Origin of the sequence: Kitasatospora sp. NPDC057936 (assembly GCF_042887525.1) — a bacterium.
In the GTDB taxonomy this organism is placed as follows: domain Bacteria; phylum Actinomycetota; class Actinomycetes; order Streptomycetales; family Streptomycetaceae; genus Kitasatospora.
Map to the genome: position 1 here is coordinate 1 of NZ_JBHVPD010000089.1, position 45,682 is coordinate 45,682.

The window sequence follows — 45,682 nt, forward strand, 5'->3', positions numbered from 1 at the left end:
GCCGGACTTCCTCAACCGCCTCAGCAGAGACGATCACGTCGCTCATCAGGTGTTCTTCCTTGATCGGGAGTTACACCGAAGACCGTACAGACCCCCGGCCACTCCGATGGCAGCCTCAGGACATCGGTGCAGGTGATTGACCACCGGGCACAGATCACAGGCGCTCGGGCCCGGCGCAGGTCCGCACGGTCCGGGGTGTCAGGACGACGGCTGGCCGTCGCTTCCAGCGCGAGGGTTCTCGCGTGGGGCTGCCTGGCGCGCGGCGGTGCGCCGCAGTACGACCTGCGGCAGGACGAGCCACGTGGTGGTGAACCACAGCAGGACGGCGCCGCTGATGATCCACGCGGCGGCCGGGTTGCCGGTCGCCGTCCGCAGGAGGAGCAGGAGGGCGGCGGCGATGGTCAGGGCGAGGGTGATGAGCCCGGTGGTGATGAGGTGGCCGGCGACGTGGATGAGCTCGGGTTTCATACCGTGCCCGGCGAGGAGGCGGTGGAAGGCCACGGGGGCTATGAGGGCGCCGGTGGCGAGGGCGCCGAGGATCACGGTGGCGGTGTAGAGGTTCTTGTCGAAGCCGGGCAGGGCGGCGAAGCGGGGGGTGAAGGCGACACCGATGAGGAAGCCGAACAGGATCTGCGCGCCGGTCTGGCACACGCGCACCTCCTGGAGCATGTCGGCCCACATGCGGTCGGCCCGCTCCTGCGGGGTCTCGTGCCGGCCTGCGGAGCCGTCGTTCGCCATCAGAGCCTCCACCGTTGGCCGGTCAGGGGCGGTCGTCGTGGTGGCCACACAGCCACGCCAGCGCCTGGTAGGCGCCCAGGGCGCCCCTACTGTCGGCGCCTGCGGCCAGGGCCTCGCGCAGGCTGACCGCAGCGGCCTGGCATTCGGCCAGCAGCTGGGCCCGGCAGGGCCCGGCGGCGCCGAGTGCGGCACTGGCGGTGACCGGTGCCGCGACCTGAGTCCCGACGGCCCACCGGTAGGCGCCCAGGACACCGTGGTCGAAAGCGGTCCACGGCTGCGGGCTCCGGTTCGCGGCCTCGACCGCGTCGAACACCTCGTCCAGCCGGCGCACCCCCACGGCCGGGACCGCCGTCTCGTCACTGGTCATGCCCGCAACCTACGTCCGCGGAGCGGAGCCCGCCGCTGGACGGGCCAGCCCAGCGGCGGACCGGCCGGGCTGTGCCCGGTGGCACGTCGGCGACCGGGTGAACCGGTACCGGAAGCCAAGCATGGGTGTCGCTGGTCGCCGTGTCGGCGAGCGGGGAGGGACGGAACGGGCATCTTGTACGGGAGTGGGGCGGGTTCACAAAGCTTCTCGCAGCGCGGGCAGCAGGGTGGTCTCGGCCCAGTCGAGGAACGCGGGCTGGCTGTCGCCACCGATCTGGACAAGGGCGACCTCGCCGAACCCGGCGTCGGCGAACGGCCGGACCGCTTCGACGAAATCCTCGACCCGGTCACCGCAGGGGATGGCCTCGGCCACGTCCTCAAGGCGGACGAAGCGACTCGCTGCGGCAAAGCCCGCCGTGCCGGGCAGCTCGGCGTTGACCTTCCAGCCTCCGCCGAACCAGCGGAACTGCTCGTGGGCCCGTCGCACGGCCGCGTCCCGGTCGGTGCCCCAGCACACCGGCAGCTGGCCCACCGCCGGCTTCCTGGCACCGCCGTGCTGCGCGAAGCCCCCGACCAGCTCCGGGTCCGGCTCCACGGCGATCACCAGGTCCGCCAGCCAGCCCGCCAGTTCGCAGGAGTCCGGCCCCGAGACGGCGATGCCGATCGGTGGTGGCTGGTCGGGAAGATCCCACAGCCGGGCACCCTCGACGTCGAAGTACCGGCCCTTGCGGCTGACATACCCGCCGTCGAACAGCTCACGGATGATCTGCACGGCCTCGTCGAGCATCGCCTGGCGCACCGCCACCGCAGGCCAGCCGCGGCCGACGACGTGCTCGTTGAGGTTCTCGCCGCTACCCAGACCGAGCCGGAAGCGGCCCTGGGAGAGCAACTGCACCGTGGCCGCCTTCTGCGCCACCACCACCGGGTGGTAGCGGAAGGTCGGGCAGGTCACATAGGTCATGAGCGGGATGCGGGAGGTGGCCTGCGCCGCGGCGCCGAGCACCGCCCACGCATACGGGGCGTGGCCCTGCTCGTCCAGCCAGGGGAAGGAGTGGTCGGAGATCACCGAGAAGTCGAACCCGGCCTGCTCCGCCCGCACCACGTCCGCGACCAGGTCCCTCGGGCCGCGCTGCTCGGTCATCATCGTGTATCCGATTTTCACCATGGCCCGCGTCTGCCCCGGGCGTCGCCCTGCACACGGGTAGCCCGGTCAGCGACGAGCAGCACCTCCGTCGTTTCCGCCCGCTCGGGCGGGACATACGCAGGGCGACAAGGGAGCGTCGCCTCATGATTCAGGACTTCTGCCAACGCAATGCTGCCCGGCACCAGCCGCCGGCCACGGTCACGGGGCGCCGGAGATGACCGGCCGTGAGGAGGCCCTCAAGTTCGGGGTCGAGGAGGAGTTCCTGTTGGTCGACCCGGTGACGCGGCGGACCGTGCCCCGCGCTCACCTCGTGGTGCCGTACGCCGCCCGCGCCTTGGGGCCCCGGGCGCAGCGCGAGTTCCTGGCGACCCAGGTCGAGGCGTGCACGCGCCCCGTGACGACCGCCGCGGGCCTGCGGTCGGAGCTGCTGGGTGCGCGCCGGGTCATGGCCGAGGCGGCCGGGAGCGCCGGGTGTCTGCTGGTGGCCAGCGGCACCGCGGTCGTGGCCAGCGACCACCCGCTGGCGCTCACTCCCACGGATCGCTACCGGCGGGTCGCAGCTCACGTGGACGGCGCGGCCGACCAGGTGGGCGGTGAGATCTGCGGCCTGCACGTCCATCTGGGTGACCTCAGCCGCGCCGACGCCCTGGCGGTCAGCGCCCACCTGCGCCCGTGGCTGCCCGTTCTCCAGGCGCTGTGCGTCAACTCGCCGTTCTGCGAGGGGCACGACCGCGGTGCCGCGAGCAGCCGGGCCGGCCGCTACCTGGCGTGGCCCACCTGCGGACCCGCCCCGGTCCTGGACGCGGAAGGGTACGAGCGGACCGTGCGGCGGCTGACCGCCGATCAGGTGATCCTCGACCGCAAGATGCTCTACTGGTATGCCCGGCCGTCCGAGCACCTCCCCACCCTGGAGGTGCGGATCGCCGACACCAACGCGGACCCCGACACCCCGCTCCTCCTGGCCATGCTGCTGCGCGCCCTGGCCGGCACCTTCCTCGCCGACCACCGCGCCGGCAGCCCGCCGCCCCGCATGGCGACGGTGGTCCTGCGCGAGGCCCATCGCCAAGCCGCGGTCGGCGGCCTCGCCGCGACCGGGACCCACCCGTTCACCGGGCACCGCCTGCCCATGCGCCGCCTGGTGGCCGACCTGTTCGACCTCACTGCTCCTGCCCTGGCCGCGGCGGGCGACCTGGAGGCCGCCCGGGTGCTTGTGCACGCTCGGCTGACCGGCGGCACCGGCGCCGACCGGCAACGGGCCGTGTTCTCCCGCCGCCAGTCGCTGACCGACGTGGTCGACGACCTCGCCCGGCTCACCGCCGGACCTTCGACTGCCGTTCCGGGCCCCGACTCCCCCGCCTTGGAGCGCATCGCCGCGCCCATGTGACCCGCGCGCCGCCCTCGGGCAGAGGAGCAGAAGAAGCAGGGGCGGATACTCAGCCGTCCGCTGCAGGCAAGGCAGTCCGGCGCACCTGGCCCGCCTCCAGCTCGACGAGGACGGCGAGCACCGGTTGCAGCCAACGCACCACGGAGCGGCCCGGATGCGGCTCCCGCAACCGCCCTGCGACCTGGGCGCCGACGGCATGCTCCTGGTCCGTCAGCTCCCCGGCCACCAGCCTCCGGCCGTCACCGAGCATCACCAGGAGCCTCAGCGCGCCGCCCGGTTCACCGAGGACCCCGATCACCCAGCCCCTCACCATGACCTGGTCGGACGCCGCTCCAGCGCGGACAGTGCAAGCATCAGCAGACTCCCTCCTTGCGCGAGGTGTGATCAGCCGAGCATGGCAGCACTCCCTGGTCCGCGCGATCCACTCGCCCGCGGCTCCTGTCGGATCTGCCTGACGAGTACTTACCCGTGTCAGTCCGCGCGACAACCTGGCGCAGGGCGCAGAAGCGCTCACGTGGGCTGCTTTCCAGCAGTCCTGAGGACATCCGACGACCAGCGTGCCCCGAAGGCAACGGAGTTGTGCAGAGTCCCGCGGGTGTGACTGGCGGACAGATGCCGGGGTAGGCGGTGCTGGCAGCGTCGCCCGGCCCGGGTCGGCGCACCTCAGGAAGGTGATCGGATTACTGAAGTCCGCCGTCCGCCGACTGCCCGTCACGTTCCCCGACAGCCTGATGCCCGACACCCCGGTCGAAGCCGAGTTGCGCTTCGACGCCGAACTCCCCTACGCGGCCTGCCTGGTGTTCGCGCCCGCCTCGCTCGGCTGCGCGATCGGTTCTAATGGGCGCCGTCGGGCAGTAGGAGAGACTACGGCCCGTAGCCGCCAGCAGGTGAGCACTTCTCTGTTCGGAGCCATCGTGAGCTCTGAGGTCAGACCGTGCCCCTGCTGGTCGGCCGGGGGGCCTGACTGCTGATGGGATGGCGTGCCCGCCAGGCAGGTTGGGCGTGAGCACTTGATCCATTAGAACGCGAGCCGTGCCTTCCGCTGGCTGCGTACCACCCGAAGCCAAGAGAACTGGGGAAGACCAGTGCTGTTCGTCGGCGACGACTGGGCCGAAGACCACCACGACGTGGAGCTGCAGAACGAGACGGGCCGAAAGCTGGCGAGCGCACGGCTGTCGGAGGGCGCCGAGGGCATCGCGAAGCTGCACGCCCTCATCGCCCGCCACGGCGGCGAGGACCTGGAGCCCGGGCGGGTGACGGTCTGCATCGAGACCGACCGGGGCCCGTGGGTGCAGGCCCTGATCGCCGCCGGCTACCGCGTCTATGCGGTCAACCCCCGCCAGGCGGCCCGGTTCAAGGAGCGGTACGGCACCTCGGGGGCCAAGAGCGACAAGGGCGACGCGCACGCGCTGGCGGACATGGTCCGCATCGACGGAGCTCAGCTGCGGCCCGTCGCCGGCGACAGCGACCAGGCCGAGGCCATCAAGGTCGTCGCCCGCGCCCACCAGACCCTGATCTGGGAACGCACCCGCGCCTTCCAGCGGCTTCGCAACACGCTCCGCGAGTACTTCCCCGGCGCACTGAACGCCTACGCGAGTCTGGAGCTCACCAGTGGCGACGCCCTGGAACTGCTGCTCAAGGCGCCCACCCCGGACCAGGCGGCGAAGCTGACGAAGACCCAGATCACCGCCGCGCTGGCCCGTCAGCGCCGACGCAACCGGGACCAGCGGGCCGCCGCGATCCAGGCCACACTGCGCGAGCCCCAGCTCGGTGTCGCGGCTCCGGTCGCCGCCGCCTACGCCGCGGCGGCCACCGCCCACGCGAACCTGATGCTCGCCCTGAACGAGCAGATACAGATGCTGGAAGAGCAGGTGAGCGCGCATTTTCGCGCGCACCCGGACGCTGAGATCTACCTGTCGATGCCCGGCATCGGCGAGATCACCGGCGCCCGGGTGCTCGCCGAGTTCGGAGACGACCCGACCCGCTACGACACCGCCAAGGCCCGCAAGAACTACGCCGGCACCAGCCCGATCACCCGAGCCTCCGGCAGGACCCACGCCGTCCACTCCCGCCACGCACGAAACCACCGCCTCGCCGACGCCCTGCACAAGCAGGCGTTCTCCGCCATCAGCACCTCGCCCGGCGCCCGCCGCTACCACGACAAACAGCGCGCCCGCGACGCCGGCTACAACCCCGCCCTGCGCCAGCTCGGCAACCGTCTCGTCGGCATCCTCCACGGATGCCTCAAGACCCGCACCCTCTACGACGAGGCCACCGCGTGGTCACACCATGCAACCCTCACCACCGCCGCTTGACATCCCTACGCCATGGGATGTCTGAGCTGTGCTGGTACTTCGGCCGCGACCTGCTGAACGAGGGCCGCCACGCCCCGGCCGGCAGCGGAGACGTCAGAGTCCGGCCCGGCCCCGCCGGCGAAGTCCTGATCAGCCTCCACGGACCGGACGGCCACGCTGTGCTCAGCGCCCCGCAGGGCGCCGTGGCCGGCTTCCTCGCGGACGCCTTCACCCTGGTACCCGCAGGATCGGAAGGCGATCACCTCGACATCGACACGGTCCTCGCGCGCCTGCGCGCCGACGGCTGATCTCCTCACGCCGCGTCGTCGCGGGCGACGACCCGCACGCTGCGCAAGTCGGGGTCGGCGGAGTCGGGGATGAGCATTCCGGCGTCGTGCCCGGTGCGCAGGTAGTCGATGACGTCCTCGTTGAGACGCTCGCCGGGCAGGGCGGCCGGGATGCCGGGCGGGTAAGGGGTGAGCATCTCGGCCGCGACGCGGCCCGGGGCCTCGTCGATGGGGACCTGCTCGGTGGGGCCGAAGAACGCGTCGCGCGGCAGCATCGCCTGCTCCAGGCGAAGCTGCGGCGGGTCGGGCACCAGTACCGGCGGGTCGGCCGGGAAGCCGGGCGCGGCCTGGACCAGTTCGGCCAGCCCCCGCAGCAGGGTGTCTGCGGTCGTGGAGTCGTCGGCGTGGGTGAGCTGGGCGCTGATGCGCCGGTGGTCGCACACGTGGAGCGTGATCTGGTGGTGGGAGCGCAGCCAGTCCCCGGCGCGGTATCCGCTGGTGCCCAGTTCGGAGATGTCGACGATGACCTGGAGCGGGTCGAGATCGGCGGCGAGGCCGGGTGCGCAGAAGTCCGCGCGGCCGTGGACGTGCAGGCCCTCCAGCGCCTCGATACGCTCGCGGACACCGGCGGCGAGGTCGAGAGCGTGGTCGTAGAGCGTGCGGCCGTGCTGGACCATCTGGCGCCGCCAGCCGTCCAGGGCCGCGTAGATCAGGGCGGAGGGGCTGGTGGTGCCCAGCAGGTCCTCGCGCTGCTTGAGGACGGCCGGGTCCACCAGGTCGCCTTGGAGGTGGAAGACCGAGCTCTGTTCGAGGGCGGAGCCCATCTTGTGGACGGAGGTGACGCAGACGTCCGCGCCCGCGTCCATCGCCCAGGTCGGCAGGTTCGGATGGAAAGGCAGGTGGGCGCCCCACGCCTCGTCCACGATCAGCGGCTTCCCGGCTGCGTGGCAGACCTCGGCGATGGCCAGCAGGTCGGCGCACGTCCCGTACGGGGTGGGTGAGGTGACCAGCGCCCCGCGTGCGTCCGGATGGCGGTCGAGCATGACGGCGAAGGACTCCGCGGATGGCGGGTGTGCCAGGTGGAGCCGCACGTCCCACTGCGGTTCGACCCAGACCGGGCGGATGCCGGCGAGGACGAGGCCGGCGATCACGGACTTGTGTGCATCACGGCCCACCAGGATTTCCTCGTGCGGCCCGGCGACCGAAAGCATCGCGGCTTTCACCGAGAGGGAGCTGCCGCAGGTGGAGAAGAACGTGTGCTCTGCCCCGACGGCCTCCGCCATCAGGGTCTGGGCGTGCTGAAGGATGTGGCGGGAGTCCGTGCGGTCATCCAAGCCTCCGGTGGCAAGCACGTCCGCCCGGAACACGTCGGTGCCGAGCGTGGCCAGCACGCGCGGGTCGGTCCCGCGGCCCTGTTTGTGACCTGGCGGCGTGAAGCACGTAAGCGGGTTGGCATGGAACGCCGCGAGGGCTTCGAGCACCGGTGCCTGGGACTGGTCCATGACCGGCGTGTGCCCCGTGCCGAAGGCCAGAAACGCGAGCTCCGACCTCTGCAAGCGATCTTTGACTGACCCAGGCCCAAAGACATAGCACAGCAAATGGCGTGAGATTGCGCCGCCGAGTCCCCCTGGTCCGCATGTCGGTTCTCCCAATAGAGCCAATACCGCCTCCACTTCTCGGCAGTCCATGAGGGCATCGACCGGCTCCCCAGCAACGAGTGCGGGGTTCTCCTCCTAGTACTGCAACGGTGCTTACCGTGACGGTTGTCGGGTTCGCTCGTTGGGTTGTTCATGGGTGGGGACATATCCGAGGTAGATGCTCGTCGCTGGTCGGACGGGTTGGTGGAGCTGCACGAGCGGTTTGCTCATCGGTTTGCGCGGAGCGAGTCGCGGGAGTCTGCGCTGGCCTACATGCGGGGCCTGCTGGCGCCGTTGGAGCGCAAGAACGGGTGGACGGTGGCCGAGGAAGCCGGCCACGGCGGCCCGGACCGGATCCAGCGGCTGCTGAACCGGATCGACTGGGACGCCGACGGGGTGCTCGACGACGTGCGCGAGTACGTCGTTGAGCACCTGGCGGATCCGGGCGGTGTGCTGATCGTGGACGACACCGGGTTCCTGAAGAAGGGCACGCGGTCGGCCGGCGTTCAGCGGCAGTACTCCGGCACCGCCGGGCGGACCGAGAACTGCCAGGTCGGCGGTGCGACACGAAGTCGCACGTAGTGAGTGGGCTCGTTGAGAGGAGGATCGGCGTGATGCCGAGGACGTAGCCCCGGGCCAGTGTCCATGGCCTGTCTCCGCTGGGACGTGCGTCGCTGGTAACGGCGGGGTGCGAAGCTCCGGGAAGAAGCCCAAGGGCCTCCGCTCCACTCGGAGGCCACAGGCAAGGAGAAGACCGGACGGGTGAATGTGAATGAACCCTCGACGATGCCTCGTGATGGCAAGCCCCGCAGGTGGAATGCAGTGGCGGGGTGTAGGACTGGCCACTGAGAAGCGGCAGGTGCCGGTCGCAGACACCGAGTCGGCCGGGAGGACACCACCGTCCCGGGGTAATGAGGGCGCCCACCTCGGTCGCACCTCACACGTGTGGAACGTGACAACCCCGTTGGGGTCCAGGCGGCTTGTCGCCTGGTCAGCCGACCGCAAGGAAGGCCCAACTCCCCAGCGGGAACAGGACGGCCCAAGAAGCCAACGCCAGTGCGCCGAAAGGCAGCAGGAAACCGGGGCAGACCATCGGCTCCTCCGCCGAGCCCCGCATAACTGACCGGATATGGGCGTATGCCCGATCCCGAAAGGGAGCTGACGTGGGCCGGGTGAGCCCGTGGAGAACGTGACTGATCAAGGATTCCGGAACCGAAGGGCAAGTTGGACACCATGAGGACCGAGGCGACTGCTGTTGCGACGCCGCAGGTCCGCGCGGTGAACGGACCGGAGGGCTCTCTCCCCGATTGGGACGCCATCGACTGGCGCGCCGAGGAGGAGAACGTACGGCGTCTTCGACAGCGGATCTTCACGGCGTCGCAGGCAGGGGACCTCAAGAAGGTCCGCAATCTGCAGAAACTGATGCTCCGTTCGCGTGCCAACACGCTGGTGAGCGTGCGGCGGGTGACGGAGATCAACGCGGGGCGCAAGACGGCGGGCGTCGACGGGCAGGTCGTCCTGACCTCCCGGGGCAAGGCGGAGCTGGCCCACTGGGTCCAGCACCGCACCGGCTCATGGCAGACCCGACCCGTCAAGCGCGTGTACATCCCCAAAGCAGGCGGCAAGAGGCGCCCGCTCGGCATTCCCGTGGTCGTGGACCGGGTGCAGCAAGCCCGTGTCTCACAAGCACTGGAGCCCGAGTGGGAAGCGCGGTTCGAGCCGAAGTCGTACGGCTTTCGGCCGGGCCGCAGCTGCCAGGATGCGATCGCGGCGATCTACTGGACGGCCAAGGGTAAGAGTGCCCTGCGTCGGTGGGCGCTGGACGCGGACCTGGTGGCGGCGTTCGACCGGATCGACCACGCCCACCTTCTCGCCCAGCTCGGCTCCTTCCCCGCCCGGGGAACGGTCGAGCGGTGGCTGAAGGCCGGCGTGGTCGAGGACGGCCGGCTCACCCCGACCGGGGAGGGAACTCCTCAAGGCGGCGTGATCAGCCCTGTCCTCTTGAACATCGCCCTCCACGGAATGGAGACGGCCGCGGGAGTGCAGTACCGGCAGACGGGCCGCCGCGCTGGCGACACGATGCCGGGCTCCCCACTGCTGGTTCGATACGCCGACGATCTTGTCGCCCTGTGCCACTCGCGGGAACAGGCCGAACAGGTCAAGGAACGGCTCGCCCAGTGGCTGGCGCCCCGGGGTCTGGCCTTCAACGAGGAGAAGACGCGTGTCGTCCACCTCGAACAGGGCTTTGACTTTCTCGGGTTCACCGTCCGCCGCTATCACGGCAAGCTGCTGATCAAACCCAGCCGCGAGGCCGTCAGACGGATCCGGGACAGGCTCGGCACCGAAGTGCGCGCCCTGAACGGGGCCAACGCGGCGGCGGTGCTGCACCGGCTCAACCCGATCATCCGGGGTTGGGCGGCCTACTACCGGAACGTGGTCTCCAGCGAGGTCTTCGCCTCCCTGGACGACTACATGTGGAAGCTCGCCTACAAGTGGGCCACTCGCGCCCACCCGAACAAGTCGAGGCACTGGGTCACCGCCCGCTACTTCGGCCGGTTCAACAAGTCCCGGCAGGACCAGTGGGTGTTCGGCGACCGCCACAGCGGCGCCTACCTGCTGAAATTCGCCTGGACGAGCATTCTCCGACACCAGATGGTTCAGAACGGGGCGTCCCCGGACGACCCCGCCCTGACCGAGTACTGGGCCGATCGACGGCGCAGAAGCGCACCTTCGCTGGTCAACCGCGCCACCTTGCGCATGCTCAACGCGCAGGACGGCCGCTGCCAGATCTGCCGCAGGCCGCTGCTGCCCACCGAACGCCCGCCAGCGGACCCCACCCAGTGGGAGACATGGCTGCGGGCGACCCGCCAGGCGATCACCGCACGGATGATCACCCACCACGGGATCGGCACGCCGGATGGAACACAACTCCGCCTTGTCCACGCCACCTGTCAGCAGCTCAACACCGCTGGCAGCAAGCCCGCAACATCAACTCTGCACGCCCGCACGCCTCCAGGGCTTGCTTGAGCCGTGGTGCCCGGAAAACGGGCATGCCCGGTTCTGAGGGGGCTCCGGCGCAGTAATGCGCCGGAGCTACCCAACTCTTTCTCGCCTACTCCGGCGAGCTGGGCCGGACCTTGATAGACCGGGCGCTCTATCTGCCGAAGTCCTGGACGGACGACCGTGATCGGTGCAGGGCGGCGGGGATCGGCGACGAGGTGGAGTTCGCCACCAAGGTCGAGCTCGCGAGGGCGATGGTCCGCCGTGCGATCGACGACGGGATCCCGTTCCGGTGGGTGACCGCGGACGCCGGCTACGGCTACAGCAAGGGCTGGCGCTACGAGCTGGAGCAGGCCGACGTCTTCCACGTCGTGGCCACCACCAGCCACGACACCGTCGTCACCCGGTGGGCCTTGGACCATCGCCTGCACGAGCTGGTTGCCGACCTGCCCCGCCAGAAGTGGAAGCGCCGCTCGTGCGGCGAGGGTGCCCACGGCCTGCGGGTCTACGACTGGGCCCGCGTCGAGGTCCGGCCATGGCATCGCCACGACCGCAGGCATTGGGTCCTGGCCCGCCGGAGCATCGCCGACCCGGCGAAGGTCGCCTAACTACATCGCCTACGCGCCCGCCGGGGCCACACTCAACGAGCTGATCGCCGTCGCGGGTGCCCGATGGGCGATTGAGGAGTGCTTCCAGACCGCGAAGGGCCAGTGCGGCCTGGACGACTACCAGGTCCGACGCCACCCGGGGTGGTACCGGCACATCACCCTCGCCATGGCCGCCCACGCCTACCTCACCGTGATCCGGGCCCAGCACCTCGAAAGGGGGCCGGACCTGCTCGAACGCCAGACCTGATCCCGCTCACCGTCCCCGAGATCCGCCGACTGATCACGCATCTCACCCGGCCTGTCCGCCGCAGCATCGACCACGCCCTGCACTGGTCCCGATGGCGACGCAAACGCCAACAACAGGCCCGGACCAGCCACTACAAGAGACGAGGCCACAACCCAAGAGTTGAAGCCTCGTCACGGTAAGCACCGTTGCAGTATTAGGCGGTGATGGCTTCGCGTTCGCCCTTGGCGGTGATGGTGATCTTGCGGGGGCGGGCCTTCTCGCTGATCGGCACGCGCACGCTCAGGACGCCCTGGTCGTAGTCGGCCTCGATCCGGTCGGTGTCCAGTGCGTCGCCCAGGAACACCTGGCGGGAGAAGCGGCCCAGGACCCGTTCGTCCGCCAGTACTTCCGCGCCTTGGGGCAGCTGGGTGGCGCGCTCGGCGCGAACGGTCAGGACGTTGCGCTCCACGTCCAGGTCGACGCTCTGCGGATCGATGCCCGGCAGGTCCAGGCGCAGTACGAAGACCTCGCCGTCGCGGTAGGCGACCAGGGGCATGCCGGCGGGCTGGGAGACGGTGCCGACCAGCTGCTGGGTGAGCCGGTCGAGGTCGCGCAGGCCGCGAAGGGGGTCGGTGCGCATCAACAAGGGGATCAGCTCCTCACAGTCGTGAACGGTCACGGGTGCCCGCAGGCCGGGCCTTCCCGGCTTCGTTTCTGCCGGGCACCTCGACGGAAAAGTTATAGCGCCACGAGATGTTTCCTGACAAGCCAGGGCTCAACTTTGGCGGGCCGGGTGCGTGCGGCCCGGTAAGGACTCAGGTCAGGGGTGGTCGGAGATCCTTGGCGGGGTCGTCGTTGGGGACGACGGATCGCGCGGTGCCCGTTCATGGCGGGAGCGGCTGGAGGCGGGGGTCGTCCCGGCCGCCAGGGCCGCCTGCGGGGTGGGCGGGAGCGTCGGCGGCAGGGGATCCCACCGTCGGGGTCCAGGGGTGGTCGGCGAGGTCCTGGCGCAGGGCGGTGAGTCTGGCCAGGCAGGTGTCGATGGCGGCAATGGCGGCGCCCGTCTCGGCTTGGAGGCGTTCGCGGACCGTGTCGAGTTGGTCTTGGAGTTGCCGCCAGCGTTCGTCGGCGGCGGCATCAGCTGCGGCGGCGGTTGCTGTCATGGCGGAGCCGGTCGGTGTGGGCTGTGAGGGCGCCCAGGCGGGTGGCGAGGTCGGGGTGGCCGGGATCGAGGTGGGGTCGCACGTCGGCGAGGGGTGTCATGAGGTCGGCGGCGTCCGGGGTGGCGAGGGCGGTGCGCAGGTTGGCCTGCGCGCGGCGGGCCTGCGGGGGGAGGTCGGTGAGGGCGGTGATCTGGGCGGCGAGGACGCGCAGGTCGGCGGCGTTGTCGCGGGCCCAGGTGGTGACGGTGCGCTCGGCGGCGCGGTGGTCGCGGACGGCTTTGACGCGCTCGGCTCCGGTCTCGGTCGCCCCGGTCACCTCGGGCGGCGTGATGGGGGGCTTGAGGCGCAGGTAGCGGGTTTCGGCGGCCTGACGGCTGGCGACGCCCATGGGGCGGGCGAGGTCGGCCCAGGTGGCGCCGGTGGCGCGGGCGCTCTCCACGAGGCCCGCCTCCCAACCGGCGAGCTCGGTGCGCAGTTCGCGCAGCATGACCAAGGCGGCCAGTGCCTGCTCGGGGCTGACCTGCGGATCGGGGCCCGGTGCGGCGCCGTCCTGCGGGGCCTGGGTCTGGGCGGTGCGGACGGCGTCGCCGATGGCGGCCAGTGCCTCGGCGGCCGCGAGGAGGGATGCGGGCCCGACGGGCGGGGCGGCGTCGGGCGGGGGCGGCTTGGGCCTGTCACGCGTCATTGTCACTCTCCTGACGACCTGGGCTGTTGTCATCGGATGGATGACATGTTAGAACGGTTTCAGGTGAAGCGCATTGGCCCTGTTGCCCGAACCACCGGAGGTGTTCCCGATGTTGATGCGCACCGATCCCTTCCGTGAGCTGGACCGGCTCACCCAGCAGTTCCTCACCGCCACCGGCACCTGGTCGCGTCCGACCCCGATGCCGCTGGACGCCTACCGCGCCGGCGACGAGTACATGATCTGCTTCGACCTGCCCGGGGTGGACCCGCAGGCGATCGACATCGACGTCGAGCGGAACATGCTGACCGTCAAGGCCGAGCGCCGTCCCCGCCACGAGGGCGAGGACGTGAAGTGGGAGCTGTCCGAGCGCCCCCTGGGGATCTTCTCCCGCCAGGTCATGCTCTCCGACACCCTCGACCCCGAGGGCATCAGCGCCGACTACGACGCCGGCGTACTGACCCTGAAGATCCCGGTCGCCGAGAAGGCCAAGCCCCGCAAGGTCGCCATCAGCCACGGCGGCGACCGCAAGCAGATCCGCGCCTGACCCGCTCCCGGACCGCCGTCCCGCACTGCCATCCCCCCTCGGACCGTGCGGGACGGCCCCGGCGGACCGCACCGGGCACTTCGGGCCGCAGGCCGGTCGCGACAGCCCCAGACGCGAAGGGAGACCCGCGGTGACTCTTCGATGGGAGACGTTCCTGGCCGAGGTCCAGGAACGCGGTGAATACGACACACCCCGGGAAGCCGAACAAGCGGCCCGCGTCGTGCTGGCCCTGCTCGGCGCCCACCTGGTCGGCGAGGTGCGCGCCGGGCTCGCGGCCCGCCTGCCCGAAACCCTCGCCCTGATCCTGCTCAACCCCCTGCAGGCCGCCGAACCACTCAACCCTGAGCGCTTCGTGCGCGCCACCGCCGCCTGGATCGAAGGCGCCACCGAAGCCACCGCCCTGTGGGACATCGGCGCCGTTCTGTCCACCGCCGCCGACGCCGCCGGCACCGACCTCACCGAACGCATCCTGCTCCAACTGCCCCCCGGCTACGACCTCCTGTTCGGTCGGCCAGCTCCCGGCCACCGGCCCTGACCACCCACGCCACCCCGCCACCGCGCGGCCCCACAGACCCGAAAGGCTCCCGCCATGACCTGGCACCACCTCCTGCAGCAGGTCCGCGACCTCGGCCGCTACGACACCGACCAGGAAGCCGAACGCGTCCTGCGCGCCGTCCTGGCCGCACTCGGCAGCCAGCTCATCGGCGAGGAACGCTGCGACCTGGCCGCCGCCCTGCCCGAACCCGGCCGCACCACCTTCGCCGCACAGATCCCCCTCACCCAGCCCCTGGACGCCCACACCTTCGTCGACACCATCGCCACCACCCTGGACACCACCACCGACGCCGCCCGCCGGCACACCGGCGCCGTCCTCACCGCCCTCACCGACCTCACCGGCGAACCCCTGACCAGCAGCGTCCTGACCCAACTCCCCCACGGCTACGCACTCCTCTACGGCCGCGCCGACCTCACCGCCGCCGCCTAGTGCCGCGTCGGGCAACCTTCGCCGGGTTGGTCGCTCCCGCGGTTGGATGATGCTGCTGGCCTCGGCCCGCAGGAACCGCGTCCCGGTGATCACCCAGCTGGTGCAGGCCGACGAGGACACCGTCCGCGACGTGGGGCGGACGTCCACTGTCCCCAGCTGCTCGACCGCGGTGGTGAACCCGCCAGAGCCAGTACCGTGCGGACCTGGCAAGCAAGCGGCAGCCGTACTGGCGCAGCTTCGGAATCCCGATGACCCTCGTGCTCCACCGAGCCTCGACAGGTGGCGGTACGCGATCTACTTCACCGACCCCTCGGGCATCGCCGACGGCGCTCTCAACGATCTCGCGCCCGCGTCCGAGCCCGGTACCGCGCAGACGGCATGCCGCCTGAAGGCCGATGAACTCACGCACGGACTCCCGGAAGTCCAGTGGCGCGAATCGGATCAACCGGACTGATGGGCCGGCACAGTCACCAGCGCCGGCCCACGTCCACCCGCCTGACGAACGCGTCACCCAACCGGCGAACCTTCCCGCACTAGAAAGCTATTCGAGCACGGACACAGCCGTCCTCAACTCGCCGAACACCTCTCGCGCGTACGCGACCAGAGTCCGCTGATCCGCCGACGACGTCCACCGGTCGAACGCGCCGTAGAACGCGCGTGTGCCCAGTTCGGCCGCGAGATCGGCGACGAGTTCCGAGACGCCGCGGGTGCGAAGCGCCTGCGCCGTCGCCTCGGAGAGCGCCGCCCGCTTGGAGGCGGAACGCTCCTGCAGCTCCGCGCTGTTCGCGATGACCGCCCGAAGCCGCCGCCCGATGTCGCGCCGGTCCTCCGTGAACGAGGACGCGAGTCCGTCCAGCGCCAGGCCGACCATCTCCAGAGGCGTGGCCGATTCGGGCGCCTCCGCGATCGCCTCGGCCGTGATCCGATTGTGGATCTCCTGCCCGGCGAACAGCACCTCGCGCTTGTCGGTGAAGTGCCGGAAGAACGTGGTCTTGGTCAGCCCTCCGGCCCGCTCGGCGATCTCGTTGATCGTCGTCGCCTCGTATCCCTGCTCCGCGAACAGTTCGACCGCAGCGCGGACCAGCCGCTCCCGTGCATTCGGTTCCCATCTAGCCATGGAGGCAATCCTAGGTGATGTGACTTGGTAACGTCACCGTGCTAACGTGATGTTACCAAGTCACATCACCTCCCGAGGAGATCCTCGTGCGTGTCTTCGTCACCGGCGCCAGCGGCCACATCGGCTCCGCCGTCGTTCCCGAGCTCATCCACGCAGGTCACGACGTCATCGGCCTCGCCCGATCCGACGAGGCGGCCGCGACCGTCAGGGCGATGGGCGCCGAGGCCCGCCGCGGAAACCTGACCGACCTCGACGGCCTGCGCGAGGCCACCCGCCACGCCGACGCGGTCGTTCACCTCGGCTTCCAGCACGAGGGCATCGCCTCCGGCCGCTTCGCCGAGGTCGCCGCGCAGGACGAGGAGGTTGTCCACGCGATCTGCGGCGAACTCGTCGGCACCGGCAAGGCATTCCTCGGCATCGGCATGGGCAGCGTCGAGGACCTCACGAACCACCGGAATCCCCGTGCCAAGGTCGCGCTCGCCATCCACGGATACACCGAGCGCGGCGTGCGCACCGTCCTGGTCGCGGTCCCGAACGTCACGCACAGCAAGCGCGACCGGAACGGGTTCATCCCGCAGTACCTCCGGATCGCCCGCCAGACCGGCGTCGCCGGCTACGTCGGTGACGGCGCCAACACCTGGGCCGCGGGCCACACCCTCGACGTCGCCCGTGTCTGGGCGCTCGCAGTGGACAAGGCCCCGGCCGGCTCACAGGTCACCGGCGCGACCGAGGCCGGCGTCCCGGTCCGTACCATCGCCGAGTCCGTCGCCCGCCACCTGGGTGTCAAGGCCGTCAGCATGTCGGCGGAGCAGGCAGCCGAGCACTTCAAGGCCTTCCCCTTCATCGGCATCGACGTCAAGATGCCGAACGAGGCGACCCGCGAACTGCTCAGCTGGGAGCCGGAGCACCCCACCTTGTTCGCCGACCTCGACGCAGGCTTCTACTTCGATCGCTGAGCCGCCAGGAGGCTACGGGTCCTCCCGTAACTGATCTTTGAGTGGTAAGGGCAGGGCTCGGCGAGGGCTCCACCGCGGTGAATCACGTCGCGGACGGTGTCCTCGTCGGCCTGCACCAGCTGGGCGATCACCGGGACGCGGATTCCACCTCCAGGCCATGGCCGGCCCCCCAGCAGGACGTCGAACAGGCCATCGACATCCTGGACACCTGCATCCGCGAAGCACACGGGAGCCGCCCGGAGCCGGCAACCCCGTGAGTCCGCAGCCGGCACCAGGGCGCTGGGCTTTCACACGTTCACCCAGATCGAACAACCACCCACCGAGGTGCGGCTCTCGTGAACAGAACCGGCTTCCTGTTCACCGTCTCAGGTGTCGGAGTAGCCGAGGTCGCCGATGGTCCAGCTGCTGATGTCCTCGATGGAGATGCGGTACATGCCACCGGTGTGGGGCAGCGCGAAGTCACCCTGCAGGATTTTCGCGCGGTGCAGGTGGAGGTGGGTGGGACGCGCGGGCGGGCCGTCGGCAGGCGGGGCGAAGAGGGCGGCGAACGGCTTGAGGTGCTCCGAGGCCTGGAGGACCTCCGCCACCCGCTCCCACCACAGGGACACCGGGGCGAGCCTGCCGGTGATCACCGCTCCGGGGACCACCACGGTCAAGGACATCTGGTTACTGTGCTCGGACTCGACCATCGCGGCGATGTCGACGAGCAGCCCGTCAGGGTTCGACATGACTCCCAGATTAAGACACGGCGGTCGGTGTGCGGGAGTCCCCCCACGGTAGTGACCGTGACGCCTGCGGGCAGTGTCGCAGCTCTACGCCGCCGGGCTCCGGCCGGTGCCCGCTGCCGCGGAGGCCGGCCGACCGCGGCGCGGTGCCCGCCCGTCGGGCAGGTCCGCGATCAAGGGTGGCAGGTGTCGTCCGCCGCAGGCCGCGGGCGGGGTGCGGTGAGTGCCCGGCACTCACCGCGGGCCGCTCTCGTCGGGGCGCGGGCAACGGGGTCAGGTGTCGGCGGCGGGTTCCTGGCCGGGCTGGGAGCGGCGGAGTTGGTCGTTGATGCGCAGGGCTTCTTCGAGTTGGTCTTCGAGGATGATGATGCGGCAGGCGGCGTCGATGGAGGTGCCCTGGTCGACGAGGTCGCGGGCGCGCATCGCGATGCGCAGCTGGTAGCGGGAGTAGCGGCGGTGGCCGCCCTCCGAGCGCAGCGGGGTGATGACGCCTTGCTCGCCGAGCGAGCGCAGGAAGCCGGCGGTGGTGCCGGTCATCTCGGCGGCGCGGCCCATGGTGTAGGCGGGGTAGTCGTCGTCGTCGAGCGTGTCGGGGGTGTGGGGCCTGTCGGTCGTCGTAGTCACTGCACCTCTCTGGGTTCCTGGGGAACGCGTCGAGGGGCCCCGGCGCCAAGGCGGCTCCGGGGCCCCGAAGGGGAAACAACACCATCTACCGGCCTGGGCCGGGTTCCTTGTTCCGCAACTCCCCATCGGTGGGGGTGTGCGGGGATCGCGTATGCGTGACCGGAAACCACCGTCCTCGTACTCAAAAGGGGGTCTGCGGTGTCCGCCCGGGTGACGTCTTCACGGGCCGGGCGATCCTGATGGCGCTCTGTCCCTCCGTTCATCCTCTGTACGGACTGAATTACTGGTTCTGCGACCTGCTAGGTACTGCTCACACGGGTACTGCTCGGCAATGCTGAACTTCAACTACATGGTGCCAAGGCCCTGACGGGCCCCTGGTCCAACAGCCAGCCCCGTCGCCCGTCCTGCACTTTCCCTGGCTTGGAACCCCACTGCCGGACTCCCAGTACGCGCGCCCGCAGCCTGGCGCCATTTACCGGGATACCGCATCCTGCGACTGCTGGTACCGCTCGACTCAACTTCACCTACTGGTAATGCACCTACCGCGGTACCGCTCACCGGTCGCCCCTGATCACTGCGGGCCACCCGGCCCGGCCGCCGATCCTGTCGCCTTACTGCACCAAACCCGGCTTCAGGACCCCACAGCCGTGCCCACCTGCGAACTTCTGTACCTCCGCCCGCCAGTTCGTGTCTGGCGGGTATCCCTTGACTGCGCCTACGAGAGAAACACTAACCACAGCCACGAGCAATGTCTACTCCAGCCAGCATAGATTTTTCGGTGTTCGAGAGGAAGGTAGTCTGCGCCCCGTGAAACGGGAGGTCCTCAGGGTCCAGCCCGGGGCAACGAGAGGCACCACGGACGGAGGTGGGCGGCGGAAGAGCCACAGGCCACGTGCGGGGCGGGCGCACCCGACCCGCACGGGCGGGCGTGGCTGGTGGCCGCCCTCACCGAAGCCGTCCGCGACCGGGACCAACGCAGCCTGCGCAGGCTGCTGACCCGCTTCGCCGAACAGGTCACCCTCACCGACCCGCCGGCCCTTCGCGACGCCATTGATTCCCGGCCCCGTCGCGTCCGCCCGCCGGATCGCCGATAGTGGGCACAGCCCGCGGTGCCTCCGGATCAGAAGGCGCGGGCGGGCCAGGTCCGCAGTCGGTCATACCGGCATCGTCGCCCGCTCCGGGCCGTCCGGCCCAGGGCGGGCGATCTTCGGCTATGGGCGGTGCGGGTTTCGCATTTTCGTCAGCAGCGCGAGCAGGGTGTCCTGCTCCTGCGCGTCGAGACCGGCGAACAGCCCGGAGGCGTGCAGCCGCGTCCTGAGCGCCTCCCACAGTTCGTGCCCTTGTTCGGTGAGGACCAGGGTGCGCTTGCGGCCGTCGGCGGGGTGAGGCTGACGGGCGACGAGTCCCATGCTCTGGAGCTTGTCGGCGGCCAGACTCACCGTGGACGGGTCGCAGTGCAGGCGGGCCGCCACCTCGCGCATCGTCGGCGGCTCGGTTCCCGGGGCGAGCGCCCACAGCGTGCCAGTGACGGAGGTCGGGACCCCGAACTCGCCGAGCACCTGGGCCACAACCCCGTCCGCGGCGTTCGCCACCTCGACGAGAACGCGGACGATCTCGGCCTTCCGCTCGACGTCCGCGCGCTGAGCCACCGGTACCTCCTCGTCACTACCCACAGTCATGCGGCCATGATACGCTCCCAATATCAATGAGAAACTCAATGATATTGGAGAAGTAGATGGCTGACGACCTGTTCAACGGGACGGTGCTCGTCACGGGCGGAACCGGCTACCTGGCCGGCTGGGTGATCGCGGGCCTGCTCCAGCGCGGCTACCGGGTGCGCACCACCGTGCGCAGCCTCGACAAGGCGCAGCAGGTGCGCCACGCGGTGAGTGAGCAGACCGGCGGGCAGGCCGCCGGGACCATCGAGTTCGCGGCTGCCGACCTCCTCGGCGACGACGGGTGGGACGAGGCGGTCGCGGGTGTCGACTACGTGCTGCACACGGCCTCGCCGATGCCGTTCGGTCCGGGCGTGGACCTGATCACGACCGCCCGTGAGGGCACCCGCCGCGTGTTGGGCGCCGCCGCGCGTGCCGGGGTCAGGCGTGCCGTGTTCACCTCGTCCGGCGTCACGGCCGACACCGGCGCCCCGGACACGCCCGCGACCGAGACGGCATGGACCGCGCCGTCCGGCACCCCGCTTCGCGCGTACCCCGATTCCAAGATCCTCGCCGAGCGCGACGCGTGGGAGCTCGCCGACGCGACCGGGCTCGAACTGACCGCCGTCCTCCCGACGTTCATGCAGGGCCCGATGCTGGGCACAGCGAACAGGCCGGGAACGGTCGAGGTCATCCGCCGCCTGCTCGCCCGGGAGATCCCCGCCGTGCCGAACATTGGCTGGAACGTCGTCGACGTGCGCGACATCGCCGAACTCCACATCCTCGCCATGACCAGCCCGGCCGCCGCAGGCCAGCGCTACCTCGGCTCGGGCACCTTCCTTTGGTACCGGGAGATCTCCCGCATTCTGCGCGAGAAGCTCCCGGACGAAGCCGCGAAGGTGCCCACGCGCGCCATGCCCGACCTCGTCGTCAAGCTGCTCGCGCTGCGCAACCCGCAGCTGGCGATGGTGCGTTCCGAGCTCGGCCGCACCAGGCTCGTCGACAGCGGCAAGGCCCGCACGCAGCTCGGCTGGCATCCCCGCCCCGCCGAACAGACGATCATCGACACCGCCATCGCGCTCATCGCCGAATCACGACAGGGGTAGCAGCATGAAGCTCCCGCCGATGCAACGCACTTCCGTTCCCGTCTACTCACTGGCCGAGCGGGACAGGCGCTGGAGCCTGGCTCGCAGTTTCATGGCAGGAGAGGGTCTCGACGGTCTGGTCGTGTTCGGCGAAGGCGACGCAGGACCCGCACCCTTCGCCTTCGACAGCTGGTTCACCAATGACCGGCCGGGCGTCCTTCTCGTCTTCCCCCGCGACCGGACACCCACGGCGCTCGTGCCGATCCCGACGTTTCTCTTCGACCACCGAGAAGCAGTGCACAGAGGCGGCGAACTGTGGCTCGACGCGCACGACCTGCGGCTCGGCCGGCAGTCCCACCAGCTCGTCCGGGCATTGAAGGACCTGGGGCTCGGCAACGGCTCCATCGGGGTCATGGGCCTCGACCCGTATCTTCCCGCGCATCCCGAAGGGCGCATCCCGTACCCGTTCTGGGACACCGTGCTGAAGCAGCTGCCCGGCGCCGACTTCCGTAACGTCGGGCACGCGTTCGCCCGCCTCATGATGCCGCTGAGCGACGAGGAGATCGCCGTGGTGCGTCATGCCGCCCGCATCGGCGACGCGATGGCGGAGGCCATGGTGGCCACGGCCGCACCGGGCGTCTCCGAAGCTGACGTGTACGCCGCCGCCATGGCCACCGCGTACCGGCACGGCGCACTCGCGCCCGACATGCACTTCTGCTCTGGCCCTGCACCGTCGGCATCCGGACAGCCCGCGTGGGGCTACCGGCCGCAGCCACCGCGCATCCTGCGGGAAGGCGACCTGATCGCCACGGAGATCTTCAGCAACTTCGGCGGCCGTCAGACGCAGCACCAGGCCGCAATCGCCATCGGCGAGGTACACCGGACGATCGAGCGCGCCGCCCGGATCGCGAGCGAGTGCTACGCCGCCGGTCTGGCGGTGCTCCGCGCGGGCGCGACGTTCGGGGAGGTCTCCGAGGCCATGCTGGCGCCCGCCGAGGCAGTCGGCGCCTGGTTCCGGGGCCCTCAGATCCACGGACTGAACCCCTACGGCGCCTTCAGCCGCATCCCCGGGGGACTCATCCAGGCCGAAGGCGGCGACCGGTACCCGATAGCGCCCCCACGGCCTGCGATGTTGGCCGACCTGACCCTCGAACCCGGAATGTCCTTCGCCTTCGAGTCGAGCTGCGGAATCGGCGACCACATGGTCACCCTCGGCGGAACGGTCCTCGTCGGCGAGGACGGGCCGGTCGAGCTCAACCCACTGACCGCAAAACTACTGCGGGTCGCATAGCGTCGGCTCGATCCGGAGCCGCAGCATCGAGACGCAACCCGCCGGAGGCGGCGACGCGCTCGGGCGACCCCGCAGCCCGCACAGCGGCCTTCGCGAGACGCGATGCCGCCCCATGCACAGCGTCAACTTCAACGAAGGGATGACCATGAGTGCCTCGGTAATCCAATTCTTTTACGAAGCGATGAAGTCGCAGGACCCGGCCGCGCTGGCCGCGTCACTCGCCGACGACGTCGTCATCACCGAGCCCTCGGCACTGCCGTACGGCGGGACGACCACGAGCCGCGACGAGTTCTTCCAGAAGGTTCCGGGCTGGCTGAACCAGTTCTCAACGTGGCAGTTCGTCGAGGGAGAGATCTTCGGGGACGGCGAGCGGCTCGCCGGCCTCTGGAGCGCGGTCTTCACCGCACACGCCAGCGGTGAGACCATCCGCTATCAGCAATTCGAGCGGTACGAGGTGAGGGGCCACGCGATCAGCAAGGTGGACGTCTACCAGTCCGACACGCAGGGGCTGATCGACTTCTTCAAGAAGAACGGCCCGGCCTGGTAACGAAGGATGTCGAGACCACAGTCATAGCGTCAGAGGGGTGGGGGCCTGCGGTCGCGCCGTGGCTGGGGCCCTCAACGACCGACCCTCGCCCGGGTCGATGACGCCGCGCTGACCGCGGTGTGGCGCACCGCGTCAGCGCGGCAGGGTCACGACGGCGCACGCGCCGCCGCCGTCGGCCTCGGTGAGCACGATCGTCGCTCCGTGCGCCGTGGCGATCTCCCTGGCGATGGCCAGCCCAAGTCCGGTGGACCCGCTGTTGCGCCCTCGGCTGGCGTCGAGGCGGACGAATCGGTCGAAGACGCGCTCGCGATCCTCGGCCGGGATTCCCGGTCCGTCGTCGCTGATCTCGACCCGGACGCTGTCCGGTTCGACCCTCGCGGTAACGGACACCCGCGTTCGGGCGTAGCGGGCGGCGTTGTCGATGAGGTTGCGGAACAGTCGTGACAGGTCCTGCGGATTGCCGGTCGCCGTGGTTTGCGCCGGGACGGCGATCTCGAACTTCCGGTTGGGTACCACGGTCGTCGCCCGGATTTCGGTGAGCAACGCGCCCAGGTCGACGATTTGCTGACGTGCGGCCAGTTGTCCGGCGTCGGCCTTGGCCAGGGCGAGCAGCTGGGAGATCAGGGCTTCGAGCCGTTCGGTCTGGCGTGCGGCGCGTGAGGCGATGTCCGGCCACGGTGCGCGGTCGGGGTGCGCAAGGCCGACCTCAAGGCCGGTGCGGATGGCCGTCAGGGGGCTGCGGAGCTCGTGGCTGGCGTCGGCGGCGAAGCGGCGCTGGCGGGCGGCGGAGTCGTCGAGGCGGGTGAGCATGTCGTTCATGGTGCGGGCCAGGTTGCCGATCTCGTCGTCGGTGCCGGGCTCCGGGACGCGCTGGGAGAGGTCGGCGGCGGTGATGGCGGTGGCGGTGCGCCGGATCTGCTCCACCGGCCGGAGCGCGCGGCCGACCACCCACCAGACGGTGCCGCACGCCAGCAGGAGCGTGGTCGGCACGCCGATGACGAGGAGTCGGGCGAAGGTCTCGTTGACCTGGTCGCGTTGGTTGGTGGTGGTCACGGTGATGACGGACACCGGTCGGCCGCCGACCGCGCTGTACTCGCCGATGACGGAGACCTCGCTGGGCAGGACGCCGTCGGCGGCCTTCTGCCGGACCGGGGTGGCGGAGTCGGCCGGGAGCGCGAAGAGCGCGGGCCTGCCGACGAGATTCTGCGTCGCGGCGATGACGGTCCCGTCCGGCGCGAGAACCTGGGCCTGGGCCTGGGTGTCGAGGAGCGACGGGGGCAGCGGCTGTGGGAGCACCGAGCCGGTCGCCGACTGCTCGATCTGGACGGCGTAGGTGCGCAGTTGCCCGGCGACGGTGCGCTTGGCCTGGTCGACCTGGAGCAGGTACATCACCAGGAGACCGATCATGACGGCCGCGGTGAGTGCGAGCCCCGCGAGGACCGTGACCCGGGTCCGCAGGCTGCGGGGGCTCGCCCGGTGCAGCAGGCCTCGCCAGATGTGCGCAAGCCCGATCATCGCTCCTCGCTCCTGATCACGTATCCCTTGCCGCGCACGGTCGAGATGACGGCCGGCCCCTGCGGTCTCTCGATCTTGCGGCGCAGTCGGTGCACGACGACCTCGACGACCGCCGGGTCGCCGTCGAAGTGGGCGTCCCAGCAGTGCTCCAGCAGTTCGGTCTTGGAGATGACGGCGCCCTTGTGCCGGAGCAGGTACTCCAGCACGGCGGCCTCCCGGCCGGTCACGTCCAAGGGCGCGCCGTCGCGGGTGACGGTGCGTCCGGCGGGGTCCAGTGCCAGGCCGGCGGCGGTGAGCACCGTCGGCCTGGCGCTGAGGGTGCGTCGGGTCAGGGAGCGCAAGTGCGCGAGGAGGACGGGGTAGGAGAACGGTTTGGACAGGTAGTCGTCCGCCCCGGAGTCCAGCCCCTCGGCGTGGTCGAGGTCGTCGTCCATGGCGGTGAGCATCAGGATCGGTGTCCAGCGCTCGCGCTGGCGCAGGCGCTTGGCCACCTGGTACCCGTCCAGGCCGGGCAGCATCACGTCCAGCACGATGACGTCGTAGGCGCTCGTAGTCGCCATCCACAGCCCGTCCGTGCCGTTGCCCGTCGCGTCGACCACGTAGCCCTCGGCCTCCAGGCCCCAGACCAGGGCCTGGGCAACGTCCGGCTCGTCCTCTACCACCAGCACCCGCATGGTCTAAGCATCCCCGACCCGAGCCGAAACGGGCTCCGGCTGCTCGACGCGAACGGGGGCCAATGGCGCCGCCGGGATGCGCACCAGTCGCGCGGCCCGAGCCGGCAGCCACCAGTTCCAGTCCCCGAACAGCGAGACCAGCGCGGGCAGCAGCAGCATCCGGACCACGATCGCGTCCAGCACCACCCCGAACGCCAGGCCCATGGCGATCTCGCGCACGGTGACGTCGTTGGCAGTGGCCAGCGAGGCGAGCGCGAAGAACAGGATCAGCGCGGCGGAGGTCACCAGGCGGCCGGTGCGCGACACGCCCTCGATGACGGCCTCCCTCGTGGACCTGGTGCGCTCGTACCCTTCCCGGACCCTGGCCAGGATGAACACCTCGTAGTCCATCGACACGCCGAACAGGAACCCGAAGATCAGCACCGGGGCGAGGGTGTCGATCGCGCCGTAGCTGGACGCGCCCCACAGCGCCTGCATTCCGACGCCGTGCTGGAAGACGATGACCAGCAGGCCGTAGGAGGCTGCCACCGACAGCATGTTGAGCAGCACGGCCTTCGCGGGCAGCAGGATCGACCGCATCCCGCGGGCCAGCAGCAGGAAGGTGACCACCGCGACCACCGCGAACAGCAGCGGGAACGAGCCGTAGGTGGCGTTGGTCTCGTCGATCTTCTGCGCGCCCTCGCCGCCGGCCTGCACACCGTGCGGGACGCTGTGGCGGATCCGGTCCAGCGAGGTGCCGCCGTTCGCGCTGCCGACCTCGTACTGCGGGATCGCGATGACCACCGTGCCGCCCCCGGCATGCCAGGTCGCGCCGGCCGGGGCGACGGCGCCGCGCAGGCCGGAGACGGTCTCCAGGGTGTTCACGACGGTCCCCGCGTCGGCGGCGTTCGGGACGTACAGCGGCACCGCCGTCAGCGTCCCGGACGGGAATCCGTCGGCTTCCAGCGTGTGCAGGCCGTCGGTGTACGCGCCGGCGGTGGCCAGCGCGTGGCTGCTCGGCGTACTGATGTTGATCGTCGCGGCGGTGCCGGTCAGCGCGGCCAGGATGCCCAGGCCCGCGACGGCCGAGGCCACGCGGTGCCGGATCACCAACTTCGACCAGCCGGTCCAGAACCGGCTGGCGGCCTGCCGCCGCGACGCCCGCCTCGGCCAGTCCACGCGCGGGCCGATCTTCGACAGCACCGCGGGCAGCAGCGTCAGCGCGACCAGGGTCGCGGTGGAGGGGATGAACAGGCCGGACACGCCGATCCCGCGGACCATCGAGTTGGGGACCACGATGAGCGCGAACAGGCCGAGCGAGGCCACCAGGCCGCTGAACCAGACACTGTGCCCGGCCCGCTTCACGGCCGCCCGCACCGCTTCGTCGTTGCTCCGGCCGGCCGCCCGCTCCTCGCGCCAGCGGGTGACCACCAGCAACGAGTAGTCGATCGACAGGCCCAGGCCCAGCAGCGCCACGATGTACTGAACGGACGGGTGGATCGGCGAGGAGGACGGCATCAGGTACGTCAGGCCATAGACGAGCAACTGCATCGTCAGCACCGAGATCAGGGCCATCAGGAGCGGCAGGAGCGCCAGCAGCGACCCGAACACCCAGGCCAGCACCACCAGGGCGCCGAGCGCGCCGATGATCAGCTCGCCGGTGACGCTGGAGTTCCCGCTGCCGCTGGTGTTGCCGGCCTCCAGGGCCCGCAGGCTGGTGCCGTGCACGGTCAGACCCGGCGCCGCCGCCTTCGCGGCCTGCGTCAGGGCGTCGACCTGCTCGGTGGCCATGTCGTCACCCGGCTTCGGCGGATAGGCGAGCACGATCGTGCTCGCACCACCGGTCCCGACCAGCGTCCGACTGCCGGTCGAGGCGTAGGAGACCACCCGCAGCTCCGGCACGGCCTTGGCGATGCCCGCGTCCACCGCCTTCAGCTCCGCCTGCACCTGCGGCGAGGTCACGGTCCGACCTCCCGGGGCGTCCAGGATCACGACACCCGGGTCCTGGGTGGCGCCGCCGTACTTCTGGGCGATCTGCACGTTGGCGGTGTAGCCGGGGCCGCTGACATGCGTGCCCGGCTGGAGCCGGCTCGACAGCGACGGCGCCAGCAGCACCCCGACGATGGTGACCACCAGCCAGCTCAGGCCCACCAGCAGCCGATGGCGGATCACCCACCCGCTCAGCTTCTCCATGATTCCCTCCTTGTGACCGGCAGCGACTGCGGACGCTGCCTGGCTCACTCCGGACGGTAGGGAGGGCTTCCTTACGGGACGCTTTCGGCCTCGGGAGCCATCAGGACAGCGTGACCGGGCGGCACATGCCCCCTGCACGCTGGTGGGAGCCTGTGACCGCTGGTCCGTGCTTCCCGGGAGCGCCCGACTGCCTACTTGTGCGAGTTCACTGGCACTATCCGATGGGGCGTCAGAAGCTGACCATTGGCAGGATGCGTACCCCACCGAGAGGACACGCCGGAGGCACTGCAATCCACCCAGGAGGTCCGCAGCCGCGTGCTGCGCGCGGCCCGCTACATCCCAGGCGAGCAACTGGGCACCTGCGACGACACCGGGCGGATCGAAGGGGCGGCCGCCACTCGGTGTCCAACCGGCGACTCCATAGTGGATACGGTGTTGCTGTTATGGTGTTGGCCGAGGAGGTGGACGTTTCAGTGGCAGCAGTTGGTCCTACGCGAGCAACCCCGGTATCAGGTCGGGGCCCGGGGCGTCCGCCCGTGCCGCTGGAGCGGATCGTCTCCACCGCGTTGCAGATCGTGGACGAGGAAGGGGCCGACGCTCTCTCGATGCGGACGCTGGCCCAGCGCCTGGGCTCGGGCACGGCGACGCTGTACCGGCATTTCGACAACCGGACAGCGCTGGTCGCCCATGTCGTGGACCGCGTGTTCGGCGCCGTGGAGCTGAAGGGCGACGAACTCCTCGCGATGGGCTGGCAGCAAGCGCTGCGGACGGTCGCGCACACCATGTTCGGGGCCCTGGCCCGGCACCGGAACGCGGCGCGCCTGCTGGTCGAGGAGATACCCCTGGGGCCGAACGCCATGGCGCTGCGGGAGCACTGTGTCGCGGCACTGCTCGACAGCGGCTTCCCGCCGCGACTGGCTGCGAACGCTTTTGCCACCCTCGCCCGCTACGTCCTCGGATTCGCCATACAGGTCAACGGTCATGGCGGCGGCGGGCAACTCGCGGACGCACAACTGTCCGCCGTCTTCCAGAACGTCGATCCAGCCTTGTTCCCGGCAACGAGCACCGTCGCCGGGTCGATGCCCGTTCCGATCGAGGACGAGTTCTCCTTCGGGCTCGAACTCCTTCTCAGCGGGCTTGCCCACCTGCGCGACGGCGCCTGACCAGCCAGGACGACGCGAACCCGAGCCGCCCGCCTACGGGGTCGTCTCGGCCGGCGCCCAGGCGTCCGGGGGCAACCGGTCGCCGGATGGTCAGGCCTACAGCTGTCGTGATCCGCGTGGCCGGCGCGGTTCGTCAGCGGAAGGCGAAGTGCTCGGCGTGGAGTTGCTCGCGGGGGACGCCCTGGCGGTGGAGGGCGCGGGTGAGGTTTTCGATCATTGAGGCGGGGCCGCAGAGGAAGACGTGCGTGTCGGGGGTGATCGGTCCGGCCTCGGCCTGGATTCTTTCGGCGGTCAGACGGCCGTGGCTGCGGCTGAACGTCGGGTGGAGCCGGAACTCGGGGCGGTGTGCTGCCGCTGCGGTGAGTTCCGGGAGGAACGGTGCGTCTTCGGCGCTGGGGACGCAGTAGAAGAGGTCGGTGCGGGCCGGCGCCGCACCGGGGTGGGTGAGCCAGCCGAGGAAGGGCGCGATACCGATGCCGCCCGCGATCCAGATCTGCCGGGGTCCGCCGAGGGTGTGGTCGAACATGCCGTAGGGGCCCTTGAGGGTTGCGGGGTGTCCTTCGCTCACGTCCGTGTAGAGGCCGCGTGTGCCGCGGCCCAGGGCACGGATGGTGAGGCGTACCGAGCCGTCGGCCTGCGTTCCTGCGACGCTGAAGGGATGTTCGTGCCAGCCGCCGACCCGGAGGTAGACGAACTGGCCTCCGGTCACGGGAAGCGCCGTCCTGCCGGTGGGCGTGAGGGTGAGGTCGAGGATGTCGGGTGTCGGCCGCTCGACCCGGTGGATGGTGTAGTCCGCCCGGGGTTCCCTGCGCCGTAGCACCAGTTCGTCGTAGGCGTAGGCGGTCATGCCGATGGTGGCCATGGTGACGTAGATCGCCAGGAGGGGCGTGGATCTGTTGATGACGAGATCGAGGAACCAGCCGTGCAGCAGCGCGGACAGGAGCAGCAGGCCGGTGAGGCGGTGCAGGAACAGCCAGCGCTCGTAGGGCAGTCGGAGGATGCGGCCGACCTGGCCGAGTGAGATGAGGACGAGCAGCAGCAGGCCGATGGCGGAGACGGCACCGAGGAGATGGCCCATTCCTACCGACGCGGTCTGGTGGGCGTAGCCGTACCAACTCCCGTCGAAGCCGGAGAGGAAGTGGAGGAGCAGGTGGGGGGCGAGCAGGAGGATGGACCATACGGCGTACCGCTTGTGCTGGCGGTACATGCGGTCCAGGCCGCCGAACCACTGCTCCAACCACTTCAGGCGGGTGGCCAGCACCAGGGTGCAGGACATCAGGTAGGCGGACAGGACGCCGGTGAACTCGCCGATGAAATAGACGGCGCTGAGGCCCTCGGGCCTGAGCCAGTCCCAGGCCAGGTAGAGCATGACCGCTCCGGTCGTGACCGACAGGGGTCCGACGTGGCGCTTTTTCAGGCGCGCGTCCAAGGGGGCGCGCGCGATCCGGACGGCGTAGATCGCTATCGCGATCAGGATGGGCATCGTCTACCCCTCGGGGGTCGGCACTGTGGACGAAAGGGCCCTGGTGACAGGCGGACCGTGCGGTCGCGGCTTGAGCGCCATCAGGCCCAGGTGGCTGCGGTTCCTGCCACTCTAATAATGGCTACAGTGTAGCCGTTTATCTGCGTTCCGGGCGACTCCCGGCGCTGCCCATCCGTGGAGGCGTGGACACGATCGGCAGCGCCTCAGGCGAACAAGGCCACGAGGTATGAGGCGACAAGCACCGCGCACACGGCGGCGGGCACGAGTTTGGCAACCGGGTCGCCCTTGCGCAGGTGCACGACCACGGCTCCGGCGAGCAGCAGGAGAAGCCCGGCGCCCGCGAGGCCGCCGAGCAGCGGCACGGCGAGGCCCAGCGCCACGCCGGCGACTCCTGCCAGTTGCAGCACGCCGATGCGGCGGTAGGCGGCGACGGAGAAGCCGGTCTCGGCGGCCAGCTGGCGTGCCTTCGGCAGTGCGAGTGTGTTGAGCACTCCGCTTGCTCCGAAGATCAGGGCGATGAGGCAGGCGAGGGTGACTGTGAGGATCATGAGGTGATTCCAGGGTGTCGGCGTCGGGGTGGCGTCACGGTGTGGCTCAGGCAGGGCGGTAGGTGTGGCTCGGCTGGGAGATGGTGCGGCTCCTTGCTTGCGGCGTCATCGCCCGCACGGCGGCCTGCGCGGTGGTGTGGAAGTCCCGGGTGGCGATGTGCGCGAGGTAGCCGTCGGGGCGGATCAGCAGGAGCGTGTCGCCGGTCAGGCCGTAGGCACTGCACAGCGTGTTCCTGGGGTCGGTGAAGGCGCGGCCGTCGCCCGCGGCCGGTCCGACGGTCAGCCGCTTGAGCTGGGCGCCCGTCGTCGGCCATTCGAGGAGTTCGAGGTCCCGGGCTGCGCCGGGGCCGTAGGCGATGGCGGTGAAGTGCGGTCCCTGGAGGAGGTCGAACAGACGGGCCTCGGTGCCGTCGGCGCCGAGCAGTTGGGCGTCCGGGGCGCGGTCGCCCACGCGCAGCGTGGCGGTGTCGGTGCCGTTGGCGGGGGCGAGCGGGCCGCCGTAGTAGGTCAGGGCGAGCTGCTGCTCGTCCTTGCCGCGCTTCATGCTGGAGGGGTCGAGCTTGGCGATGCCGCCCCATTTCTCCGTAGACAGTCCCAGGACCCCGACGGCGATCGGCTGCCGCTCGGCCTCGTAGGTGTCCAGCAGGGCCGGGTCGGCGCCGGCGAGGACCTGGCCGAGCTTCCAGCCGAGGTTGTAGCCGTCCTGCATACCGGTGTTCAAGCCCTGGGCACCGGCGGGGGTGTGGACGTGCGCGGCGTCGCCGACGAGGAAGACGCGTCCGCGGCCGTAGTGCTCCGCAAGACGGATGTTGGGCCGGAACACGGACTTCCAGTGGATCTCGTGCAGCTGGATGTGCCGGTTGCGGGTGTGGGAGTGGATCCGGTCGATGATGGCGCCGATCTCCTGGGGCGGCGTCTCGTCTGGCGTGAGCCGGATCATCCACTGGAACATGTCGCTACCGGGGAGCGGGCAGGCGCCGATGAGCTTGCCGCCGAGGCCGGGCCACATGTGCCACCGGTTGCGGGCCAGGCCGCTGACGGAGGCATCCACGATCAGCACGCGGTCGGACTCGTCCGTCGTCCCGGCGAAACCGATGTCGAGCTGCTTGCGCACCGCGCTGGAGCCGCCGTCGGCCCCCACGGCATAGCGGGCGACGATCGTCTCGACCCCCTCCGCGCCCACCACCTTGGCGAGCACCGTGTCCTCGTCCTGCGTCAGCTCGGTCAGTGCCTTGTTGAACTCGACCTCGCGGCCGAGCTCACCGAGCCGGGCGTGCAGGGCGCGGTCCGTGCGGAACTGCGGGATCAGCCAGGTGTTCGGGTACGGGACGTCCGGAGTTGCCTCTCGGTGGGGGAACATCTTCCACGGCACACTGAGGGGTCCGGCATGGAGCCCGAGCTTGGGATAGAGGTCGCCGCCGGCCAGCACGTCGTCGAGAGCGCCGAGGTCTTCGAGGACTTCGAGGCTGCGGGGCTGGATGCCCTTGGCGCGCGAGCCGTCGAAGGTGTGGGGGGACCTGTCGACGATCCGGACGTCGAGTCCGCGGCGTACGAGGTCGATCGCCAGGGCGGAGCCCGAGGGGCCGGCACCGATGATCAGTACGTCGATGGGCTGCGGGTTGTTCATGGGTCGAGCCTTTCAGCGCGTGCGGACACGAACGGGACGAGCTGATCGGCAACGTCGCGAGGCCGTTCGAACGGGGCCATATGCCCGCACTTGGTGATGAGGTGATGGTGACGGGGCTTCAGCAGGGCGCGCGCCGTGTCGAAGTGCCCCGGCGGCGTGACGGTGTCCTCGTCGCCCCACAGCAGCAGCGTCGGAATGCCCAGCGCCCCCGTCCGCCGGAAGAGGTCGTCACGGCCGGCGAGAGGCAGGTGCTGCAGGGTGTCGAAGACCGCGTACAGCGAGCCCTCGAAGCGCAGGGTGCCGAGGACCATCTCGGTCAGTTCCGCGCCGAGCTCGGAGTCCCGGACGTTGTGCCCGAGGTGCCCCTGGAGCAGCCGGAGGCCGCGACGGCGGGCGACCACTCCGGCCAGCAGATCGCTGCGCAGCAGCCGGTCGGGGGAGGCCAACAGCGGTTTGGCGAGACCGGCGGGTCCGACGATGGTGAGCGTGGACACCGACGGGCGGTACCGGGCGGCGTACGTCATGGCGACGAGCGCGCCCATGGAGGTGCCGACCAGGTGCAGGGGCCGCGCCGTCAGGCCGAGCCGGTCCGTCAGCTCGGCGAGCTGCCGCGTGAACAGCGTCTCGTCGTATCGCGCTCGCACCCGGTCGGAGTAGCCGCGGCCGTAGGCGCTGCAGGTCAGCGTGCGCAGCCCGCGGGCGTGCAACTCGCTGACGAGGCCGTCCCAGTAGGACAGCGGGATGGTCAGGCCGCCCGCCATCAGGACCACCTCCCCGTCCTGGGGCCCCGTCAGCTCGTAGTGGGTGACGCCGTCGGACAGCTCGACGAAACTGCCGCGCAGCGCCTTGCGCGAGTCGGCGGTGAGCTTGCGGTCCTCGCCCGGGGCGACGAAGTACTTCATGGCACGGGTCTCCTTGCCCTCAGTTCGCGGGGGTGTCGGCGCGGGAGCCGAGGAACTTCGCGATCGCGTACGCGACCCACTGCGGTTCCTCCTCCGGCAGCAGATGTCCGCCGTGGGGGTGGACCAGCTCCTGGGTGCCGGGGATGTCGCGGGTGAAGTGCTGTCCGTCGATGCCCGCGCTGCGCAGCACCAGCGTGGGCACCGTGATGCGGGGGATCTGCGCGCTGCGGTCCGGCTGGTCGGTGTTGCAGAAGTCGACGAAGGCCGAGCGGTTACCGGGGCGGCTCATGAGCTGGTAGGCGCGGTCCACCATGGCGTCGTCCACGATCTGCGCATGCGGCCCGACGGCCTCGCGCAGGCTGCGTTCGACTGCCCCGCGCGGCATCACCCGCCTCAGCAGCGGCCGCACCAGCGGGTTACGGGTCAGGCGCATCCCCGCGGGCACCGTCTTCTCCGGGTAGCCGGTGGCGTTGACCAGCACCAGGCCGGTCAGCCGCTCCGGACGGTCCAGCGCGACGTTCCAGGCGATGTTGCCGCCCAGGGAATTGCCGGCCAACGCGTAGCGCGGCACGCCCAGCGCCTCCGCGAAGCCCGCCACCGTCGCGGCGTACGCCGGGATGCGGTAGTCGCGGTCCTTGCGCGGGCCCGTCAGTCCAAACGCCGGCAGGTCGGGACGGATGACGTCGAACGAATCCGACAGGAGATCCGTCGCGCGGTCGAAGTGCTGCAGGGACGAGGCACTGCCGTGCAGCAGCACGAGTACCGGGCCGTGCCCGGCGCGCTTGTAGTGGATCCGCAGGCCGTCCACCTCGACGAACCGGGAATCGGGCTGGGGCTCAGACCAGATACTCATAATGGATACACTGTTACCGATAAGGTGGTCGTGTCAAGCGGAAGCCCTCGTCGCGGGCGCGGCGCCCGCCTCGGCCGACCGGCGAGGCGCCACCGCTTGAACCCGAGAACCGCGGCCACCCGAACGAAAGGTGCGCAGTACATGACACTCCGACGCGTTCTCAGCGGCCTGGGCGCCGCAGCAACCCTCGGCGTTGCCGCGGCGATCAGCACACGTCGCCGCGCTCTGGTGGCAGTCCCCCGCGAGCTGCGGCACCCCGTGCTCCTCCTCCCGCTGAACTTCGGCAACCCGGTCACTCTGGCCATCGCCCGCCGCCTCGTTCCCTTGGCGGGAGCCGCCTCCAGGCCCGGCGTCCGCATCGAGCGGCGCACACTGCCGGCCACGACCGCCGACCCCTCCGTCGAGGTGCTCACCTACCAGGCATCAGGCCAAGCGCCACGCGCAGCACTGCTCTGGATCCACGGCGGAGGAACCGTCATGGGTGCCGCTCGGCAGGAGAACACCTGGTGCAGCCGCGTTGCCGACGAACTCGGCGTCTTGGTCGTCAGCGTCGACTACCGCCTCGCACCCGAAGATCCGTACCCCGCAGCTCTGGACGACTGCTTCGGTGTACTCCGCTGGCTTCACGCCAGTGCCGCCACCCTCGGCATCGATCCCGCCCAGATCGCCGTCGGCGGCGAAAGCGCTGGAGGCGGACTCGCCGCCGTCGTCGTCCAGCGAGCCCACGATTCAGGAGTGCCGGTCCGGTTCCAACTCCTCCTCTACCCCATGCTCGACGACCGCACGGCCCTACGCGTCGACCCTCCCAACAGCGCGATCTACACGTGGACCCCGGACTCCAACCGCTTCGCCTGGACCTCCTACCTCGGCCGCCCGCCACAGGACCGCGACGATCGCCCCTACATCGCGGCGGCAAGACGTAGAAGCCTCGATGGGCTGCCGCCCGCGTGGATCGGCGTGGGCGACCTCGACCTGTTCCACGACGAAGACGTCGACTACGCCCGACGCTTGGGCGAGGCCGGCGTCGCCTGCGAGCTGCGGGTCGAACCAGGCATGTACCACGGTGCTGACGCCTTGCTCGACGGCAAAGCACCTTCGATGACCGCATTCCGCACTGCCGCCCTCGACGCTCTGCGAACTGCCCTGGCAAAACCCTGACCGCCCTGGCCTGTCCTGCCTGCGGCCCTACTCCTCGACGGCGACAGCGGCGATGCCCTGGCCGTGGTAGATCTCGTCGTAGTAGTGGATCACCAGGGGGCGGGTGAGCATGGCCTCGAAGGTGGCGGTGAAGCCGTTCGCGGTGCGCCAGGCGAGGTAGTCGGTGTAGTTGTGTGCCTCGGTCCACCTGGTCAGGCCGGCGACATGGTCGGCGTCGCCTTGGTCGCGCAGGATGCGGATGTGTTCGCAGCCCTCGTGCTAGAGGCTCTCACCCAGGATGTCCAGCAGTAGTTCTGCGACGTCGTCGCCCCGGCCGGGCTGGGAGAAGAGCTCGGCGATGACCACTGTGCTCATGGGGTGCTTCCTGAGGGGTGTTGGTGCTGTCCGGTCACCGGGCAGCGGTGGGAGTTCGGGAGACTCGCGCCAGCCGGCCGCCGGAGCGGACAGGTCTTCAGTAGGGAGCCGGCGCGTTGTGCACGATGATCAGTGAGCTGATCCTGCCGTCGGTGACGGTGAAGTAGTTGGTCAGTACCAGCTCGTCGGGGAGGTTCGTCTTGTCGTACTCGTCGTCGTAGCGCGCCCGCACGATCGTCAGGGTGCGGTGGGGCACGACCTGCGTCACGTCCATGGTGACCTTGGCGTCCACCAGTTCGCGGCTCGCCCAGGCGCGGATCGACGCGGTGCCGACGAATTCGCGCAGCGCGTCGTTGACCAGGGCGTCGTTGGTGAAGGTCGCCATGATGGCGTCCACGTCGAAGGCGTTGACCGCCGCGATGTGGGCGGTGACGACGTCGGGCAGTGCATCGGCTGGGCCGGTGGTGTTCATGGTGGCTCCTTCGTCGGCCTGTGACCGTTGGGGTCCGTACTGAACACGTTGGGTGCTCCCCGTCCGGGAGGGTCAACCGGTGGTCCGGTGCTGGACCCTCCGGTAAGGGGAGGGTTCATACTGGCGCCATGCACACCGGTCTGACCGTAGGCGAGTTCTCCCGCGTGTCCCATCTGAGCGTCAAGACGCTGCGGCACTACCACGACGTCGAGCTGCTCACGCCGGCCGACGTCGACCCGGGAACCGGCTACCGGTACTACTCCCTGGACCAGGTGCCGACGGCGCAGGTGATCGTTCGCCTGCGCAACCTGGAGATGCCCGTGGCGGACGTCAAGGCCGTGCTCGCCACGGAAGACGTTGGCACCCGCAACGAGCTGATCAGCGCGCATCTCGCGCGGCTGGAGGACCGGCTCGCGAAGGCGCAGAGCGCCGTCGAATCGCTGCGCGAGCTGCTGGCCCGGCCCGCGCGCGGGTCAGCCATCGAGTACCGCACGGTCCACGGGCAGCCGGCCATCGGCATCCGCGAAGTCGTCGACCGGCAGGACGTGGTGAGCTGGTGGCAGGGCGCCCTCGGCGAACTGCACGGCTTCGCCACGGCCCGAGGACTGCGCCGGACGGCCCCGATGGGCGGCCTGTTCGCCAGTGAGCTGCTCCAGGACGAGCGCGGCGAGGCGCTCGTGTTCCTTCCGGTCGACGGTGACGCGCGCCCGGTCGGCCGGATCGACGCAGTGGTCGTGCCCGGCGCGGAACTCGCGGTCGCGGTCCACCACGGGCCCCTGGAGACCATCGACCTCACCTACGGCGACCTGGGCACCTACGCCGCACGGCACGAGATCGGCGTCGACGGCCCGCTGCGCGAGTTCTACCTGCGCAGCCCCCTCGACGCGACCAACGAGCACGACTGGGTCACCGAGGTCGGCTGGCCCATCTTCCGCTCGAACGGATAGCGGAGGTTCGCCCGCGCCGGTGCGGTTACGGCGTGCCTTGATCCGGGCTCAGCCCACCGGTGCTCTCATGCAGGTGTCATTCACTTCCCGAGGGAGTCGCCTTGTCCTCTCACGATCCGATCTCACCGCAGGAGGCCGCCGACCGGCTGGCCATCCGGGAACTCATCGACGCCTACGCCCACTGCGCCGACCGCCGGGACGCCAAGGGGCAGATGGCACTGTTCACCGAGGACACCCGCTTCCTGGTCTTCATGGACGCCACCGCCGCCGAGCCGACCCAGGAACTGCACGGCCGCGAAGCCCTTGCCCCGGTCTTCGACAACCTGAACACCTACAAGGCCACCACCCACTTCAACGGCCAGAGCACCGTGATCCTGGACGGCGACCGGGCGAGCGGCGAGAGCTACTGCCTGGCCCACCACATCTCCTACGGCGCGGATGCCGAGCGCACGATCATGATCGCGTCCATCCGTTACCTGGACCATTTCGCCAAGCGCGAAGGCGAGTGGCTCTTCGCCGAACGACGTCTGATGGTCGACTGGACCGAGACCCGCCCCAGCACTCCATGAACCACTCAGCCAGGCACACCCGCTCTCGTACCGCTGGTTCAGGATGCGCCCGGTCCCCCGCCCACCAGGGGCCGGGCCCGGACTGTCTTCAGCCCGCGCTCGGTGGGCGGGACACGGGTGCCCGCCGGTGCCGGACAGTGAGATATCCAGCTGCGAGCAGCGCCAGCACGGCTGCGCATTCGGCGACGATGCTGATGAGCGCCTGCGGGGCGGGTTGCAGGCCGTGTTCGACGAATCCGAAGACGCCTGTGGTGCGTGAGGCGGCGAAGCCGGCCAGCGCACCGACGGCCGTGCCCACGGCAGCGAGGTGGATGAGCGCGGGCGGCGGGAGGAGTGCCCCCGCCACCAGCAGCACCCCGAGGCCGAACGAGGCCGCGGCCTGGAGCAGAAACAGCACGCCGACCACGTGCAGGTAGCGGTAGCCGTCGAGGTAGAGCTGAGCGTGGACAACGCCGCTGGCGGCGAGCGTGGCCCCGGCGGCCGGGGTCAGCAGTCTCGCGGCCACGGGCGGGCGCGCTCCTGCCCGTACCGGCGCGGTGGTGTCGTTCATGCGAGCTCCTGGTCGGTGATCGCCAGCGCGGTGGTGCCCTGCCGGTACTGGACGGTGCGGATGCCGAGGGCGGTGTGTAGTTGCCGGGCCGGGAGCACCTGCGGGGTCGGAGCGGGGGCCTGTCCTGGCTTGGGCAGTGGGTAGGCGGTCGTGGTGGCCGAGTGGAAGGTGACGTTGCCCTCGACGCGGCTGAACAGCTGGTGGACGTGCCCGTTGAGGGCCGTGACGGAGGAGAACCGCTTGAGCAGGTTGAGAACCTGCAGCGCGTCGTCCGTCGACCACCCCCATTGCGGGTACATGGCGAACAGCGGGATGTGGCTGAACACGACGATCGGGGTGTCGGAGGACAGGCCGGCGACGTCGCGGCGCACGAAGTCGATCTGATCGGCGCCGAGGTGTCCCAGCTTCTCCAGGCTGAGGGTGTTGACGAGCGCGATGAAGTGCACGCCGTGCGTGTCGAAGCTGTACCAACCGTCACCCTGCGTGCCCTGGGCGAAGGCCTGCCGGTAGGCACGGCCCTGGTCGCCCACCGAGTCGTGCTCGCCGGGGACCGTGAACACCCGCTCGGTGCGCAGGCCGCTCATCATCTGCTTGACCTGGTCGAACTGCGCCGGGGTGGACAGGTGGGTCAGGTCCCCGGTGTGCATGACGAAGTCCGGCCGGAACCCCAGCGCGTTGACCTGGTCGATCGCGCGGGTGAAGGAGCCGGTGACGTCGGTGTTGGCGGGCCCGGTGAAGCCGATGTGGCTGTCGGAGACCTGCACGAAGCGCAGCGTCTTGGCGTCGCCGGTCGCTGCGGCGGCGATGCTGTCGCGCGAGTCGGCGATGTGGCTGACGACCTCGCCCGCGGTGACGCTCAGCACCACGGCGGCGCCGAACCAGCCGGCGTGCCGGGCGAGCTGGCGGCGGGTCATGGGGGCGGTCACGGGATCGGTCATCGGGTCACCGTCACGGTGGCCGTCATGAACGGGTGGATGGTGCACAGGTAGCTGTAGGTGCCCGGGGTGGTGAACGTGTACGAGTAGCTCTGCCCGGTGGTCAGCGCCTTGGAGTTCAGCGGTCCGGTGTTGTTCTGGCCGGTGACGGTGTGCGGCTCGCTGTCCTGGTTGGTCCAGGTCACCGTGGTGCCGGCCTTCACCGTGACGGCGGCGGGGGCGAAGGCGAAGTTCTTGATGGCCACGCTGTCGGAGCCCACCGGAGTACCCGCGGGTGTCTGCGCGTCGGTGCCGGGGGTCGTGGGCATCGGCATCGTCATGGTCGGCATGGGACCGGCGCCGGTTGCGGTGGCGCCGGGCATCCCGGCCAGGCTCGACTGGCCGGAGCCGGGGGTGAGGGCGGTGGCGGTGGCCGACGCGGTGCTGCGCGTGGGGCTGGAGCATCCGGCCAGGGTCAGCCCGGCTGCCGCGAGCAGCGCGGCAGCGGCGCATGCCCGGCGCCTGGTGAGGGAGATGTTCATCGGTTCGGCTCTCTGATCGGCCCTGGACGGGCGCGGACGCAGACCTCGATCTGGCTTCGACGGGTGCCGGGGCCGGGCGCTTGCGCCACGGCCCGCTGCCGTCGCAAAGGGGATACGGGCGGGGGTTACACCGGCACCGCGCACGGCACGGCTGTAACCCCTGCCCGTATCTGTTGGCGAGGAGAATCGACGGAGGTCAATCGATGCCGAGAGAACAGGTCCGGTGCACGCCGCGCTCTACCATGAGCCGTGGCCGGTCGCCGGAGATTCGCAGCGCTCAGACGGGTCGGCCCCGGCATGATCTGGCGGGCTGACACCGCGGTGCCGGCGTCCCGCCCCTCGGTACTGCCGTGGGCGACGTACCCCGACTGGGACGCGATCTACGCCGACAACGTGGGGCGTATCTACCGGTTGATGTTCGCGAAGGTCGGCAACCGTCCGGACGCCGAAGACCTGACCTCGCAGGTGTTCACGGCCGCGCTCGGGCCGTTGCGGCCCGGCGCCGAGATCGGTCAGGTACGCGCCTACCTGACGGCGACCGCGCGCACCGTGCTCGCCGAGCACTGGCGTCGCACCCTGGGCCACCAGGTCACCGAGATCGACCCCGCCGACCTCGACCTCGCCGATCAAGCACTCGGTGCCGGGGAGGGCGACACCGCCGAAGCCGACGCGCACGCGCAGCGCATCCTGGAAGCGCTGCCGGAGCGGTACCGGCAGATTCTCGTCCTGAGATTCCTGCGGGGGTACACCGTCCGGCAGGCCGCGACGGAACTCGGGGTCACGGTGGCGAACGCGAAGGTCCTCCAGCACCGCGCCCTGCGTGCGGCCGCCCGGGTGGAGAACAACGCCGACAAGGAAGGGGAAGCGTCATGAGACGGCAGGCAGTGGAGCGCTACGTGGAACGGCTGTTCGCCCGGCGCCGCCCCAAGCCGTTCGCGGCCACCGAGGAGGAGCTGGCCGTGGTACGCACCGCCATCGACCTCGCGGCCGCCGGACCGGACGCCCAGGGCCCCAGCCCTGCCTTCGTGGACCGGCTGCGCCGGCAGCTGCGCGAACAGGAGCAGACGCGGGCCGCCACGCCCGCACCGCAGCCGGCGTGGCGCACCCCGCCGCGCCGTCGGCTGCTGGCTGCGGGAGCGCTCACCGCCACCGGCGCGCTGGCCGGCGTGGCCGCGGACCAGCTCCTGCAGCGACGCGAGGAGGGCGCGCAGGCGCAGCAGCCCGGCCCGTCGGCAGAGCTCGTCCCGGTCACCGGCAGCTGGCAGCCGGTCGTCCAGGCCGCCGAGCTGCCCGAGGGAGCCGTCGTCGCCTTCGACCTGGGCGCTGTGACCGGATTCGTCCGCCGTACCGACGGGCGTATCCGGGCCGTCTCGGGCAACTGCACCCATCAGGGGTGCCGGCTCGACCTGGACAGCGCCCGCGACAGGCTCGCCTGCCCGTGCCACGGAGCGACCTTCAGCCTCGCCGGCGTGAACCTGACGCGTCCGCACCAGTCCGGCGAGCCGCTGCCCGCGCTGCCGCGGCTCCCGGTGCGCGAACTCGACGGCGCCATCCAGATCTACGCCCCGGCTGCCGACCACTCCCCGAAGGCGACAACCGAGTAACGTCGCCCCACCGGGACAGCTCCGGGAGGAAGCCAACCGACGTGCCCGAGTTCTGAGCCTGTCCTACCCCACCAAGCATGGGCCCGGGGCGGGCATTCGTAAGATCGTCGGGCCAGGGATTCCGGGCATGGCCGTGAGCTTGTCCTACTAGAGGCAGGAGCGCGAGACCAGGTCGCCGACCTGGTCTCCGAGCGCCTGCCCCGCGTTCTCGTCGAACAGGAAGTGCTGGCCGGCGAAGATCCGGCTCTCCGCCGCCTCGTCCGCGGCGGCGGAGAAGCTGTGGAACTCGCGTACGACTCCGGGGACGCCGGCGTTCGAGAGCGAGATGTCGACCACGTCGTTGCCGAAGAAGTTGCGCAACGCCGATGCGGCGGACTGGCTGATCTCCGCGTGGGCGCCGGGGTAGCTCGGGTCGGGCGCGGTGTTGAAGAGCGGCAGCCAGGCCGGGTCGCCGGCCGTGGCGTCGTTGCCGTCGGTGCCGGCGGCGCGGACGGCGGTGACCGGACGCCAGAAGTGGTACGCGTACTTGGCGTCGTAGAGCGCGATCACGCCGTCGGCGAGGCTGACGTCGAGCTGGGCGAACAGGCGCGCGTTCTGCCCGAGGCTGGTGTGGGCCTGAGCCGCGGCCTGCTGCGCGATCTGGTTCCACACGATCCAGACCGGGCCGGCACTCCAGAACTTGGCGATGTCGGTCTGGTTCTGACTGCGCGTCGTGCTGTTCAGCTGACCGAGCGACTTGACCTGGTTGAAGTCATCGGCGTAGTTCGGGCTCGTGACGGCCGGCGGGGCCGGCGGGCGGAACTGGTCACCGCTGTCGAGCACGAACGGCCGCACCTTGCCCCAGCCGGTGAACACCGGCGTCGGGTTGTTCGGCGGGGTGATCTGGTACTCACCCGGGCCGGGCTGCGGCTGGTACGGCGGGACGACGGTCGCCGAGCCGTCGTCTGCCCGCTCGTCGAGGACCTCCTTCGCGGCTTCCTCGCCGACCTGGATGCCCTGGCGGACCGGCGTCCCGGAGCCGAGCTGGGCCAGCGACTCCTGGAACTTCGCATCGAGCGCCGGCTTCTGGGTCGGCAGGAGCGCCACGAGCGCGGCGTGTGCCGCCGCCGCGGCGGCGGCTTGTGCGGAGGTGTCTGACTGGGGGGACGAGTGCCCTCCCTCGACGGTCTTCACCGCGTGGTAGACCGCGAGCTGGGTGATCGCCATGGTCCGGGTGGGCTGAATCGTCGCCGGCTGTGCTCCAGGAGCGACGAGCACGGTGCTCAGCTCCTGGTTCCACACGAGAACCTGGTCCGGAACGCTGGACGCGGGCGCCGCGTCCAGCGCGCCGGCGGCGTGCCCCACAGAGGCGGTGGCGCCGACGATGGCCAGGTTCACGGCGAGGGCTGCGATCAGCCAGGTTGTGCGCCTCATGGGTGAGTTCCAATCTGGTACGCGATACAGGACTTTGGCCGCCATCGTGGACTTTTACACACTTAGTGCGACTTGATGTCTCATAGCCAGACAAGCCCCTTTGACGTCCACCCGCTCGGCTGAACTCGAAGAAGGGGGTCCCACCAACACGCCGAGGCTCGACCTGCAACGCCCATCGACGGTTCGACGTGGCCGACTCGGCCGCGCCTCGCCGCTGCCCGCACGTCAAGTCTTGGCAATGATTTCCATTTTGCCCACCTTGTGCCTGGTGGTGAAAATCGTTTCCATCTAGGGTGGCGGTGTCCAACGGAGCCGGACCCTGCCCAGCGGTGGCCGGCTGTCTTCGAGGAGTGATCCGTCATGCCCGCCGTCCTGTCCATCACGCTCCGCCGCTCGCTCAGATTCGTTCTGGGAGCCACGGCGGTTACCGCCCTGGCTGCGACCAGCGCCTGCTCGACCGCGTCGTCGCCGAAGAGCGGGGCTGCGGCTTCCGCCACCGGCGGGGGCAGCTCGAAGGTGATCCAGGTGACCGCGGCGGAGAACTTCTGGGGCAGCATCGCCACGCAACTGGGCGGCGAGCACGTGAAGGTGACCAGCATCATCACCAACCCCGACACCGACCCGCACTCCTACGAGCCGACCGCTGCCGACGGGCGCACGGTCGCGGGTGCGGACTACGTGATCAGCAACGGGATCGGGTACGACGCCTGGTCCGACAAGCTGCTCGCGGCGAACCCGGCTTCGGGCCGGACCGCGCTGAAGGTCGGGGACCTGCTGGGCAAGAAGGAGGGCGACAACCCGCACCAGTGGTACTCGCACGACAGCGTGTACATGGTGATCGACCAGATCACCGCCGACTACAAGAAGATAGACCCGGCCGACGCGGCCTACTTCGACACGCAGAAGAGCACCTTCGAGACCCAGACGCTGGCCAAGTACAACCAGCTGGAAGCCGACATCAAGGCGAAGTACGCGGACACACCGATCGGCGCCTCGGAGTCGATCGTCACCCCGCTCGCCGAGAGCGTGGGCCTGAAGATGCTGACCCCGGAGACCTTCCTGGACGCGGAGAGCGAGGGCACCGACCCGACCGCCGCCGACAAGGCGGCCATCGACCAGCAGATCAGCGGCAAGCAGATCAAGATCTACGTCTACAACACCCAGAACTCCAACCCGGACGTGGTGGCCCAGGTCAACGCGGCCAAGGCGCAGGGCATCCCGGTCGCCCAGGTCACCGAGACCCTCGCCCCCGCGAACGCCACGTTCCAGGACTGGCAGACCCAGGAGCTGCAGGGCATCGCGGACGCACTGAAGGCGGCGACGGGCAAGTGAGCATCCACCCGACCGAGAAGGTCCGAACGGAGATGGGGCGCACCACACCGGGTGCGGACCCGGTGCTGTCGCTGCGCGGCGCGGCCGTCCGGGTGGGCGGACGGACCCTGTGGTCGGGTGTCGATCTGACCGTGGGGGCCGGGGAGTTCACCGCCGTGCTCGGCCCCAACGGGGTAGGGAAGTCCACTCTGGTGAAGGTGCTGCTCGGGGTGCTGCCCGCAGCGGCAGGTGAGGTGCGCGTGCTGGGAGGCGAGCCCGGCTCGCACAGTGGCGCCGTGGGGTACCTGCCGCAGCGCCGCAGCTTCGACGCGAGCGTGCGCATCCGCGGGGTGGACGTGGTGCGCCTGGGCCTGGACGGGGATCTGTGGGGGGGGTCCCCGTTCCGGGCCTGGGCCGGGCCAAGCGACGGGCCGCGCGCGAACGCGTCGCGGAGGTCATCGAGTTGGTGGGTGCCACGAAGTACGCGCACCGGCCGATCGGGCAGTGCTCGGGCGGTGAGCAGCAGCGGTTGCTGATCGCCCAGGCGCTGGTCCGCCGCCCCCGGGTGCTGCTGCTGGACGAGCCGCTGGACAGTCTTGACCTGACCAACCAGGCTGCTATCGCCTGCTTGCTGGGCAAGATCTGCCATCTGGAGAAGGTGGCGGTGGTGATGGTCGCGCACGATGTGAACCCGATACTGCACCACCTGGACCGGGTGGTCTACATCGCCGAGGGCGGCGCCGTCTCCGGCGCGCCCGCAGACGTGATCACCTCTGAGGCGCTGACCCGCCTGTACCGCACACCCGTCGAGGTGCTGAGCACGAGTGACGGCCGCCTGGTGGTGGTCGGCCAGCCGGAGGCCCCGGCCCTGCACACCGACCGGCACGCCACGGGAGGCCGTAATGCTGGCATCTGACGCTACATCGCCCGCGTTCTCGTGGAACCTGATGGCGGACTTCCAAGACATGTGGTCCTACCTGTACATGGTGAACGCCTTCCGGGCCGGCCTGATCGTGGCCGTGGTCTGCGCGGTAGTGGGCTGGTTCATGGTGCTGCGCCGGCAGACCTTCGCCGGACACACGCTCTCCGTGGCGGCCTTCCCCGGCGCGGCGCTGGCCGTGCTGGCCGGCTTCTCCACCACGCTCGGCTACTTCGGCTTCTGCATCGCCGCCGCGCTGGTGATCGCCGCGCTGAACCGCAAGGGCAGGGAGGCCGGCGGCGAGGAGTCGGCCGTCACCGGCACCGTCCAAGCGTTCGCGCTGGCCTGCGGGTTCCTGTTCATCAGCCTCTACAAGGGCCTGCTGGAGGGGCCGACCGCGCTTCTGTTCGGCGACTTCCTGGGCATCACCACCGGCCAGGTCGTGACCCTGGCCATGGTCGGTGCGGTGGTGCTCGCGGTGCTGGCAGTGATCGGCAGGCCGCTGCTGTTCGCCACCCTGGACGAGGCCGTGGCGGCGGCCCGCGGGGTGCCGGTGCGCCTCCTCGGCTTCGGCTTCCTGGCGCTGGTCGGCGCCACCGCGGGCGAGGCCACCCAGGCGGTCGGCTCACTGCTGCTGCTCGGCCTGCTCGCCGCCCCGGCCGGCGCCGCGATCCGGCTCACCGACCGCCCGTTCCGCGCTCTCGCGCTCTCCGCCGCCTTGGCGGTGGGCGAGATGTGGGGCGGGCTCCTGCTCAGCGCCGCCGCCCCCAAGCTCCCGCCGAGCTTCGCCATCATGGCCACCGCGAGCGCGGTCTACGCGGCCACCTTCCTCATCCGCCCGGCCCGCGCCGCCCGGCCGGTGCCGGCCTGACCGGCAGCGCGACCACCGGGGGTTGACCGTGACCGAGACGAAGAGCAAGACGCTGACCAC

48 protein-coding genes and 2 pseudogenes are annotated in these 45,682 nt (G+C 70.3%); 25 read left to right on the forward strand and 25 right to left on the reverse strand.

What is annotated here, in order from left to right:
* Positions 1 to 198: 198 nt before the first annotated feature.
* The 3 genes from ACFVU9_RS34605 to ACFVU9_RS34615 all read right to left on the reverse strand — a co-directional run bounded on the left by ACFVU9_RS34605 (position 199) and on the right by ACFVU9_RS34615 (position 2,269).
* A complete protein-coding gene (locus ACFVU9_RS34605) occupies positions 199 to 738 on the reverse strand; it encodes a DUF6328 family protein (protein WP_387600323.1) in 540 nt (179 codons plus the stop codon).
* Between the two features lie 22 nt (positions 739 to 760).
* Positions 761 to 1,105 carry a hypothetical protein gene (locus tag ACFVU9_RS34610; RefSeq protein WP_387600326.1) on the reverse strand — a complete coding sequence of 115 codons (345 nt, stop codon included), beginning with the start codon at positions 1,103 to 1,105 and terminating at the stop codon, positions 761 to 763.
* A gap of 195 nt (positions 1,106 to 1,300) precedes the next feature.
* Complete coding sequence (locus ACFVU9_RS34615; protein ID WP_387600329.1) at positions 1,301 to 2,269, reverse strand: LLM class F420-dependent oxidoreductase; 969 nt, start codon at positions 2,267 to 2,269, stop codon at positions 1,301 to 1,303.
* Between the two features lie 193 nt (positions 2,270 to 2,462).
* On the opposite strand from ACFVU9_RS34615, the gene ACFVU9_RS34620 reads away from it, so the two are divergent.
* Positions 2,463 to 3,632, forward strand: coding sequence for a YbdK family carboxylate-amine ligase (locus ACFVU9_RS34620; RefSeq protein ID WP_387600332.1), 1,170 nt, complete (start codon positions 2,463 to 2,465; stop codon positions 3,630 to 3,632).
* A gap of 49 nt (positions 3,633 to 3,681) precedes the next feature.
* Here the strand turns inward: ACFVU9_RS34620 and ACFVU9_RS34625 are convergent, their stop codons facing one another.
* Positions 3,682 to 3,930 carry a hypothetical protein gene (locus ACFVU9_RS34625; protein ID WP_387600335.1) on the reverse strand — a complete coding sequence of 83 codons (249 nt, stop codon included), beginning with the start codon at positions 3,928 to 3,930 and terminating at the stop codon, positions 3,682 to 3,684.
* Between the two features lie 787 nt (positions 3,931 to 4,717).
* Here ACFVU9_RS34625 and ACFVU9_RS34630 point away from each other — a divergent pair.
* Both ACFVU9_RS34630 and ACFVU9_RS34635 read left to right on the forward strand, forming a co-directional pair.
* Positions 4,718 to 5,947, forward strand: a complete 1,230-nt coding sequence (locus ACFVU9_RS34630) for an IS110 family transposase (RefSeq protein ID WP_387600338.1) — start codon at positions 4,718 to 4,720, stop codon at positions 5,945 to 5,947.
* Between the two features lie 17 nt (positions 5,948 to 5,964).
* Positions 5,965 to 6,234, forward strand: a complete 270-nt coding sequence (locus ACFVU9_RS34635; protein ID WP_387600341.1) for an SsgA family sporulation/cell division regulator — start codon at positions 5,965 to 5,967, stop codon at positions 6,232 to 6,234.
* 5 nt (positions 6,235 to 6,239) lie between these two features.
* Here ACFVU9_RS34635 and ACFVU9_RS34640 read toward each other — a convergent pair whose 3' ends face one another.
* Positions 6,240 to 7,715 (reverse strand): aminotransferase class I/II-fold pyridoxal phosphate-dependent enzyme, encoded by a 1,476-nt coding sequence (locus ACFVU9_RS34640; RefSeq protein ID WP_387600344.1) that lies wholly within the window; start codon positions 7,713 to 7,715, stop codon positions 6,240 to 6,242.
* Between the two features lie 288 nt (positions 7,716 to 8,003).
* Here ACFVU9_RS34640 and ACFVU9_RS34645 point away from each other — a divergent pair.
* The 3 genes and pseudogenes from ACFVU9_RS34645 to ACFVU9_RS34655 form a co-directional block, all read left to right on the forward strand.
* Positions 8,004 to 8,408, forward strand: a pseudogene (locus ACFVU9_RS34645) (transposase); the annotation flags it as partial.
* Positions 8,409 to 9,083: 675 nt separating this feature from the next.
* A complete protein-coding gene (gene ltrA, locus ACFVU9_RS34650) occupies positions 9,084 to 10,877 on the forward strand; it encodes a group II intron reverse transcriptase/maturase (protein ID WP_387600347.1) in 1,794 nt (597 codons plus the stop codon).
* Between the two features lie 74 nt (positions 10,878 to 10,951).
* Positions 10,952 to 11,705 (forward strand): annotated as a pseudogene (locus ACFVU9_RS34655) (IS701 family transposase); the annotation flags it as partial.
* A gap of 193 nt (positions 11,706 to 11,898) precedes the next feature.
* Here the strand turns inward: ACFVU9_RS34655 and ACFVU9_RS34660 are convergent.
* The 3 genes from ACFVU9_RS34660 to ACFVU9_RS34670 all read right to left on the reverse strand — a co-directional run bounded on the left by ACFVU9_RS34660 (position 11,899) and on the right by ACFVU9_RS34670 (position 13,532).
* Positions 11,899 to 12,330, reverse strand: a complete 432-nt coding sequence (locus tag ACFVU9_RS34660) for an Hsp20/alpha crystallin family protein (RefSeq protein WP_387600350.1) — start codon at positions 12,328 to 12,330, stop codon at positions 11,899 to 11,901.
* A gap of 238 nt (positions 12,331 to 12,568) precedes the next feature.
* Positions 12,569 to 12,847: a hypothetical protein gene (locus tag ACFVU9_RS34665; protein ID WP_387600353.1), complete on the reverse strand. Its 279-nt coding sequence runs from the start codon at positions 12,845 to 12,847 to the stop codon at positions 12,569 to 12,571.
* Positions 12,822 to 13,532 (reverse strand): hypothetical protein, encoded by a 711-nt coding sequence (locus ACFVU9_RS34670; RefSeq protein ID WP_387600356.1) that lies wholly within the window; start codon positions 13,530 to 13,532, stop codon positions 12,822 to 12,824. Before ACFVU9_RS34670 ends, ACFVU9_RS34665 begins: the two co-directional genes overlap by 26 nt.
* Before the next feature lie 109 nt (positions 13,533 to 13,641).
* Between ACFVU9_RS34670 and ACFVU9_RS34675 the strand changes: the two genes are divergently transcribed.
* The 4 genes from ACFVU9_RS34675 (at position 13,642) to ACFVU9_RS34690 (ending at position 15,515) form a co-directional block, all read left to right on the forward strand.
* Entirely contained in the window at positions 13,642 to 14,076 is a 435-nt protein-coding gene (locus ACFVU9_RS34675) for an Hsp20/alpha crystallin family protein (protein ID WP_387600359.1), read from the forward strand.
* A 130-nt stretch (positions 14,077 to 14,206) separates the two neighbouring features.
* Positions 14,207 to 14,611, forward strand: a complete 405-nt coding sequence (locus ACFVU9_RS34680) for a DUF2267 domain-containing protein (RefSeq protein WP_387600362.1) — start codon at positions 14,207 to 14,209, stop codon at positions 14,609 to 14,611.
* A 54-nt stretch (positions 14,612 to 14,665) separates the two neighbouring features.
* Positions 14,666 to 15,061 carry a DUF2267 domain-containing protein gene (locus ACFVU9_RS34685; protein ID WP_387600365.1) on the forward strand — a complete coding sequence of 132 codons (396 nt, stop codon included), beginning with the start codon at positions 14,666 to 14,668 and terminating at the stop codon, positions 15,059 to 15,061.
* An 85-nt stretch (positions 15,062 to 15,146) separates the two neighbouring features.
* Entirely contained in the window at positions 15,147 to 15,515 is a 369-nt protein-coding gene (locus ACFVU9_RS34690; RefSeq protein WP_387600458.1) for a hypothetical protein, read from the forward strand.
* Positions 15,516 to 15,602: 87 nt separating this feature from the next.
* Here the strand turns inward: ACFVU9_RS34690 and ACFVU9_RS34695 are convergent, their stop codons facing one another.
* Positions 15,603 to 16,178: a TetR/AcrR family transcriptional regulator gene (locus ACFVU9_RS34695; RefSeq protein WP_387600368.1), complete on the reverse strand. Its 576-nt coding sequence runs from the start codon at positions 16,176 to 16,178 to the stop codon at positions 15,603 to 15,605.
* A gap of 86 nt (positions 16,179 to 16,264) precedes the next feature.
* On the opposite strand from ACFVU9_RS34695, the gene ACFVU9_RS34700 reads away from it, so the two are divergent.
* Positions 16,265 to 17,134: an NAD-dependent epimerase/dehydratase family protein gene (locus ACFVU9_RS34700; protein ID WP_387600371.1), complete on the forward strand. Its 870-nt coding sequence runs from the start codon at positions 16,265 to 16,267 to the stop codon at positions 17,132 to 17,134.
* 77 nt (positions 17,135 to 17,211) lie between these two features.
* On the forward strand, positions 17,212 to 17,391 hold the full coding sequence (locus ACFVU9_RS34705; RefSeq protein WP_387600461.1) for a hypothetical protein: 180 nt from the start codon (positions 17,212 to 17,214) through the stop codon (positions 17,389 to 17,391).
* Between the two features lie 108 nt (positions 17,392 to 17,499).
* On the opposite strand, the gene ACFVU9_RS34710 is transcribed toward ACFVU9_RS34705, so the two are convergent.
* The 3 genes from ACFVU9_RS34710 to ACFVU9_RS34720 all read right to left on the reverse strand — a co-directional run bounded on the left by ACFVU9_RS34710 (position 17,500) and on the right by ACFVU9_RS34720 (position 20,162).
* Positions 17,500 to 17,862 carry a hypothetical protein gene (locus ACFVU9_RS34710; RefSeq protein ID WP_387600374.1) on the reverse strand — a complete coding sequence of 121 codons (363 nt, stop codon included), beginning with the start codon at positions 17,860 to 17,862 and terminating at the stop codon, positions 17,500 to 17,502.
* Between the two features lie 270 nt (positions 17,863 to 18,132).
* A complete protein-coding gene (locus tag ACFVU9_RS34715; RefSeq protein WP_387600377.1) occupies positions 18,133 to 18,483 on the reverse strand; it encodes a helix-turn-helix domain-containing protein in 351 nt (116 codons plus the stop codon).
* Positions 18,484 to 19,694: 1,211 nt separating this feature from the next.
* Positions 19,695 to 20,162, reverse strand: coding sequence for a MarR family winged helix-turn-helix transcriptional regulator (locus tag ACFVU9_RS34720; RefSeq protein WP_387600380.1), 468 nt, complete (start codon positions 20,160 to 20,162; stop codon positions 19,695 to 19,697).
* A 56-nt stretch (positions 20,163 to 20,218) separates the two neighbouring features.
* Between ACFVU9_RS34720 and ACFVU9_RS34725 the strand changes: the two genes are divergently transcribed.
* From ACFVU9_RS34725 to ACFVU9_RS34735, 3 genes are all read left to right on the forward strand, one after another.
* Positions 20,219 to 21,244, forward strand: a complete 1,026-nt coding sequence (locus ACFVU9_RS34725) for an NAD-dependent epimerase/dehydratase family protein (RefSeq protein WP_387600384.1) — start codon at positions 20,219 to 20,221, stop codon at positions 21,242 to 21,244.
* 4 nt (positions 21,245 to 21,248) lie between these two features.
* A complete protein-coding gene (locus ACFVU9_RS34730; RefSeq protein WP_387600387.1) occupies positions 21,249 to 22,514 on the forward strand; it encodes a M24 family metallopeptidase in 1,266 nt (421 codons plus the stop codon).
* Between the two features lie 181 nt (positions 22,515 to 22,695).
* Positions 22,696 to 23,061, forward strand: coding sequence for a nuclear transport factor 2 family protein (locus tag ACFVU9_RS34735; protein WP_387600390.1), 366 nt, complete (start codon positions 22,696 to 22,698; stop codon positions 23,059 to 23,061).
* 132 nt (positions 23,062 to 23,193) lie between these two features.
* On the opposite strand, the gene ACFVU9_RS34740 is transcribed toward ACFVU9_RS34735, so the two are convergent.
* The 3 genes from ACFVU9_RS34740 to ACFVU9_RS34750 are packed head-to-tail and all read right to left on the reverse strand — an operon-like array spanning position 23,194 to position 27,422.
* Positions 23,194 to 24,576, reverse strand: coding sequence for an ATP-binding protein (locus ACFVU9_RS34740; protein ID WP_387600393.1), 1,383 nt, complete (start codon positions 24,574 to 24,576; stop codon positions 23,194 to 23,196).
* A complete protein-coding gene (locus ACFVU9_RS34745; protein ID WP_387600396.1) occupies positions 24,573 to 25,250 on the reverse strand; it encodes a response regulator transcription factor in 678 nt (225 codons plus the stop codon). Before ACFVU9_RS34745 ends, ACFVU9_RS34740 begins: the two co-directional genes overlap by 4 nt.
* Before the next feature lie 3 nt (positions 25,251 to 25,253).
* Entirely contained in the window at positions 25,254 to 27,422 is a 2,169-nt protein-coding gene (locus ACFVU9_RS34750; protein WP_387600400.1) for an MMPL family transporter, read from the reverse strand.
* Between the two features lie 536 nt (positions 27,423 to 27,958).
* Between ACFVU9_RS34750 and ACFVU9_RS34755 the strand changes: the two genes are divergently transcribed.
* Positions 27,959 to 28,585: a TetR/AcrR family transcriptional regulator gene (locus ACFVU9_RS34755; RefSeq protein ID WP_387600403.1), complete on the forward strand. Its 627-nt coding sequence runs from the start codon at positions 27,959 to 27,961 to the stop codon at positions 28,583 to 28,585.
* A gap of 133 nt (positions 28,586 to 28,718) precedes the next feature.
* Here the strand turns inward: ACFVU9_RS34755 and ACFVU9_RS34760 are convergent, their stop codons facing one another.
* The 5 genes from ACFVU9_RS34760 to ACFVU9_RS34780 form a co-directional block, all read right to left on the reverse strand.
* Positions 28,719 to 30,068 (reverse strand): ferric reductase-like transmembrane domain-containing protein, encoded by a 1,350-nt coding sequence (locus ACFVU9_RS34760; protein ID WP_387600406.1) that lies wholly within the window; start codon positions 30,066 to 30,068, stop codon positions 28,719 to 28,721.
* 203 nt (positions 30,069 to 30,271) lie between these two features.
* The gene (locus ACFVU9_RS34765; protein WP_387600409.1) at positions 30,272 to 30,616 is read right to left on the reverse strand and encodes a DoxX family protein; all 345 of its coding nucleotides are present in this window, start codon (positions 30,614 to 30,616) and stop codon (positions 30,272 to 30,274) included.
* A gap of 46 nt (positions 30,617 to 30,662) precedes the next feature.
* Positions 30,663 to 32,243 (reverse strand): FAD-dependent oxidoreductase, encoded by a 1,581-nt coding sequence (locus ACFVU9_RS34770; RefSeq protein WP_387600411.1) that lies wholly within the window; start codon positions 32,241 to 32,243, stop codon positions 30,663 to 30,665.
* The gene (locus tag ACFVU9_RS34775) at positions 32,240 to 33,145 is read right to left on the reverse strand and encodes an alpha/beta fold hydrolase (protein ID WP_387600414.1); all 906 of its coding nucleotides are present in this window, start codon (positions 33,143 to 33,145) and stop codon (positions 32,240 to 32,242) included. Before ACFVU9_RS34775 ends, ACFVU9_RS34770 begins: the two co-directional genes overlap by 4 nt.
* 19 nt (positions 33,146 to 33,164) lie before the next feature.
* Positions 33,165 to 33,998 (reverse strand): alpha/beta fold hydrolase, encoded by an 834-nt coding sequence (locus tag ACFVU9_RS34780; RefSeq protein ID WP_387600417.1) that lies wholly within the window; start codon positions 33,996 to 33,998, stop codon positions 33,165 to 33,167.
* Between the two features lie 141 nt (positions 33,999 to 34,139).
* Here ACFVU9_RS34780 and ACFVU9_RS34785 point away from each other — a divergent pair, with 141 nt between their 5' ends.
* The gene (locus tag ACFVU9_RS34785) at positions 34,140 to 35,156 is read left to right on the forward strand and encodes an alpha/beta hydrolase (protein WP_387600420.1); all 1,017 of its coding nucleotides are present in this window, start codon (positions 34,140 to 34,142) and stop codon (positions 35,154 to 35,156) included.
* 451 nt (positions 35,157 to 35,607) lie between these two features.
* On the opposite strand, the gene ACFVU9_RS34790 is transcribed toward ACFVU9_RS34785, so the two are convergent.
* Complete coding sequence (locus ACFVU9_RS34790) at positions 35,608 to 35,982, reverse strand: nuclear transport factor 2 family protein (protein ID WP_387600423.1); 375 nt, start codon at positions 35,980 to 35,982, stop codon at positions 35,608 to 35,610.
* Between the two features lie 128 nt (positions 35,983 to 36,110).
* On the opposite strand from ACFVU9_RS34790, the gene ACFVU9_RS34795 reads away from it, so the two are divergent.
* Both ACFVU9_RS34795 and ACFVU9_RS34800 read left to right on the forward strand, forming a co-directional pair.
* On the forward strand, positions 36,111 to 36,929 hold the full coding sequence (locus ACFVU9_RS34795; protein WP_387600425.1) for a MerR family transcriptional regulator: 819 nt from the start codon (positions 36,111 to 36,113) through the stop codon (positions 36,927 to 36,929).
* A 101-nt stretch (positions 36,930 to 37,030) separates the two neighbouring features.
* Entirely contained in the window at positions 37,031 to 37,498 is a 468-nt protein-coding gene (locus ACFVU9_RS34800; protein WP_387600428.1) for a nuclear transport factor 2 family protein, read from the forward strand.
* An 88-nt stretch (positions 37,499 to 37,586) separates the two neighbouring features.
* Here ACFVU9_RS34800 and ACFVU9_RS34805 read toward each other — a convergent pair whose 3' ends face one another.
* From ACFVU9_RS34805 to ACFVU9_RS34815, 3 genes are read right to left on the reverse strand one after another with little or no spacing between them, the layout of a single operon-like run.
* Entirely contained in the window at positions 37,587 to 38,048 is a 462-nt protein-coding gene (locus ACFVU9_RS34805) for a hypothetical protein (RefSeq protein ID WP_387600431.1), read from the reverse strand.
* Positions 38,045 to 38,986 carry a metallophosphoesterase family protein gene (locus tag ACFVU9_RS34810; RefSeq protein ID WP_387600433.1) on the reverse strand — a complete coding sequence of 314 codons (942 nt, stop codon included), beginning with the start codon at positions 38,984 to 38,986 and terminating at the stop codon, positions 38,045 to 38,047. Before ACFVU9_RS34810 ends, ACFVU9_RS34805 begins: the two co-directional genes overlap by 4 nt.
* Entirely contained in the window at positions 38,983 to 39,504 is a 522-nt protein-coding gene (locus ACFVU9_RS34815; RefSeq protein WP_387600436.1) for a cupredoxin family copper-binding protein, read from the reverse strand. Before ACFVU9_RS34815 ends, ACFVU9_RS34810 begins: the two co-directional genes overlap by 4 nt.
* A gap of 297 nt (positions 39,505 to 39,801) precedes the next feature.
* Here ACFVU9_RS34815 and ACFVU9_RS34820 point away from each other — a divergent pair, with 297 nt between their 5' ends.
* Together ACFVU9_RS34820 and ACFVU9_RS34825 are read left to right on the forward strand one after the other, a co-directional pair.
* Positions 39,802 to 40,377, forward strand: coding sequence for an RNA polymerase sigma factor (locus ACFVU9_RS34820; protein ID WP_387600438.1), 576 nt, complete (start codon positions 39,802 to 39,804; stop codon positions 40,375 to 40,377).
* A complete protein-coding gene (locus tag ACFVU9_RS34825) occupies positions 40,374 to 41,108 on the forward strand; it encodes a Rieske (2Fe-2S) protein (RefSeq protein WP_387600441.1) in 735 nt (244 codons plus the stop codon). Before ACFVU9_RS34820 ends, ACFVU9_RS34825 begins: the two co-directional genes overlap by 4 nt.
* 147 nt (positions 41,109 to 41,255) lie before the next feature.
* Here ACFVU9_RS34825 and ACFVU9_RS34830 read toward each other — a convergent pair whose 3' ends face one another.
* Positions 41,256 to 42,521, reverse strand: a complete 1,266-nt coding sequence (locus ACFVU9_RS34830; protein ID WP_387600444.1) for a vanadium-dependent haloperoxidase — start codon at positions 42,519 to 42,521, stop codon at positions 41,256 to 41,258.
* Between the two features lie 360 nt (positions 42,522 to 42,881).
* Here ACFVU9_RS34830 and ACFVU9_RS34835 point away from each other — a divergent pair, with 360 nt between their 5' ends.
* From ACFVU9_RS34835 to ACFVU9_RS34850, 4 genes are read left to right on the forward strand one after another with little or no spacing between them, the layout of a single operon-like run.
* On the forward strand, positions 42,882 to 43,853 hold the full coding sequence (locus ACFVU9_RS34835) for a metal ABC transporter solute-binding protein, Zn/Mn family (protein WP_387600447.1): 972 nt from the start codon (positions 42,882 to 42,884) through the stop codon (positions 43,851 to 43,853).
* Positions 43,854 to 43,885: 32 nt separating this feature from the next.
* Positions 43,886 to 44,368 carry an ATP-binding cassette domain-containing protein gene (locus tag ACFVU9_RS34840; RefSeq protein ID WP_387600455.1) on the forward strand — a complete coding sequence of 161 codons (483 nt, stop codon included), beginning with the start codon at positions 43,886 to 43,888 and terminating at the stop codon, positions 44,366 to 44,368.
* Entirely contained in the window at positions 44,299 to 44,748 is a 450-nt protein-coding gene (locus tag ACFVU9_RS34845) for an ATP-binding cassette domain-containing protein (protein WP_387600449.1), read from the forward strand. Before ACFVU9_RS34840 ends, ACFVU9_RS34845 begins: the two co-directional genes overlap by 70 nt.
* Positions 44,749 to 44,779: 31 nt before the next feature.
* Positions 44,780 to 45,622 carry a metal ABC transporter permease gene (locus ACFVU9_RS34850; protein WP_387600452.1) on the forward strand — a complete coding sequence of 281 codons (843 nt, stop codon included), beginning with the start codon at positions 44,780 to 44,782 and terminating at the stop codon, positions 45,620 to 45,622.
* The last annotated feature ends 60 nt before the right edge of the window (positions 45,623 to 45,682 follow it).

Bases quoted from the DNA above. Each gene is read 5' to 3' on its own strand.
- ACFVU9_RS34760 (WP_387600406.1), bottom strand. From the start codon at position 30,068: ATGCCCATCCTGATCGCGATAGCGATCTACGCCGTCCGGATCGCGCGC.
- ACFVU9_RS34775 (WP_387600414.1), bottom strand. From the start codon at position 33,145: ATGAAGTACTTCGTCGCCCCGGGCGAGGACCGCAAGCTCACCGCCGAC.
- ACFVU9_RS34780 (WP_387600417.1), bottom strand. From the start codon at position 33,998: ATGAGTATCTGGTCTGAGCCCCAGCCCGATTCCCGGTTCGTCGAGGTG.
- ACFVU9_RS34725 (WP_387600384.1), top strand. From the start codon at position 20,219: ATGGCTGACGACCTGTTCAACGGGACGGTGCTCGTCACGGGCGGAACC.
- ACFVU9_RS34620 (WP_387600332.1), top strand. From the start codon at position 2,463: ATGACCGGCCGTGAGGAGGCCCTCAAGTTCGGGGTCGAGGAGGAGTTC.
- ACFVU9_RS34795 (WP_387600425.1), top strand. From the start codon at position 36,111: ATGCACACCGGTCTGACCGTAGGCGAGTTCTCCCGCGTGTCCCATCTG.
- ACFVU9_RS34835 (WP_387600447.1), top strand. From the start codon at position 42,882: ATGCCCGCCGTCCTGTCCATCACGCTCCGCCGCTCGCTCAGATTCGTT.
- ACFVU9_RS34605 (WP_387600323.1), bottom strand. From the start codon at position 738: ATGGCGAACGACGGCTCCGCAGGCCGGCACGAGACCCCGCAGGAGCGG.
- ACFVU9_RS34685 (WP_387600365.1), top strand. From the start codon at position 14,666: ATGACCTGGCACCACCTCCTGCAGCAGGTCCGCGACCTCGGCCGCTAC.
- ACFVU9_RS34670 (WP_387600356.1), bottom strand. From the start codon at position 13,532: ATGACGCGTGACAGGCCCAAGCCGCCCCCGCCCGACGCCGCCCCGCCC.
- ACFVU9_RS34785 (WP_387600420.1), top strand. From the start codon at position 34,140: ATGACACTCCGACGCGTTCTCAGCGGCCTGGGCGCCGCAGCAACCCTC.
- ACFVU9_RS34730 (WP_387600387.1), top strand. From the start codon at position 21,249: ATGAAGCTCCCGCCGATGCAACGCACTTCCGTTCCCGTCTACTCACTG.
- ACFVU9_RS34820 (WP_387600438.1), top strand. From the start codon at position 39,802: ATGATCTGGCGGGCTGACACCGCGGTGCCGGCGTCCCGCCCCTCGGTA.
- ACFVU9_RS34615 (WP_387600329.1), bottom strand. From the start codon at position 2,269: ATGGTGAAAATCGGATACACGATGATGACCGAGCAGCGCGGCCCGAGG.
- ACFVU9_RS34720 (WP_387600380.1), bottom strand. From the start codon at position 20,162: ATGACTGTGGGTAGTGACGAGGAGGTACCGGTGGCTCAGCGCGCGGAC.
- ACFVU9_RS34805 (WP_387600431.1), bottom strand. From the start codon at position 38,048: ATGAACGACACCACCGCGCCGGTACGGGCAGGAGCGCGCCCGCCCGTG.
- ltrA (WP_387600347.1), top strand. From the start codon at position 9,084: ATGAGGACCGAGGCGACTGCTGTTGCGACGCCGCAGGTCCGCGCGGTG.
- ACFVU9_RS34640 (WP_387600344.1), bottom strand. From the start codon at position 7,715: ATGGACCAGTCCCAGGCACCGGTGCTCGAAGCCCTCGCGGCGTTCCAT.
- ACFVU9_RS34610 (WP_387600326.1), bottom strand. From the start codon at position 1,105: ATGACCAGTGACGAGACGGCGGTCCCGGCCGTGGGGGTGCGCCGGCTG.
- ACFVU9_RS34665 (WP_387600353.1), bottom strand. From the start codon at position 12,847: ATGACAGCAACCGCCGCCGCAGCTGATGCCGCCGCCGACGAACGCTGG.
- ACFVU9_RS34735 (WP_387600390.1), top strand. From the start codon at position 22,696: ATGAAGTCGCAGGACCCGGCCGCGCTGGCCGCGTCACTCGCCGACGAC.
- ACFVU9_RS34740 (WP_387600393.1), bottom strand. From the start codon at position 24,576: ATGATCGGGCTTGCGCACATCTGGCGAGGCCTGCTGCACCGGGCGAGC.
- ACFVU9_RS34675 (WP_387600359.1), top strand. From the start codon at position 13,642: ATGTTGATGCGCACCGATCCCTTCCGTGAGCTGGACCGGCTCACCCAG.
- ACFVU9_RS34815 (WP_387600436.1), bottom strand. From the start codon at position 39,504: ATGAACATCTCCCTCACCAGGCGCCGGGCATGCGCCGCTGCCGCGCTG.
- ACFVU9_RS34850 (WP_387600452.1), top strand. From the start codon at position 44,780: ATGGCGGACTTCCAAGACATGTGGTCCTACCTGTACATGGTGAACGCC.
- ACFVU9_RS34840 (WP_387600455.1), top strand. From the start codon at position 43,886: ATGGGGCGCACCACACCGGGTGCGGACCCGGTGCTGTCGCTGCGCGGC.
- ACFVU9_RS34750 (WP_387600400.1), bottom strand. From the start codon at position 27,422: ATGGAGAAGCTGAGCGGGTGGGTGATCCGCCATCGGCTGCTGGTGGGC.
- ACFVU9_RS34810 (WP_387600433.1), bottom strand. From the start codon at position 38,986: ATGACCGATCCCGTGACCGCCCCCATGACCCGCCGCCAGCTCGCCCGG.
- ACFVU9_RS34695 (WP_387600368.1), bottom strand. From the start codon at position 16,178: ATGGCTAGATGGGAACCGAATGCACGGGAGCGGCTGGTCCGCGCTGCG.
- ACFVU9_RS34790 (WP_387600423.1), bottom strand. From the start codon at position 35,982: ATGAACACCACCGGCCCAGCCGATGCACTGCCCGACGTCGTCACCGCC.
- ACFVU9_RS34830 (WP_387600444.1), bottom strand. From the start codon at position 42,521: ATGAGGCGCACAACCTGGCTGATCGCAGCCCTCGCCGTGAACCTGGCC.
- ACFVU9_RS34770 (WP_387600411.1), bottom strand. From the start codon at position 32,243: ATGAACAACCCGCAGCCCATCGACGTACTGATCATCGGTGCCGGCCCC.
- ACFVU9_RS34635 (WP_387600341.1), top strand. From the start codon at position 5,965: ATGTCTGAGCTGTGCTGGTACTTCGGCCGCGACCTGCTGAACGAGGGC.
- ACFVU9_RS34710 (WP_387600374.1), bottom strand. From the start codon at position 17,862: ATGTCGAACCCTGACGGGCTGCTCGTCGACATCGCCGCGATGGTCGAG.
- ACFVU9_RS34765 (WP_387600409.1), bottom strand. From the start codon at position 30,616: ATGATCCTCACAGTCACCCTCGCCTGCCTCATCGCCCTGATCTTCGGA.
- ACFVU9_RS34745 (WP_387600396.1), bottom strand. From the start codon at position 25,250: ATGCGGGTGCTGGTGGTAGAGGACGAGCCGGACGTTGCCCAGGCCCTG.
- ACFVU9_RS34825 (WP_387600441.1), top strand. From the start codon at position 40,374: ATGAGACGGCAGGCAGTGGAGCGCTACGTGGAACGGCTGTTCGCCCGG.